We start from the raw sequence: 55153 nt of genomic DNA, 5'->3' as shown, positions 1-55153 counted from the left end.
AATAAAATTAATTTTATTCATATTAAATCCCCTTATCATTTTTTATGATTTTAAAAATATATCTCTATTTACATATCTTTAATGTACATTTACGTATAAGTATTAATTGTTTTTGTAAAATTTATTGTTTTGTTATAAATTTTATGTTAAATATATTTTTGTTAACCTATTAGTTAACTTATATTAAAAGGTATGAATAGGGTAAAGAAATCGTTTGATGATTATGTTGTGTATTTTAGAGAAGGGAAGCTTAATAACACTGGTATAGCAAAAGAGCTGGGAGTTAGTCGTGTTAATGTAGGAAAGATGAGACGCAAATGGGAAGCGCTTAAAGATGACCCTGAGTATATTACTGGTGCTGCTAAGCTTACTATTTGTGAAGATACTTTAAATAATATCTTATTTCATGCATCACAAAGTACAGCCCAGGCGCGTGATCTTAAAAGTCAGTTTAGTATGGCTAAAAGTATGTTGGGACTAGAATTTATAAATTCATTTAGTCGTTATTTAGAGTTAGAACTTAAAACTCATAATTACAAAATAGAAGAACTCGAGTCTCAAATTAGCAATCTTTACAAGAAGACTTTAAGTAAAAAAGTTGCACATTCAGAAGAAGAGAGTCGTGAGCTTGAAGAGTTAAAACTTAAACTCGATGAGCTTAAAAGGGAGAGAGAACTTAAGAAGATGTCACTATGTTACAAGACAATGCTAAAGCTTAAAGCTACTGATACAGATGTGCGCTCTAAATTACAAATTTAAAGGATATGGTAATGGATATATATAAGCTGCCTATATTTAAAGAAATGCAGCGAGAGTACAAGCGTGATTTTGGTATTGATATAATGGATTTTATTAAGCCTAAAGCATTGGAGGTTGATTTTAAAGGATTTGAAAGTAAATATTTAACTTCAAAACAACTTAAAGTAGTACGTAATATCGAGAAGAATAATCAAAGTAAAATTATTTTATCTGGTGGGATTGCAAGTGGTAAAACATTTCTAGCATGTTATCTATTCTTAAAAATACTGCTTACAAATAGGAATGTGTATAAAAGAAATACTAATAATTTTATAATAGGAAATTCCACAAAAATCATTAGAGGTTAATGTTATGAGTGAGTTAGAAGATATTGCTAGTATGCTTAAAATACCCTTTAGGCCAAAATTTTCTAATACATCATATTTTGAAATAGACTCACTAAGAGTTAATTTGTATGGTGGTGATAGGGCAAGTGATTTTGAGCGGTTTAGAGGCTCTAATTCAGCGCTTATTTACGTTAATGAAGCAACTACACTGCATAAAGAAACATTAATAGAATGTTTAAAAAGGCTTAGAGTAGGAATGCAGGCAATTATATTTGATACCAATCCTGACAGCCCGGAGCATTTCTTTAAGCTTGATTATATTGATAATACAAAAATTTACTCTAAATATAACTTTACAACATATGATAATGAATTAATTTCTCGGGATTTTATTAAAACACAAGAAGAGATTTACAAGGACATTCCAACATATAAGGCAAGGGTTCTACTTGGAGAATGGGTCCCGTCCTGTGATGCGATATTTACTAATGTTAATCTTACAAGTAACCATGAATTTATATCCCCAATAGCATATTTAGATCCTGCATACAGTATAGGAGGAGATAATACAGCCCTTTGTGTTTTGGAGAGAGTAGATCAAAGTTATTATGCATTTATTTTTCAAGAAAAGTTACCAGTAGGTGATCCTAAGATGTTAAATACAATTAAAACTATACTTACAAATCTTAATGTACACAAACTATATGTTGAAGATAGGGATAACGTTTCTGGGCATGGGAATGTGACTAAAATGTTTCTTAAACTTAGGGCGGGTATGAGTCATAATTTTAAAATTGCTCCAATTAAACCTATAAGTAATAAATTTACTAGAATTGCTACGTTAATAGAGCCATTTGCAACATCTAAACTTAGTATTATGGATTATTCAAGTAAGTCAGCTATATCTGATATTTATAAGTACAAAGGAGATGGGAAGAGTGATGATGATTCATTAGATAGCCTATCAGCATCATATATGTTATTGACTCTAAGTATGCGTACTCTTAAAGCTCATTTTACTAAAATAAGGTTCCTATAACCGTTAAAATATTATATAATAATTACATAAGGAGTGTTTTTATGGGACTTGCTCAACGAGTTATTACACAGCAAATGGTTATAGCTGAACTTACTAAAGCCGGTATTAAGAGAGATATTGCTATTGATCTGTCTTATAGGTATTATCGTAATGAGCTGACTTATAAAGACATTGAATTCTTAAAAGAAAACTTTGATATAAAATTGAAACACTTAGAAGATGGGATTAGTAGTGTTAAGGATGAGCTTAACACCAAAATAGATACTAAATTTAATGAACTCGATAAAAAAATAGACACCGTTGAGAGTAACTTTAACCTTAAGCTTGAAAAAGTTGAAGCTCTCTTACAATCTGAGATTCAAAGGGTTGAGACAACTTTAAAATCTGATATTAGGGACCTTGACAATAAAATAGATGAGTTGAGAATAATCTTAAAATAAGATAGATATAAATTAATGAATGTAAAAGATAGAAGTCAGAAGTGAATTAAAATCTGATATTAAGGACCTTGATAATAAGATAGATACTAAATTCAATGAACTTGATAATAAGATAGATACTAAATTCAATGAACTTGATAATAAGATAGAGAAATCTACATTAGAATTTAAAAACACATCTAAACTCCATAATTGGATGTTTGGTACTATCATAACTCTTACTTTAGGTATTTTATTAGCATTATTATTGAAATAATTTTTATTTCCCCCCCCAATTAGTACAGATACAATAAAATATCTATATTTTATCGTATATGTATTTGTTTCTTTTATTTTGACAAAAACTATTATTTTTGCTACAATCTATATGCAAACTGAAATTAAAGGAACAAATTTGTATTATTTTGATGAAATAAAGAAACGATCAAATAAGATCTGTCCTTTGGAATTATATAAATATTCGCTTTTTTTTAGGAACTATATAGAGAATCCTGCTGAGGATGCACTGAAGAATGGTATTCATCTTGAAAGTTTAGATAATATTAGTGAATCTGAGATAGCAAGACTTAAAAGAGAGCTTAAAGATGCTCTTTTAAATCTTATAATTAGTTATAGATTTAATGGTGCAGGATATATTTTAGTTCTAACTCGTGATGAACTGACAGAATTAGAAGAAGAAGTAAATTCTGAATTGCCCATTGGATTTAAATATCTAGATTTCAATTTAGTTAAAGATTTGGGCATTTATGACCAGTATATTACTTACACAGTAAAAGAAGGAAATACTTCTTACTCTTTAGTTAAGATACATAAGAGTAGGGTAATAATTTTTGATAATTATGATTATATCTTAAAACGTTACATACCATGTTATAGTGAAAGTTTTTTACTTAATATTTATCTACTTGAGAAAATTTATACACAGATAGATAAGAGAATAGAGACACATAATTTTCTTTTTTATAAAGATGAAGCATTAGTTGGACTTCAAGATGCACTATCAAATGCAACTGCATCATTAAACAGCTTAACACATAGAAATAATAGTAATAATGGATTATTTGCAGGTCTATTTCAAAGACAAAGACAGGATAATAACAGCATATCTGATCTTAAGAGTATTAATGATAGTCTCTCAAGAGAAATCGAGAGATTAAAGTCAAGTTTAAATAATGAAGGAATATTTTACACTTCAACAACAGATGCATCATTAGAGGTAATTAAGTATGATCTTACGTATTTAAAAGAGGCATTGGCATTAGTAAAAGCTAAGATAGGAGCAGATACAAAAGAGCCACTAACTCGAAGTTTTAATGAACAGACTAAAGGTTTGGGAAATGATGGGAAGGGAGATAGATCCAATTATTATGATTTTCTTAAAGGAATACAAGAAGCAGTAGAGATTGCTGTCAATATTAAACTATCTAGGTATTTTGATTTAGAGATGAAATTTAATTCTCTTGTTATGCTTAGTGAAGAAGAGAGAGTAGATAGAGATCTCAAATTAATAGAATTTTTCGGTAAATATAGTGAACTTATAAATAAAAGTGTTTTAAGCAAAGATGAGATATCAAAGCTAAAAGAAAAATTATTTTCAATTTAGGTTAAGGAGTTTTCATGGAAAAAGATTCAGATGTAAATACAGAAGAAGTAGTAATACAGACTAATGATAATAGCTCTTCTGATAAGTTTAAACGTATAAGTCAAGAAGAGTTTGAAGAGTATATGCAGCTTAAAGAAAAGGTAACTCGAGAAGATGAAAGGGTTAATAAATTAAGTATAAATGACCGAATTGCACGTGAACTTGCAAATGCGGAAGATAGAGAGCGAGTAGAGAAACAGTTACTCTTAGAAGCTGAAAAGATAAATGAAATTGATCAATTAGCAAAAGCACATTTAAGCAAGCATTTTGATAAAGATACTCTTCTTTCTAAAGGTTATTCACTGAAAGAAATAATGCAAGCACAAAGAAGAGAGTTAGTGAGAAAATTTGTTCCTAAAGAACAAATAAAAGCTATTTCCAAGCTAGATAATTTTGAACATTTAGATGGAGAGATATTAGAACAACTTGTATCTTTAGCAAAAGTAAATATAAGTATGAGAAAACGTGCTGCAAGTAATATTGATTCTAAGCGTGGTGATATTATCTCTAAAATAGAGAATAGAATATCATTATTAGATTCAGGGTTCTCACCAGTTAACTTTGATGAATTTAATATTTCTGTTGCAAATGCTTATAAAGATAGAATACATGAGTTTTATAACCTTAAAGAGAAAAAAACAGCTTAAGGAGATATATGCATGTCAGAGACTATAACAAAACTTAAAGAAGAATATGATAAAAAGGTAAAAGAAATACAAGACCTAATGAAAAATCCAAATAGGGATCCTGGTCTTTTTAGTAATAATGTTGATTTTAGAGATAAGAATTTAACCTTTGCTAATTCTGGTGGAAGTATCACTTCAAAAGTAGATAAGTTAGAGAATTATCCTGTTAAAGGATATCCATACAAACGTGGTGTTAAGTTATCTTATGAGGCAAGTGATAATACTGAACCTTGTGTAGAAGCTGGGGGTGGTACTGATTTATATGGTATATGCATAGATATTGATGACTTTACTGGTATAGCAACTGTACTGCCAATAACAAATAATTTTACGGGATATTTAGTAGTAAAACAGAGCAGTCAAAGTTCAATTAATCCTGGAAATCAAAATTAAAATTAATACAGATGGTGAAGTTGAAAATAACAGCAGTTCAGGTGGTGTTAATGGAATAGCCTTATCAAAGGCATTTCAAGTTAATACTAACTTATACATAGCATTAGTAAGTATATGTGGAAACAGAGGTAGTTAAGAATAGTGACTAGCAAAGCAAACCCATCAAAAGATGAACTTAGAAGTGATCATGATACTCAAACTGATTTTCAAATGGGTGATATTGATTTAAGTGATACAGAAGATCAAGAGCTTTTTAAGAATCTATTACAAGAATCCCAATTACAAGAGGATTCTACAAGATCAAAAAGACGAAGTAAAAGAAGCACCCCAATATTAGAAGAAACTACTGAAGGTAAGTCACTTAAAGAGATTATCTTAAAATTAAGGAAATACTTTAAGAGTTTTGATACTCAAGCTGCTGTGTTTAAAGCACCAACTACTTTTCAAGATAAAAACATAAGAGTAGATGCAATTTCACAATCTCTCTCAAGTAGTACAGATAAATTAGAAGAATACCCAGCTTTAGGATTTCCATATAAGCGTGCAGTAAAGCTAAAAGTAGAGACAGATACTAAAAAAAATGACGAAGTTCAAGTTGAAGTTAGTGATGGGAATAACATGTATGGAATATGTGTTGATATTGATCCTTATACTAATGTAGCAACTATACTTCCTATTACGAATAATTTTACTGGATATGTAATTGCCCAAAGCTCTGATAGTTTTAAGATAGGTGATAAATTAGATTTTAATTCTAATGGAGAAGCTGTTAAATCATCTAATACCTCATCAGTCAAAATTAATGCTATAGCATTATCAAATAAATTTACAATACAACTTACTAATGATGAGAGTAAGAAAAGCAATGATGAGTATACATTAAATTTAGTTAAAATAGCTCTTTATGGAAATAAAGCCATTGGTTAAAGGAGAAGATTTACATATGTCAAATGTAACTCAGTTAGTACAACAATATGAAGAGAAAGCTAATAGTATTAAAAAGTTAATGAAAAATCCTATTAGTGATGCAGGGGTTTTTAGTAATAAAGTTGATTTTAGGGATAAAAATTTACACTTTGCCAACCAAGGTGGGACTGTAACTAGTAGTAAAGACAAATTAGAAAATTATCCTGTCAAAGGTTATCCATACAAAAGAGGAGTAAAACTAGTTGTAGAAAATCCAAGTACTTCTAATAACAATCCACACTATGAACCACATGTTGAGGTTGGTGGTGAGAATGATCTATATGGAATATGCAGTGATATAGATGAGTTTACTGGCATAGCAACAGTAATACCTATTACAAATAATTTTCAAGGGTATTTAGTAGCCAAACAAAATAGTGGTATAAAAAGAAAAGATAAAGTTAAATTTGATACAAATGGTGAGCTTGAAAAAGATAGCTCAAGTAATGGCAAAATTAATGCCTATGCTTTATCAGATGCAATTTCACTTGATGGTACTACAAACAAAATTTGCATAGTTAATGTAGCTATTTACGGTAATAAATCTAGATAAACTTAAATTAGTTAAAGGAGGTTAAAGATGTCAGAATTATATGATCAAAATTATTATGCAAAAGAAATAGCGAATATTTTCTCAGAAATTAAATTACCAGTATTTTATAACTGGTTTTCAAAAGAACAAATTGAAGATGTTGATTTAAAGATGGGATATTTAAAAACAATTAAATGGGATGCATTTCTTAATGCTAATCCTACAACATTAGTAAATGAAGTTAATACTATTGCAACCATTGGATTTCGTTCAGAGTCAGTGAGACTTAATTATTTAAAGTTACAATATAAATTTAGACACTTAAAACAAACTTCTGAAAAATTTTATAAAGATAATGATTATGCTGGAGATGTAAATAATAATTTACTTCCATTTGGGGAGGCATATAAACTTGCAACAAATGAAATAATAAAACTAATAAATCATTTTGTATTAACAGGTACTGTGTCAATCCAAAAAGATGGAAAGAATCAAAAACGAATGTTACCTAATATGTATGGGCTCTTAAATATGCCAGATCAAGTAAAAGAAGAGGTAAGTAGCAGCGACAAAGAAAAAATGGATAAAATATTTGAAAGTATCGAAAAGGGTCTTGCAAAATTAGAGCTAGGAGATGAATTCTCAACTCCTATGATGGTATTAGTTGATCCAGTAACAAGTTTAAAGTTAGTTAAACCATATGCAATAACAAATTCTTCTTCATCATCTAATGTTTATTCTTCTAATGATTCTTGGGAGGACTTCCTTATTAAGACAATAAAAGCTGTTAATAATAGAAGAGAAGTATATATTGAAACAAGTAATTTACTTCAAAATCAAATACTCATTTATCCATTAAATGCTGAACTAATTAAGTTCAAACCAAGTAAATATATGCTACCAATGCCAAATGAGCAAGTGGATAGAGATTCAACTGATATTGCACATTCATATCTTGATTTTGTACTTGGTGGACTCTTAGCAACAGAGAAAACAATTTTACGAGTTGATATTAAACAATCTTAAAGGTTAACCTGGTAATGCAACAGAGAACAGCTCAACAAGAGATAGAGAGACAAGAAGAAGAATTATTTATAAGCAGGCTTCACTCTAATATTATTTCCCTTTTGGGAATAAGCATAGAAGAATTTTCTATTCAAAGCTTTATGATGCAAATTAATCTCTTAGAGTCAATATTATTAGCTAATGGAATACAGTCAGAGAAGCTTACTTATAATGATATCTTCTTGCTTACTTACTATCATATTGGATGTGAACTGAGGAAAAAGGGGATTGTCCGTGAACTTGAATTTGAGAGAATAAAGAGAGAAAAATTCAATGAACTTGAAATTGACTATCACCCTATATCTGATACTAGTCAATCTGACAGTTGTAATAAAAACTTCTGTTTACGATTTGATGCGTATCTAGATAAAGTTAAAAGAGATACTACTTCTCCTTCCTGTATAGGAGTTGTGTAATGAATAATCTTAGAGATAAGTTATCACAAATGTCACAACGTATGATATTTACATACAAAGCCCCTGCTCCTTTACGTTTATATAAATTTGAAACTATTACACTTGATGATAATTCTTATCAGAGGGTATTTAATAAAGAAGACTACTTAGAATTTACAGGCATTATTATAGATATAAGTCCCCAAGAATTAAGGATGATTTATGACTCAAATTTATTTGACTTACAAGGACTCTCTAAACTTTATACAAGTGATGATATTATCTTCAATCTTCAAGATAGAATTTCTATAGGTGATAATTATTACGAAATAGTAAGTATTGACTCTTCTATTGGTTACCAAACACTAATTTTAAAGGATATTGTATGGAAATAGAGTTAGAGGTTGGTTGGTTTGGGGGCAGAGCTAATGTTGCACGCATGCATGAGATTGGCGCTAATAATTTACCAGTACGTAAACATTTAAGTGAAGTTGCTGCTAGTTGTGAGTTTAGAGAATATATCAGTAATGATTATATAAAAAATGAATTTAAACGTGATCCTAGATCTGGAATGAGTGCCATTGGAGAAGCATTTATAACTTATTATCAAAATTATGTATTGTCAAATAAAATCAAGCCTGAACTTAGTCCAAATACAATTAAGCAAAAACGAAAAAAAAGGTAGTGGTAATCCAGAAATTACTCTTGTTGATACTTCACGAATGCTAAATGAGATTAGTTATAAGGTGAATTGAGTGCTTATTGGGTTAGAGGTTATACTTATGCATATAATTAAAATACTAAATGACTTTAAAGAATATGCTCATGCTAAAAGTGAAAACATATGTAAGGTTATTAATACATATAATCATCCATATCTACTCTCTAATATAACTACGAGCGAACCTAATATTATTGCATTTAAATTTACATCTGAAGATGGCTTACTTGCTCACAACTCTCATTATGGTACTTTTTATGATAATATTTGTGAGTTTAATATTAACTTCCAAATATTTATTATCTCTCTTGTAATAAATTCAAATGACTATGATGCTTACAATAGAATGTTGACTTTATATAGTTTGCTTAAAGAATTTTTACATAACAGAGTAAATAAATACACAGTTAAGGACGCTCATGAACCTGACTACATAAAACATCTCAATATATATATACGTCCAACATCTAATATGCAAAATACAGGTCTCATTACTTTGGGAACAAAATGTAGTAACACTGCTTATAGCTCATCAGCTAGTTTTAAAGCTGGAATCCAAATATTTGAAAGGAAGGAGTAATACTTTGCCACAAGATACAATTAGTGTAAATTTAATTAGTAATAAAGTACATAACACAACAATAAACTATTATTCTCCGTTACTAGTTTATAAAACATTAAAAATTAATGTGAATAAAGATAGTGCAAATTATAAAGTCTTAAATCTTACAATAAATAACTATGAAAAGCAAATAGAAGCATTAGAAAAAGAAAATGGAAATGGACAAGATGAATTTACTAAAGAAAAAGAACTATTAAAGAATGCTATGTCTGATTTCTTTAACTCTCCCAGTGTAGCATTAAAATCTGCTATGCTCTTTATTTATAAAGATAAACCTGAGACTATTAAAACTTATCTTAAAACACACAGACACTCATTTGTTGTTCTAATTAATACTTATGATAAAGATAATAATGGTGATGATGGGCTAGTTGTATACAAAGATGATTACTTGAAATTCAAGATGCCAGATACTTTTTTTGTTTTTTCTACTAAAGAGAGTGAAATAAAAGAAATATTTAAAGATAAAAGCTCCCTAGAGAAAACAAATAATATAGCTATTTATAGTAATAAGCGAGATAATCTACATCTTAAATTTATAAGTCGATATTTATATGAAGCTTGTATGTTTCACAGTGTAAATCCATATGGCATGAATCTTGCTGCAAGACCACTTGTTGATGATGAAGTAATAACTAAACTTAGAGGTGCAAATATTAATTTTTATTCTTATCTTAACGAAACAGGTCTTGAGAGAGTATCAGCATTTAAAGAAGGAGTTGATCTTGCGGGAAATCCTATTGACCAGTTATTTACTTATCAATATATAAAACAAGAAGCAATAATTGAACTTATTAGAGTTTGGAATATTAATAATAGACAAAATAGTAAATTATCTAGGTTGCAATTATCTGGAGATAGAGATAATGCATATACATCAGCAATTGAATGCTTACTAAAGAGATATATAGAGAGAGGACTTATTGTAAGCTACTCAAACTTAAATATTATACTCTCACCATCACCACAACTTAAATTAGAACTAACTATTGATATTACTTATAACTACAGTATCAACTCTCTCTCTTTCATTATTACAACCAAAGATATAACTGATTACTTAAATAAACTCGAAAATTAAGGAGGAGATATGGGATTATATGATTTAAAGGAAGTTTATCTCTCTATCTCGGGAAGACAAATTAATAGTGGAAAATTAGAACTTACAAGTGAACCTACAACTAGAGCAGTAATTAGTAATGAAGATAGAGGAATGCCTGTTATCAGTCTTCGAGATCCCAAAACCATTACTTATATATTTAGTATTGAAGTAACACTTGGTAGTCATGATTACATATTACTAACTCAAATCTCTGATGACCAATTTTACAACATGAATGTAAGTAAAGAAGATAAAATGATGGATTTGGTATTTAATGATAGGATAACAACAAAAATAATCAGTAACTGTGCTGTATTTACTGAAGAACCATCAAGAAGTTACTCAGCAGAAGCAGAAAAAGTTACTTTTGAAATTAGAGCTATCAATTGCCAAAAAATAACACCTAAAAATTAAAGGACACACAATGATTACAAGATATAAAATGAACATATTAAGCAAAGATAAAACTTATGAATACCAAATAAAAGTATTACCTGTTTATACGTGGGACTCTATACTTGGATTTAATCAAGAAGAAGCTATAAATAAACTTAATGATGTTAAGTATTTGAAAGAAATAACTAATTTAATGATCAAACCCGGGTTTTTAGATGAGTTTTACGTAATACTGGATTACAATAGAGAATTCATAAGTTATTATAAAGATTATCTTATTGCTATTCTTTATTCTATAGAGTTTAATACATTTCATTTAGACTCAGAATTTAAAAAACCAGCCCTCCTTTTTCTTAAAGAATATGAGAATAATGTTGGTGATTTTGTTACTTTTAATTACATTACCGATGAATTTAATTATGAACATATAATTTCAAAACTTAAATCAAAGGCTAATAATGAAACATATAGATAAATTTGTTGAGAGTATTAATGCTACTCGTACTCGTTACTTTGCTTTAATTGACGATATAAAAAGACATAAATATTGGCTACCAATAATTACTGGTATTTGTTCTTACAGAGAAATTAAATGTATGACATACGATGAATTTATAGAAGTAAGCAATATTGCTGAAGCTAAGCTAGAGAAGGAAATTCTTGAACTGATTTTATCTAAATAAGGACACTTATGGATAATAAATTTACCATCAAATTTAAAGGTATACTCGATCATGCATCAACGAAAAAAACATTAGAGAGAGACATATCAAAATTAGAAGAGAACTTAAAACCCAAACTTTCTTCTCTCAAAAGTACTAAAGATATAATTAAAGCTAATTTAAAAGATAAAAATGCAGAACTTGCAAAACAAAATAAATATGAACGTTTAAGAGAGCGAGTAGAGAAATTTAGACTTACTGAGACTAAAAAGCTAATGAAGCAAGGACACAGCTTCGAAAAAGCTAAACGAGAAGCTTTTAAACGATCTACTATGTCTACTAAAGACTTACGTAATTTAGAATTTAAATCACTTAAAGAAAACTCTAAAATGCAACAAAATTTAATAAAAAAAAACAATTTGACTTCTAAAGTCATAATAGGAAGTGCAATTGGTAATATAATAGCTAGTTCCATTAAAGGTGCTTCCTCTAATATGTTTGCATTTGCAAAATCATCAGTAAAAGATGCTGCAGAAAGAAAACGAATAGGTACCCTAAACTCTAGAATTTTTAACTCAACTGAAAAAGGCAAATTATTAAATACTATATCGAGAATTAAAACATTTGAAAGGGGAAGAGAGAAGGAAGAATTCTTAAATAAAGCTGCTGTTATTAAAAGCACTCTTAATAATCTGGGAATGAATAATGAAACTAATATGAGAAAAGCAGTAGAACTTGCAGCTAAACTTAAAGCTAGTGGACTCTCATCAAGTGATGATGCTATCTCTTCAGTTGTTGATTTACTTCGTGGAGAAGGTGGTTCAATCTTTAATTTAATGAGTCAATTTGATAAATTTGGTAACAAGTATCTTGAACATGCTGAGCGTAAATGGCAACAGGATACTTTTCACGATATGGGTTCAAGAATAACTAAACTTGATGAAGTTTTAAGTGATTTTAACGAATTAAATCTCACAAATACTACAAGCTCTTATGACTCTGCAACAAGTAGTATGGATAAGATAGATGAAGAATTAAAAAAACTAACTGCGTCCACATTAACACCTTTAATGGATTTTTCCGCTAAAGCACTTAAAAAGATAAATGAATTTAACTTTCACAAAGATATCGTTGATCCTATAATAAACGGAATTAAAAGCATTTTTAGTTTAGATAGACTTATTGCAAGACTTAAATCAATATTGCCCTTATGGATGGGAGGAGATAGTGGTGAGAGCTTATCAAAAATTACTCATGAAGATAAATCTATTACTACTCCTCCCAGTGGTACTTAAAATAGGGAGACATTTATGCAACCTATGGAAATATTTCAAATTATTAAAGATACTGTAACACAAATATTTGCTTTATTTAGCACAGATAATTTTATTGTTCTCTTCCCAAGACCTGATCTTAAGGGACTTGGGTATTTGCCCCAATTATTCTTTATTAAACCTAAATTTGAACTTATAACTCGTACTTATAACACCACATGTTCCAAACGTCCTGTAATTAATTACTACTTAAGGAAAGCTGAATATGTAAGTTATAACCCTGTACTTACAGGAGAAGTTATTGCTTTAAATGGTGGTGTACTTACAAGTCTTTATAAGAATATGTTAGCTCCACTGAAATTAACTCCTTTTGGTAACTCACTACTTGAATTTGATAGTAATTTAGTTAAAGAACAACTGGCTGGTAGACTTCAAGCACAAGTTCCCTTTACTGCTTATAGTCCAACTTTTGGCATTAAAGAATTAGTTGTAATTACTTCCCTAACATTTAAAGATGTGCCTTTCATAGATGAAGTTGAGCTTAATCTTAACATGGAAGTTATTAAAACCTTTCATTTGGATAAATACAAAGGATAAGCTTGTGATATTACTTAAATATGATTTTAAGATTGAATTTTACTCTACTACTAGCTCAAATAAAAATATTACTGGTGATGCAACACCAGAATCTTCTCCTAAAATCATTATCAACACACAACATGGCATTTATGTTGATATCTCAATATCTAATGTTTATTCAAGTTACAATTTTGTAAGGGCAAAACAAGCCAAACTTGTTCTTTGGAATTTACACCTCGATTTCAACAATCATATACATGAAGGAGATATTGTAAAGATATACTATAAAAAATTTGCTCATGAAGACTCATTTACATTTATCATGGCAGGTTATCTGGGAGTCCCAATGAGCAGTGACTATCCTAGTGGTGATTTTAGCATAGAGCTTGAACTTCATTTAGCATCAAAGAGTAATTTCTTTAACCGAGAACTTGAAACAAAACAATTTAAAGGAATGACGGTCCAGGACGCTATAAACTTTGCCTTTCCGGGTAGAAATATAATCAATATGAGCACTAATGACAGACTTAAAATCATAGAAGAGCATATTTATGCTAGAACTCCAAAAGAATTTATAGAAAAATTATCTAAAAAATATATACAAAATGTTATTGCTGATGTTGGTAATGGAGTTGATTTGGTTGAATGTAATCTCATATTCACAAATCATCAATTAACCGGTCCTGATGCTCATTATGAGTCACTTGAAGATTATGGTCTTGAATTTATCCCAAAGCAAGAAATTACTATAGGCACTACTCTTAATATAAGACTTATATATTGGAGAGCAAAGCTTACTTATACTCATAAATTAAAAGTTGGTGACAGAGTATCATTTAGAGATTCTTTGGGGAATATAATAAAGAGCACGATTTGTGAAACTAGTGCTTCTCTAAGCAATTCTGGTGAGTGTTCACTTACCTTAAAGCTTTATGATGACATTAATCATCTAAAAATGAAATAAAGGAGAGGATATGAATTTTAATTATGAAATTTATAGAATGAATCAGAGCATGTCTGGTTCTGCTTTAACTCAAGAAGAGAGCAAAGAATGGATAGCTAACAATATATGCATATCAAAAATAGGAATTATAAAATCATTTAACAGCGATACTCAAGAAGGTATTGTAGAAATTGACGAATATAAAGGACTTGAGATTCACACTCGTAATATATCAAATATCAATCTAAGTCTTCACAAAGATGACAGAGTAGTACTTCTTCAATCAAACATTAATCTATTTAATACAGATGACAATATATATTTTGATAAACATCATTTTTATATATTAAGTGCAATTGACCCTAAGCATCTTAAAATATATGCTAAACATAAGTTGGATATACGTAATGAGATAACTAGTCTTAAAGACATCTTAGAGGCAATAGTAAATGCTATTAATAACTTAAGAATTATAGGAAATTCAAGCATTGATTACTCTTCTCTCTCTTACTATACATCAAAAATAAATAGCAAAATTAATAATTTATTTAATTAGTTTTTTAATATTTTTGTTATACATTTCCTTTAAGTTAAAGGTTAAAGATTGATTTACATAGGTTAGTATGGATTTAAAGGTTGATTTGCAGTTTAATTTAGTATCAGGCTCAGACTTACAGATTGCTGATGGAATAGAAGAGCAAAAACAAAGATTATTTATTTTCCTTAAAACCCCTAAAGGAAGTCTTGCTCTAAATCCAACATGGGGATTTGATTATACACATATCCTTAAATTATGTAAGCTTGGCACTCTAGATCAAATTAAATATTATCTCTACTCTGTTGCCCAAGAACTGGACATTGATCTTACTGGAGTTAACATTAATATAAACTCAAAAATATTACAAATTACTCTCTATTTTCCTGGTGATTCTTTTCAAACGGAGATTTGCATATGAGTATTGCTTTTGATAATAATTTCGGCATTCTAAAACAAAATATCTCACAAATAATTAACACAAAGAGAGAATATTTAAAACAAACACACGGTATTGTGATAAAAGATGACCCATCATCCATTTACAACATCATAGCTGCTTCTCTTGCTACAGTTGAGGAACAAATAATTAATGAACTTAACATTTTTATGGATAAACTTAAACCACAAGGTGAGTATTGGAAGGCTATAGAGTCTCATATAAGTGTTAAAAGCACCACTCATGAAGCATTAAGAAATGCTATACTGAACTTACCGAATGTAAAATACGTTAACATTGTAAGCACAGCAGGAAAAGCTAATATTTATCTTATTGTTAATGATACCATCTTAAACGACTCTAAGAACACAATTAAAGATTCTACATTCAAAGCAAACCTTTGGGAAGTACTTTATAGCACTATTCCTAGTGGAACTATCTTAGAAGGTGATATTGATATTGATGGAATAAATAGCCACAATCAAGTTAAATCTTATAAAGTTTCTCTAGGAAAGACTAAATATATCTATCTTAAAGTAAAATACAAACTTGACCTTAAAAATCACATTTATCTCAATATCGACATGCAAATAAGAGAAATATACAGGAGAATTATCAATAATAATTACTCTGACATGGGAATTAGTTTTGAATATCAAGATTTTACTGCTCCGGTTAATGAGATAAAAGGCATTCAAGAACTTAAAATTAATGCCTGCATTAAAGACAATCCTGAGACAAGTATAAGTAACATTAGCGCAAGTGATTTTAAAGAGAATCAAGATATTGAAATCAGTCCATCAGAAATACTTAACTTCAGTCTCACTGAGAGACTACTTATTGATATTCAAACTTAAGGAGATATATTGAGCATACCAGGTTTTCTTCATAAAACACAAATAGAAAAATTTATACGTTCAGAATTAGATTATGCAAATAAAATACTTGCTGAAATTAAGAGCTTAAATTCTAATTTCTCTGGTATTATTGCTAGTAACTATCTATCTTCTCATTTTATTGCTGTCTGGTTATCAAACGTATTTAAAACTTTTCACTATAAAAGTCGCCCATTAAAAGAGCTTGCAAGCAATATTGACAGCGTCATTTTTGCTTTAAGACATATTGGTACTGATGAGTCATTTATTAGATTATTTAAAGCTTTTCTTAATGTTGATATTGAAATTACAACACCAGAAGCTGGAGTTATTAGTATTAAATTACTTGGAAGTATAAAAACTAATTTTATATCATATATTACTCCTAGTACTGCTGTTGGAGTAAAACCCAAACGTATACGCTTACGTCAATCAAAACAAGGATACGAAGATAAATATAAAACACTAGCATTCAATTTTATTCCTAAAGGATATTCTCATTCAATTTATGCTTTTATTAAAGGCATGATTCCTATAGGAAGAAAACTTAAAATTATTGACAATCAAAATATAGAAGTTGTTTCTTTTAACTAATGGAGGTATCATTTGTCAACAGATGAGAGACTTTTAATGGACGAGAATGAATTTATACAAATTAAAGATTTAAATAGGGTAAATGATATAAAAAATAGTGATTTACTTTTATTAGATGATGGTGTTGCAAGTTGTAATGCAATTACTTATGAAAACTTCCTTCAAAAGACTAAAGATAAAACGTTTAAAGGAGAAGGATTATCTTATTTTAAGGAAGTAATTAAAGACACTATTGCAACAGAACTTGCTGAGAATAGTGAATTTACAGATAAACTTTACTCTAAACTACTAAGCAAACTTATGAATAATGACTCAAGTTATAAGAGTAATTTATCTAGCTATATCAGAAGTGATCTTACAAGTAATATGAGTTCTTATTCGCATTTCTCTAGTTCAGACAAATTTGTTACTATATCAAGTTATAACTCGCTACAAAAAACTACAATACCAGAATATTTAACAGGCATTCCTTCAAGTTTTAGTTTATCAAGAGAGAGAAGCTCTAGTTCTTATATTTATGAATCCTCTCTTAGAAGTAAGTCTTACTTACTAGATATGACATCTGAGTACAGCAACGAAGATGTTAAACTTATATTTTATAAAAGTGATGATGATAAGCCTATTTATTTAGATATATATCTTGACGTAACAATTAATGCTGGTGGTAGCAAATATACAAAAAAAGTATCTGTTAAATATTCTGATGAATCACAAACATCAATAATATACTATAATAGTGCCAAAAATGCTTACATAGACACTGTAGTACCACTATTTAGAGGATGGTACATACAAAAATATAGATATCTAAGCGGAAATCGTGTTCCGGTTTTAGTAAAACTGTAATTTTACTTTGTAAAACTTAATAAATTATTAGTTTTTGGTACTTTTTGTAATATACTTTATTTATCTTTTTTATGTGAGGTTACAAGGTTAATGGATCATTTCACTTTAACTAAATTGTCTGAAATATCAGAACTTTTAATTAATATCAATGAAATTAAATTAATTGTCATTGCCACTTTTATTTTAGGTATAGGACTTATCTTTAAACCGGTAATTAAAGATATCATAAGTTTATTAGCAACTAAATTTAAAAGAAAGCATAAAGGAAAGGATTAATCAATGACTCTTGACATTAGTTCATTAAATACTGCTTTAAATGCAATAGAAACATTATTTAGTACACTGTCTAATTTTGAAGATGGCTCTTTTAACGTGAATGCTCATAAAATATTTATGCTACTTAATGAAGTTTACACAGAATACAGAATTATTTTCACTAAAAACATGGAAAGATTAGAGAATGCATTAACGCCCCAAATCCAAGAAGCATTAACTCCTATTAATAACAAAATACAAGAATTTATAGAAAAGGTTAATAATAATCCTGAAAACATGAGATTGCCAAAATGGGAAGGAACAAAAGAATCATATTCAAAGGAGTTATAAATTGAATTTAACTACTGCAAAATTAAGTATAGATATACTAAACAAATTTACGGAACTGCTAAAACAAGACTCAAATACCAACACACAAAAATACATTAATATCTTTAGCAAAGTAGTAAATTACTTTTATTCTATGTACAGGGATAATTTAATTAAAAGGGAACAAGCTGAAAGCACGAAAATACTATCTCAATTTGATGACATTTTAAGAATTAATTTAGAGATAATAGATAGTTCTAATGAACATTTAAGTAAAGAGAATACAAAACGCATTGCTTCACTACGTTTAAAGAGAAATAAGCTTATGGAAGCTTATATTAATAAGCTTAAAGAAGAGGACAGAAATAATGAATAGACTATTTAAAGTTATTTTCATTTGTGCTATTACTCTAATTATGAATTGCACAACCATTGCTTCCTTAACTAAAGAACCAACTATGCCAGATGATTCTAATTTAGAATCAATAAGTAAATACGAATCTGAACTCTCAAAATACGTACTTTATTTACAAGGATTTTTAGTTGATGCTAAGAAAAAAATGAAAAACAAAGATTTTCCCAAATTTTTTTTTTTGATGCAAGCAAATTAAAATCAGAACATACAATCAAAGCATTAAACTTTAATATCTCCCTACTGCAAGAATATATCTCTCAAACAAAACCTATTGCTGAAGATGTATATAAAAGATATACGAAATTAAAATAATTTTAATGAGTAAGCCCCTATTGGGGCTTATCTTTTATGCAGTTCTAAACAAACAATCAAATTCCTTATCAGTAGATAAGTGCCCAAATAATTTCAGTGGACTATTTCCAAGCTTATCTAAATCAAAAGCTAAAAATATATCAAATTTTTCTATCTTTTCTGGGTCTCTACTACTTTTACTAAAATACTCTTTTATCAAATTACACCAATACTGTATACTCTTTAATGTTTTATTTTTATTAAAGTATTCAAGTATACTCGAATCATCTCCAACTTGAATAGATTTAAGATAAGAATTTATCTCTTCTAAACTGTTAAATGGTTTATTAAGAACAAATTTATGCATGTTACGTGCTGCTATGAGTAGATTTTTATAATACTTAAACTTATTTGTCTCTACATTGCTCTTAGATTTAGATTGGTCAGTATGAACAGTGTTTTTATCCTCTACATTATTTCCTGATATATTTACTTGTGTATTCCCATCATTGTTTTTGGCAAAAGCTTTAACTCTCTCTCTATTATTTTCTAGCTCGGGTAATGATGAACTAGCATCAGTGTCAACTTCACTCTCTATTGATAGGTATCCTACAAGAGCATATCTTTTATGATATGTTATGCATGAACCTACAAGTTGCGATAAAGTATTTTGATTCTTGGCGCCTAGAGAAGAAAATTCTTCTGTGTAAATTGGAGTATCAAATGACTCACAGTACCCACTACTTGGACTGTAAAATGTTGTTGTAATAACATTAATTGTATTATTTCCCACAACTTTAAATGTTGGACATTGCAGGAAATCAATATCTAAATTGTTACTCTTTATAACATTCTTTATCTCTCTGATTATCTCATTGAAATTTTGATATTTATACCCATATCCATTAAGATTCTTAGCAACACCACTTAAATTCATACGTAGACTGTATAGAGATTTTAGAAAGTTTACCCTTGCTTGATTCTCATCAGTTACTAAAGCTTGATTATTTACTCTTATATCTGTTACTTTTCCCTTTTGTTTACCCAGTTTCTTAACTGCTCTGCGCATTCTAGTTCTTGTATGTTGATTTTTAGTTTTTGTCATATTTAAACTCCTTTTGTTCTTCTTTATAAATAAAATAATATAACAAAAAAACTATTTTTGTCAATTTATCAATAAAAATTTATAAATACAATAACTTAAATATGGAATTAATGTATAAAACTACCTAACAAAAAATTAGAGTTTAATTAAAAACTCTTAATAGAATACTTAACTAAACTCTAACGTCTCTAACATGAAAGAACAAAAGGTAGTTCACAATGAACAATACCTAATAACGGATTATATTACTTTTTCAAACAAAATTCAATTAATATTATCAAATACTAAATATTTATTACTTATTAGATAAACCCAGTTCAAAATTTTACAAGAACAATTTATTATTCAAGTGAACTCATTTCTTCTTTTTAATATTCATAATTAAAATTATTATTATTATGTAATAAGACGAAATCTACTACTTCCTTTATAATCCCTTTACTTATTATCCCTTAAATTCTTTATATTCTTTCATAACTTCTTCTAGTAAGTCCTTTTTGTCTCTAAATAATTTATCCATTAAAAACCCTGTAAACTTAGCATTTTTTTTATAAAAATCATAACTATCCTGATTTTTAAGCTGAAATCTTAAGGGTTTTATTGGATTTTGTCTTGACTTCTTTATTGTTTTAGTTTCCTTATTCCTTAGTATGACTAATGTTTCTAATATTCCATTTTTTATCAAAAATTCTTCTTCTATAATTCCTTCTTCTATTGCATTAGCAATCTTTAAATAATTGTAAACTTGGGCTCTTGCAAGTCTAAAATCTTTAGAAAAAGCATCAAAACTTTTATAACCATCTAACTTATAATACTGATTATCTTTTATTTCTTTTAAAATTTTCAATGTTTCTAGTTTACAATAAATTTCTTTTTTAGAATTAATTTTTAATTTTTCTTTTAAAGAATTGTAATAATTTAATGCACCATCATTAATAACATAACTTCCATTATCCTTTAAAACCCTTTTATTTATCTTTATATCCATTCCAAACTCCTTTTTAATAAATCGTCTAATAATTAGACGATTTATATTTTCTTTTAAAAAACTTTCTAAAATGCTTTCATATTCTTTTATATAATCTTTACTTAAATCAAAAATATTGTTCTCTGCAATTCTCCTATTTAAGTCTTCTCTTTCCGATATTATCCCTAAAAATCTGTCACTTTTGTTTAAAATCTCAAACAATGCTTTATGCGTTTTGTTTTTTTTAAATCTTGTTATTATCAAAAATATAGGTAAAGCTAACTTTAATTTTTGCATAAAAAAATTAAATAAATCTAAACTTTCAACTGCCCACTTCTCAGCCGTCATTGGAACTATTACATAATCACTACATATAAGTGCATTTCTTAATGTAATGTCTAAACTAGGATTTGTATCAATAACCATATAATCATATTCAAAACATAAAGTACCTAAACTAGTTTTTAATAAAATATCTTTACATTCAATTTTTTCTTCATTAAAATTATGTAAAGTTAAGTAACTAGGAATTAAATCAAGGTTATTATCTATATTAATGATAGAACTCTCAATATCTATGTTTTCTTTTAAAATCTCATAAATATTAAATTTAGTTAAATTAACATTAAGTTTTTCTATCTTTTCATAAAAATAACTAGTTGTTGATGCTTGTGTATCCATATCGATTAGTAAAACTTTGCACTTTTGAGCCAATAATGTTGCAAGTATGATTGAGCTTGTACTTTTTCCAACTCCACCTTTAATTGATGCGATTGTAATTATTTTAGGCTTTTTTCTATCCATTTAGTTATAAGACCTCCTCCTGGTAACTTCTTCCCGTAAAATTCATATACTTCTTTCTCTAAAGTCAAAAGTGTTGTTATTAAAGAACTGTAATATTTTGTATCGAACTTCTCTTTTTTAAGTAAACGAGATATCCCTTTAAGGTAACAACAAACACTACCCTTTTTAAATCTAAATTCTATGTAATAAACTTTTGAAAATGTAGATGTTTTTATTACTCCATTTTCTTCATATTTCATAACAATATTTTTTATTGGTTTTCTGTATCTATAAAAAATTCCTAAAAATTTGTCTCCTTCCTTTATAGGAAATAAATGGAAATATTCTATCTTGTTTTGATTAAACAGTCCTCTAAATGAAATAAAAAACATACTTTTTATACTTTTATAAATCCCAAATTTGTATAAATCTTCCATGATTTTAGTGTGATATATTTTTCTACCTTCAATCTCTTCTATCTTAATAAAAAGAAGTTTTTCTTCCTTTGGAATTAACCTTATATTTTTTCTTCTCTACATTTTCTATTACATCATTCATAACAAGTCCTTTAATTAATAACCTGTTTAAATTCATTATCATTCAGGTATTTTTGATCATTCTTTATTAAATCTAAAAAATCATAGTAATACTGATTATTAAATACTTTTCCATAATCTAACCTTTCCTGTTTACCCAAATATTCTTTCAATAATGGTATAAACATTTCAATTCTTACTTTATGCTTTAATTGATCAATGAGTATGCTAAAGATGTTGTCCCTAATATCTCTTTTATCTTTCTTAGTATTTGATTTAACACGCTCAACTGACTTCTTAAGTTTTCCTATTATCTTTTTTAAATCACTGTATTTATTTTTTTCTATGATAAAGTGGGGTTTGTTCTTATATTGTTCATATACATTTTGTATTTGGTTCTCTAATTGTTTACTGTCATATCCCTCATTCTTTAGATTGGCTTTTGTTTCATCTAGTATCTTACTTAATTCTTTTTGTTTGCTTTTAAGTTTATTGTTATTTGATTTAATCCTGTCTATGTGTTTATACACATTATTTTCAGCTGTTTTGATGGCTTTAAATGATTGAATCTTAAAATCTTTGTCCACTTCTAAATCTAAAATAGAGAGAAAAGCATTTGATTTAAAATTGCATTTCTTAGCGTACTTTTCTACTTGTAATTTTTCTATAGATTTTATGTTGTTTTTATCTTCTTCTTTATTATTATAGATATTATTAAAACACTCCGCTTTTTCTACACTCCCCTTTTTATTACATTTTTTTTTAAGTAGCTATTTACACGGTTTTTGTGTCTTTCTTCTTTTTATCTCTAAAGTGTTTATTGATTATAAGGTGACATTCTTTTTTAGAGTATTTAAGTTTGTAATGAACTTCAGTTCCCATGTTAACACCCAAGTGTTTGTGATAATTAATTGTTACTTTAAATACTTTTTCTAATTTATAAAGATATTTTTGAAGTGTTTTAAGAGTAGTTTCTTTATGACCATTGCGTTTTAAGTTTCCATTAAAGTAGTAAAGTAGATTGCTTTGTGTGTATTTTTTATGTTTATTATTGATATAATCAATTGTTGATATTGCTACTATTAGTTTGTGTTGGTATTTATTGTGGCATTGTGTATCAAGCTTTATAGCTTGTTTATTCCCCATTATTAAACTCCTTTTGTTCTTATTACTGTTAATAATAACCCAATTATTAGTAATAAGTAAATCATTAGTTAGTAAAAAATAAAATATTTTGTTAGATTAACAAAAAAATATATCAAAAGTTTTGACAAAAACAATTTTTGTTATATTATTTTATTTATAAAGAAGAACAAAAGGAGTTTAATATGACAAATATGACAAAAACAAATGAACAAAAATTAGAGGTGGGGATGCAACAATTTGATTTGTACAGGCAAATGGTATTTAAGGGTTTTGAATCTTTTGCATATCAAAGTCAAGAAAATCTTAAAGGTAAACAAAAACAGTTAAGTAAAATAAATAAGGTAGGACGTAAATTACCAAAAATTGGTAAGAATGAGTATTTCAAGTTTAATAGTAAGGTTGACTTTAGTATGCAAAGAAGAGCTTTACACAGGGTAGGAGCTAGTGAAGTTGGTAGTCTGTTTATGGGAGCTGATTATTTAGAAGAGATGTTTATCGTAAGAATTCTTAAATCTATAGGAAGGGAAATGCCTTTTGAAGATAATTTGAGTATTAAAAAAGGAAAGGCTTTAGAGAATTTAATAATTGACGAATTTGTAAAAATTTATGATAAGAATATTCATATATTACATAAAAATAAATATTCAAACGGTATTGATAAATATAATTACTTTAAAAAAGTTGGTAAGAGTGATTGTTTAGTTGGTGCTACAATTGATGCTTGGTTTGTTAACGGGGAAGGTGATGCTGAACTTTTAGAGATAAAATGCAGCGATTCATTTCAAATACAATGCGGTGCTTCTGAATATAATAGAATTGGTAATTTTCTAGATAATAAATATTTCTTTAAGTATTACGTACAAGTACAGATGCAACTCTTATGTACAGGATTAAAAAAAGGAAACTTATTCTTTTTATATTGGTGGAGATACTACAAACTGTGTTATTGAAAGAATTTATAACAAAAGAGCTATGTGATGTAGATTTTAAGCCCAATTTTAGAATTTGTAAAAATGATCAACAAGAGATTGATGAAGACAAGTACGGATTTAAGTAGACGTTTAGATGAGATTAATGCATTGCAATCTGAAATTGACAAAGTGAAAGAAGAGACTTAAAAGGCTCGAGCGTTAGTTTACAATATGTTGTTTTCAACTTTTCACTTTTAAGTAAATAATAAATTCCTTGAATATAACAAAAGATACTACCTTTTTTAAATCTAAACTCTATATAGTAAGCTTTGAATACTATAGGCTTAACTGTCTCCATGAGCTTTGTCATATCTTCTTCAATATTTAAGAATTATAGGTTTTTCTGTAATCCATAGTAAATGCCAAAAAATTTATCATCGGCTTGCTTTTTTAAACCAAATAAACTAAATCGACCTTTTTTATCGATATCGATGCCAACCTCTTAAAGCGATAAAGAACCTACCGGTTCTTCTTGACTAATTCCAAAGAGTAAAAATATCTGTACAATACCTTTGTATAATAGATTGTTCTAGTACCTTTTCTTTCTATTTTAGAAAAAAGTTATTTGACCTTTCTTTGTTCTCGATTCGATTTTTTTCTCTTTTCTTCAGTATTTTCATTGTACTTTCATCCTTTTTCCTTTAGTTTAGTGTTGGTCTTTTTAATCCTCATTGTCAGATTTTTTAATTTTTAGGGCCCAACCATTCTTTTGTTCGTATTACGCTATCTTCATATCTTTTTTTTTGTTTACATTTTCTTCTATTTTGTCTAAAAATCTCATTGTTTTCCATTTAGACACATTTTTTATTAGATAATCTGTATTGTTTATTATCTTACTTTTACTTTCTTTTTCTATTTTTTCTTTATTATTTATATATTTATTATTAGTTATATTATGACTGACATTTTTAGTTGCATTTTTAGATTTAAAAATTTTAAACCTCCTATTTTTGAAATATTTTTTTTGTGTTTCTTTTGTAAATATGAATACTTTATTAACATCATGTTCGGTGATTTCTTGTTGAGCTTTAAGCAGTCTTTTTAAGTTATTAATGCTGTATTTAGTTATTGTATATCTTATGTATGAGCCATTTCCTTCACCTAGTCTTAATAAAGTTTTTTTAATAATGCCTTTATTGCATAGGAATGCCAAATCTTTTCTTAAAGTTCTAAGTGTAATTTGTTTAAGACTATCTTTAAGTAGAAAAATGTTTAATGTATTTAGAATGAATGTTTGATTATACTTGATTGCATTCTTTTGAAAATATCTAAGTATTGATAGTATTTTATAATATCTATTGTGATATTCCTTTAATGGTTTTGAATAGGTTTTAACCTCAAGGTTTGTATTTATCATTTATTTGCTCCTAATTGTATTTATAATCATGCTCATGATACATAAGTTCTATTGAAAAGTAAATACAATTTTTGTTTTTTGTTTAATAAAAGTTTTTCTATATATAATTTAACAAAAAAATATAACAAAAATTGTTTTTGTCAAAAAATTTTTGTTATATTATTTTTTTATAGATAACTCAATTAGGAGATTAAATATGACAAAAACAAATGAACAAAAATCAGAGGAGGGGATGCAACAATTTGATTTGTACAGGCAAATGGTATTTAAGGGTTTTGAATCATTTGCATATCAGAGTCAAGAAAATCTTAAAGGTAAACAAAAACAGTTAAGTAAAATAAGTAGAGTTGGACGTAAATTACCAAAAATTGGTAAGAATGAGTATTTTAAGTTTAATAGTAAGGTTGACTTTAGTGTGCAAAGAGAATCGTTAAAGCGTATGGGAGCTAGTGAAGTTGGAAGCATGTTTATTGGAGCTGATTCTTTAGAGAAATTAATGCTAGAGCGAGTACTTAAAGCTATAGGAAGAGAAATACCATTTGAAGATAATTTGAGCATGAGAAAGGGAAAGATATTAGAATCTTTAGGATTTGATGAATTTGTTCGTATGAATGTGGATAATATTGAGGTGTTACATAAAAATAAATATGCAAATGGTATTGACAAATATAATTACTTTAAAAAAGTTGAGGGCTGTGAGACATTAGTTGGTTCAACAATTGATGGATGGTTTGTAAATATTGCTGGAGAAGCCGAGTTACTTGAGATCAAAATTAGTGATAATTTTTACTTAAAAAATGCAGCTATTGAATACAACAAGACTGGTAATTTTTTAGAAGATAAATATTTCTTCAAGTATTATGTTCAAGTACAAATGCAGCTACTGTGTACAGGTTTAGATAAGGGAAATTTATTTTTTATCATAGGTGGAGAAGCTATAAACTGTGTAATTGATAAGAGTGATGATTTTATTAGTTATATAATGACTGAAGTTTCAAGATTTAGGGGGGAAGTTAGTAGTATTGCCCAGTCTTTAAAGTTCAAGAGTGATATTGATATTAAAAATATTGATTTAGACGAGCTTAGTGATATTATAAGCAGGGAGGGTTTTTGAAAAATAATTTTGTATATGAAGAGCTATGTGATGTAGATTTTAAGTTCTGAATTTTTAGAATTTGTAAAATCAAGTCAACTTGAGATTGATGAAGACAAAATTTTGGATTTAAGGAGATGTCTATTTAGAGGAGATTAATGCATTGCAATCTGAAATTGACAAAGTAGAAGAGGATACTAAAAAGGCTCAGGCGTTAGAGTTTGTCTAGGTTAACCAAACCTATTAAAGATAAACTTAAATTTCAAATAGATGATCTTTATCGTAAATTTTCTTTAAATGAACATATATAAATTATAACTTTGATGGGAATAGGTTCTCTTTAGATATGAGTAAGAGAGCTATTAAGGATAGGTTTAAGTTTTTAAGCTGTGTTATAGACTTTACTTTTAGTAGTAATTCAAATGAATGGTCTACACCTATTTTAAAAGCTGTTTAAGGGGACCTTTATGAGATTTATGTTTATGGTTTTATTTGTAGTAATTACTTACAAGATTTTAAAATTTTTATGTAAGTTTGGTGTGAGAAGTATAAAGAATCTCGTTCAAGCTTATTATGCAAGAAGAGAATTTTTAGAAAATCTTGAGAGACTTGATTGTGATTTAAGACGTATGGAACTTTTAAGTAGGCTTCGTGATGAGGAGAGTTCTGGTGTTTGATATTAACTTGTTAAGTATGTCTGGTCGTTTAACAAGAAACTGTGAGGTTATTTATACTAGTAATAGTTTTCCTATATTAAAATTTACACTAGCTAATAATAGAGGTGTAAAGAAGAATAACTGTGTGACAAGACAGGCTCAATTTTTTGACTGTGTGATTTTTGGAGCTAGAGCTGAGAGTCTTGCTGCTTTACTTAAACGAGGGGTTCAAGTTGTACTTAGTGGAGCCCTATCTTATTCAAGTTGGAATGATAAGCGTACAGGTGAGGGTAAGAGTAAATACAGTATTTTGGTAAATGATATTTGCGTCTTAAACTCATCAATGTAAAACACAAGATGTTAATGAGAATAAGCTTGAAGATGAGTTTTATGAAGATATTCCTTTTTAATAGCTATATTTAAGGTTAAGGGGAAGTAGGGGTGGTAGTTTCAAAAGGGATAAAGATTGTAAGTTGGAGATTATAGTATGAGAATAACGCAAAATAATCCAAATTTAGTCTCAGCAGTACGTCAGTGGGGATGTTACTTTTTATCTCTTCATTATTACGTATCAGTTTTTAAAAAGTTGCAGTTTAGTGTTCTTGATATAAATAGGAATTATCATAACTTTGTTAAGTCAGGGTGTATGAGAAGTAATTGTTATATTCTAAATCCATGCGCTGTACTGAGACGGTTTGATATCAGTGCAAGTGTGAGGTGGGAGGGCCCTGCTTACAGATGTTTAGATGGAGAATTTGAGATAAGTGAAGTTAAAATTAAAAATACACCAGGATATCATTTTATAGCAACTAATTTGTCTTCTGTGCTTTATGATTCACTCTCTCTTAAAGAGCGAGGAATTGGAGTATAATGTTACGTCTAAACGTGAATGTTTAGAAAAATATGAAATCTACTAGGGGGCTGGTTTTTTTTTTTTAGGGTAATAAAATAAGGAAGAGACTCTCCGGTCTGCTTGAACGGAAATTTTTAAAATGCAGTAAAGAGAAAGTAGAAAAGTTTAGAGTTGTTAATAATGAAATATTTGTATAAATAAGCTGTATTTATTATACATAATATTTTTGTAAAAAAAATAGATATTTAGCAAAATAAAATTATTTCAAGCTAGTTTTGATATCTTTGTAAGCCTGTATTTTACTTGCACTTGAGAGACCATAAACATTATCAATCTCAGAAGTAGATGAATATTTCATAAGTTCTTTTATTTGGAATGAATTATATCCTCTTGACTTTAGTGATGCTATAAATATATTTCGACATATATGAAGAGATTTTCGTTGTTTAAATCCTCCCTTAATGAGTAATTCCTTAAATTTTTCGGTAATCTTGTTTATATTAATTTTATTGTCACGAAATTTAAGTTTACTTTTTTGAAATAGATATGTACGTCTTGATATGCCTTTTCCTTTAGATAAAAATAAGTTTTGATGGGCCCGCATTATAGAGTTAAATTCAGATTTACTAATGACTACTTCTCTTATGCAGATATTGCTTCTCTTTTTTGCTACATTAACACGCAGGCTATAAAATACTTCACCATTACTACCTTTTTCTTTTGATATCTGGTCAAGTTTTACATTTTGTACCTCAACACCCCTACAACCAGTAACTGAGAGTAAGTGTACAAACCATCCTGAAATGGGGTCTAGACTTTTAAGTCTCTCTATAGAGCGTTTTACTAGTCTAATTGTCTTGTCATTTAGATAAAATCTTAAAGTGTTGGGATAATTTTTAGTATGTATAGATTTGCCTTTTAGAAGGATTGGTAATTAACAACAGTTCTTCTCTTAAGCGTTCATTTTGCATTTCTAATTCTTTAATTTTTTAGTTAAGATTTCAGTTAATTAAATGTTTCCCTTTCATGTAATTTCAAAGTTAACTAAACATTATAAAAATTGATAAAATTAGTTATAAAAATATTAGCAAATACTTACACGTAGAGTCAATTTTTAAAGGTCACCATTGTATAGAAAATATGCTCTTATAGGGCATATTTGTAATAAATAGAAAGGATGTTTTTTTGAGATATTTAGGGAATATAACTAGCATTCTTTCCATTGTTATTAACAAATACTTATAATTTTACTTTCCATATCCTTTATTTGCCTACTCAGTAGCTTTCAACTTTGCAATGATGGATTTTTTAGTACAAAATTTAAATTCTCTATTTCTGTTAACTTAAAGTTTACTTTTATAGTTACTCTTACCATTTTTATAACGAGTTTAATTTATTTTCTATTACACATCTTTATCTAGAATTTTTGTTGTCTTATTCTCTTAAATCTTTCTTTTTTAAATCCCTATCTCGTCTTAACTTTCATCCTTAGTTATTAGAGTTTTATTTAACCCCCTGCTCCTGTCCACAAGTGCTTGATGCTTGGTTTTTAAAATTATCTAAGTTTTCACCACCATTAAGAGCACCCTTTACTACTTGTTTAAAAGTTTCTTTTTGCTGGCTAGCATTCTCACCTGTGCATTTTGCAAGTTCAGTATTTATGTGATCAAGTGCTTCCTTTATTTTAGATTCATCATGACTTAAAATTTTGTTGAAAATAGAATCATTACCTAAAGCCTCTTTTAAAAAGTCTAGGTTTGTTTTTTGAGTTTCATTTAGCTTTTCTCTTAATGCGTCTTCAGGTGTTTTTTGTACTTCTGATTGTTCTTCGAAGTTTCTTTTAACTCTACTCTTAGGTGTAGCATTTCCATGCTCATATTCACAACTACTAATTAGTAATAATAAAATCAAAATAAAATTAATTTTATTCATATAAATCCCCTTATCTTTTTTGTTTTAAAAATATATCTCTATTTACATATCTTTAATGTACATTTACGTATAAGTATTAATTGTTTTTGTAAAATTTATTGTTTTGTTATAAATTTTATGTTAAATATATTTTTGTTAACCTATTAGTTAACTTATATTAAAAGGTATGAATAGGGTAAAGAAATCGTTTGATGATTATGTTGTGTATTTTAGAGAAGGGAAGCTTAATGACGCTGGTATAGCAAAAGAGCTTGGAGTTAGTCGTGTTAATGTAGGAAAGATGAGACGCAAATGGGAAGCGCTTAAGGATGACCCTGAGTATATTACTGGTGCTGCTAAGCTTACTATTTGTGAAGATACTTTAAATAATATCTTATTTCATGCATCACAAAGTACAGCCCAGGCGCGTGATCTTAAAAGTCAGTTTAGTATGGCTAAAAGTATGTTGGGACTAGAATTTATAAATTCATTTAGTCGTTATTTAGAGTTAGAACTTAAAACTCATAATTACAAAATAGAAGAACTCGAGTCTCAAATTAGCAATCTTTACAAGAAGACTTTAAGTAAAAAAGTTGCACATTCAGAAGAAGAGAGTCGTGAGCTTGAAGAGTTAAAACTTAAACTCGATGAGCTTAAAAGGGAGAGAGAACTTAAGAAGATGTCACTATGTTACAAGACAATGCTAAAGCTTAAAGCTACTGATACAGATGTGCGCTCTAAATTACAAATTTAAAGGATATGGTAATGGATATATATAAGCTGCCTATATTTAAAGAAATGCAGCGAGAGTACAAGCGTGATTTTGGTATTGATATAATGGATTTTATTAAGCCTAAAGCATTGGAGGTTGATTTTAAAGGGTTTGAAAGTAAATATTTAACTAAAAAACAACTTAAAGTAGTACGTAATATCGAGAAGAATAATCAAAGTAAAATTATCCTCTCAGGTGGGATTGCTAGTGGTAAAACATTTCTAGCATGTTATCTATTCTTAAAAATACTGCTTACAAATAGGAATGTGTATAAAAGAAATACTAATAATTTTATAATAGGAAATTCCCAAAAATCATTAGAGGTTAATGTTATGAGTGAGTTAGAAGATATTGCTAGTATGCTTAAAATACCCTTTAGGCCAAAATTTTCTAATACATCATATTTTGAAATAGACTCACTAAGAGTTAATTTGTATGGTGGTGATAGGGCAAGTGATTTTGAGCGGTTTAGAGGGTCTAATTCGGCGCTTATTTACGTTAATGAAGCTACTACACTGCATAAAGAAACATTAATAGAATGTTTAAAAAGGCTTAGAGTAGGAATGCAGGCAATTATATTTGATACCAATCCAGATAGTCCTGAACATTTCTTTAAGCTTGATTATATTGATAATACAAAAATTTACTCTACATATAACTTTACAACATATGATAATGAATTAATTTCTCGAGGATTTTATTAAAACCCAAGAAGAGATTTACAAGGACATTCCAACATATAAGGCAAGGGTTCTACTTGGAGAATGGGTCCCGTCCTGTGATGCGATATTTACTAATGTTAATCTTACAAGTAAGCATGAATTTATATCCCCAATAGCATATTTAGATCCTGCATATAGTATAGGAGGAGATAATACAGCCCTTTGTGTTTTGGAGCGAGTAGATCAAAGTTATTATGCATTTATTTTTCAAGAAAAGTTACCAGTAGGTGATCCTAAAATGTTAAATACAATTAAAACTATACTTACAAATCTTAATGTACACAAACTATATGTTGAAGATAGGGATAACGTTTCTGGGCATGGGAATGTGACTAAAATGTTTCTTAAACTTAGGGCGGGTATGAGTCATAATTTTAAAATTGCTCCAATTAAACCTATAAGTAATAAATTTACTAGAATTGCTACGTTAATAGAGCCATTTGCAACATCTAAACTTAGTATTATGGATTATTCAAGTAAGTCAGCTATATCTGATATTTATAAGTACAAAGGAGATGGTAAGAGTGATGATGATTCATTAGATAGCCTATCAGCATCATATATGTTATTGACTCTAAGCATGCGTACCCTTAAAGCACATTTTACTAAAATAAGGTTCCTATAACAGTTAAAATATTATATAATAATTACATAAGGAGTGTTTTTATGGGACTTGCTCAACGAGTTATTACACAGCAAATGGTTATAGCTGAACTTACTAAAGCCGGTATTAAGAGAGATATTGCTATTGATCTGTCTTATAGGTATTATCGTAATGAGCTGACTTATAAAGACATTGAATTCTTAAAAGAAAACTTTGATATAAAATTGAAACACTTAGAAGATGGGATTAGTAGTGTTAAGGATGAGCTTAACACCAAAATAGATACTAAATTTAATGAACTCGATAAAAAAATAGACACCGTTGAGAGTAACTTTAACCTTAAGCTAGATAAAAAGTTGAAGCTCTCGTTACAATCTGAGATTCAAAGGGTTGAGAACAATCTTAACACTAAAATCAGATACTAAATTTAATGAACTCGATAAAATAGACATCGTTGAGAATAACTTAACACCAAGATTGATACTAAATTTAAGGAACTCGATAATAAAATAGATGCAGTTGAGAGAATTAACTTAAGCTGAAAAGTTGAAGCTCTAAGGGAAATTAAAATCTGATATTAAGGACCTTGATAATAAGATAGAGAAATCTACATTAGAATTTAAAAACACATCTAAACTCCATAATTGGATGTTTGGTACTATCATAACTCTTACTTTAGGTATTTTATTAGCATTATTATTGAAATAATTTTAATTAAATAAAAAATAAATTTAAGATTTTTACCATTTTTAAGTTCCCCCCAATTAGTACAGATACATAAAAATGTAGATATTTTATCGTATATGTATTTGTTTCTTTTATTTTGACAAAAACTATTATTTTTGCTACAATCTATATGCAAACTGAAAATAAAGGAACAAATTTGTATTATTTTGATGAACTAAAGAAACGATCAAATAAGATCTGTCCTTTGGAATTATATAAATATTCGCTTGTTTTTAGGAACTATATAGAGAATCCTGCTGAGGATGCACTGAAGAATGGTATTCATCTTGAAAGTTTAGATAATATTAGTGAATCTGAGATAGCAAGACTTAAAAGAGAGCTTAAAGATGCTCTTTTAAATCTTATAATTAGTTATAGATTTAATGGTGCAGGATATATTTTAGTTCTAACTCGTGATGAACTGACAGAATTAGAAGAAGAAGTAAATTCTGAATTGCCCATTGGATTTAAATATCTAGATTTCAATTTAGTTAAAGACCCGGGCATTTATGACCAGTATATTACTTACACAGTAAAAGAAGGAAATACTTCTTACTCTTTAGTTAAGATACATAAGAGTAGGGTAATAATTTTTGATAATTATGATTATATCTTAAAACGTTACATACCATGTTATAGTGAAAGTTTTTTACTTAATATTTATCTACTTGAGAAAATTTATACACAGATAGATAAGAGAATAGAGACACATAATTTTCTTTTTTATAAAGATGAAGCATTAGTTGGACTTCAAGATGCACTATCAAATGCAACTGCATCATTAAACAGCTTAACACATAGAAATAATAGTAATAATGGATTATTTGCAGGTCTATTTCAAAGACAAAGACAGGATAATAACAGCATATCTGATCTTAAGAGTATTAATGATAGTCTCTCAAGAGAAATCGAGAGATTAAAGTCAAGTTTAAATAATGAAGGAATATTTTACACTTCAACAACAGATGCATCATTAGAAGTGATCAAATATGATCTTACGTATTTAAAAGAGGCATTGGCATTAGTAAAAGCTAAGATAGGAGCAGATACAAAAGAGCCACTAACTCGAAGTTTTAATGAACAGACTAAAGGTTTGGGAAATGATGGGAAGGGAGATAGATCCAATTATTATGATTTTCTTAAAGGAATACAAGAAGCAGTAGAGATTGCTGTCAATATTAAACTATCTAGGTATTTTGGTTTAGAGATGAAATTTAATTCTCTTGTTATGCTTAGTGAAGAAGAGAGAGTAGATAGAGATCTCAAATTAATAGAATTTTTCGGTAAATATAGTGAACTTATAAATAAAAGTGTTTTAAGCAAAGATGAGATATCAACGCTAAAAGAAAAATTATTTTCAATTTAGGTTAAGGAGTTTTCATGGAAAAAGAGTCAGATGTAAATACAGAAGAAGTAGTAATACAGACTAATGATAATAGCTCTTCTGATAAGTTTAAACGTATAAGTCAAGAAGAGTTTGAAGAGTATATGCAGCTTAAAGAAAAGGTAACTCGAGAAGATGAAAGGGTTAATAAATTAAGTATAAATGACCGAATTGCACGTGAACTTGCAAATGCGGAAGATAGAGAGCGAGCAGAGAAACAGTTACTCTTAGAAGCAGAGAAGATAAATGAAATTGATCAATTAGCTAAAGCACATTTAAGCAAGCATTTTGATAAAGATACTCTTCTTTCTAAAGGTTATTCACTGAAAGAAATAATGCAAGCACAAAGAAGAGAGTTAGTGAGAAAATTTGTTCCTAAAGAACAAATAAAAGCTATTTCCAAGCTAGATAATTTTGAACATTTAGATGGAGAGATATTAGAACAACTTGTATCTTTAGCAAAAGTGAATATAAGCATGAGAAAACGTGCTGTAAGTAATATTGACTCTAAGCATGGTGATATTATCTCTAAAATAGAGAATAGAATATCATTATTAGATTCAGGGTTTTCACCAGTTAACTTTGATGAATTTAATATTTCTGTTGCCAATGCTTATAAAGATAGAATACATGAGTTTTATAACCTTAAAGAGAAAAAAACAGCTTAAGGAGATATATGCATGTCAGAGACTATAACAAAACTTAAAGAAGAATATGATAAAAAGGTAAAAGAAATACAAGACCTAATGAAAAATCCTCAAAGAGACCCTGGTCTTTTTAGTAATAATGTTGATTTTAGAGATAAGAATTTAACCTTTGCTAATTCTGGTGGAAGTATCACTTCAAAAGTAGATAAGTTAGAGAATTATCCTGTTAAAGGATATCCATACAAACGTGGTGTTAAGTTATCTTATGAGGCAAGTGATAATACTGAACCTTGTGTAGAAGCTGGGGGTGGTACTGATCTTTATGGTATATGCATAGATATAGATGAGTTTACTGGTATAGCAACTGTACTGCCAATAACAAATAATTTTACTGGATATTTAGTAGTAAAACAGAGCAGTCAAAGCAACATTAATCCTGGATCAAAAGTTAAATTTGATACAAACGGAGAGATTGAAAATAACAGCAGCTCAGGTGGTGTTAATGGTATAGCCTTATCAAAGGCATTTCAAGTTAATACTAACTTATACATAGCATTAGTAAGTATATGTGGAAACAGAGGTAGTTAAGAATAGTGACTAGCAAAGCAAACCCATCAAAAGATGAACTTAGAAGTGATCATGATACTCAAACTGATTTTCAAATGGGTGATATTGATTTAAGTGATACAGAAGATCAAGAACTTTTTAAAAATCTATTACAAGAGGATTCTACAAGATCAAAAAGACGAAGTAAAAGAAGCACCCCAATATTAGAAGAAACTACTGAAGGTAAGTCACTTAAAGAGATTATCTTAAAATTAAGGAAATACTTTAAGAGTTTTGATACTCAAGCTGCTGTGTTTAAAGCACCAACTACTTTTCAAGATAAAAACATAAGAGTAGATGCGATTGCACAATCTCTCTCAAGTAGTACAGACAAATTAGAAGAATATCAAGCTTTAGGATTTCCATATAAACGTGCAGTAAAGCTAAAAGTAGAAACAGATACTAACAAAAATGATGGTGTTCAAGTAGAAGTTTCTGATGGGAATAACATGTATGGAATATGTGTTGATATTGATCCTTATACTAATGTAGCAACAGTAATTCCTATTACTAATAATTTTGAAGGATATATGATTGCCCAAAGCACTAGTATTAATATGGGTGATAAATTAGATTTTAATTCTAATGGAGAAGTTATTAAATCATCTAATACCTCATCGGTAGCAATTAATGCCGTAGCACTTAGTGATGTATTTACAATACAACTGACCAATGATGAGAGTAAAAAAAGCAGTGATGAATATAAATTAAATTTAGTCAAAATAGCTCTTTATGGAAATAAATCTATTGGTTAAAGGAAGGAGTTTAAATGTCAGATATAAATAACTTGATAAGTCAATATCACACTAAGGCAAAAGAACTAAAAAAACAAATGAAGAACCCTATTAGTGATGCAGGAGTTTTTAGTAATAAAGTTGATTTTAAAGATAAAAATCAGCATTTACAAAATCAAGGTGGGACTGTAACTAGTCGTTATGATAAGTTAGAGAATTATTATTTTAAAGGATATCCATATAAAAGAGGAGTAAAACTTGTTGTCAATGCAACAACACAAGATAATAATCCACATTATGAACCACATGTAGAAGTTGGTGGTGAAGATTATTTATATGGTATATGTACTGATATAGATGAATTTACTCAAACAGCAACAGTAATACCTATTACAAATAATTTCACTGGATATTTAATAGCAAAACAAAGCAGTGGTATAAAAAGAAAAGATAAAGTTAAATTTGATACAAATGGTGAGCTTGAAAAAGATAGCTCAAGTAATAATAAGATTAATGCCTATGCTTTATCAGATGCAATTTCACTTGATGGTACTACAAACAAAATTTGCATAGTTAATGTAGCTATTTACGGTAATAAAGCCAGACCAAGTTAATAAGTTAAAGGAGGTTAGAGATGTCAGAATTATATGATCAAAATTATTATGCAAAAGAAATAGCAAATATTTTCTCAGAAATTAAATTACCAGTGTTTTATAACTGGTTTTCAAAAGAACAAATTGAAGATGTTGATTTAAAGATGGGATATTTAAAAACAATTAAATGGGATGCATTTCTTAATGCTAATCCTACAACACTAATTAATGAAGTTAATACTATTGCAACCATTGGATTTCGTTCAGAGTCAGTAAGACTTAATTATTTAAAGTTACAATATAAATTTAGACACTTAAAACAAACTTCTGAAAAATTTTATAAAGGTAATGATTATGCTGGAGATGTAAATAATAATTTACTTCCATTTGGGGAGGCATATAAACTTGCAACAAATGAAATAATAAAACTAATAAATCATTTTGTATTAACAGGTACTGTGTCAATCCAGAAAGATGGAAAGAATCAAAAACGAATGTTACCTAATATGTATGGGCTCTTAAATATGCCAGATCAAGTAAAAGAAGAAGTTGAATCATCAAATAAAGATAAAATGGATAAAATATTTGAAAGTATCGAAAAGGGTCTTGCAAAATTAGAGCTAGGAGATGAATTCTCAACTCCTATGATGGTATTAGTTGATCCATTAACTAGTTTAAAGTTAGTTAAACCATATGCAATAACAAATTCTTCTTCATCATCTAATGTTTATTCTTCTAATGATTCTTGGGAGGACTTCCTTATTAAGACAATAAAAGCTGTTAATAATAGAAGAGAAGTATATATTGAAACAAGTAATTTACTTCAAAATCAAATACTCATTTATCCATTAAATGCTGAACTAATCAAATTCAAACCAAGTAAATATATGCTACCAATGCCAAATGAGCAAGTGGATAGAGATTCAACTGATATTGCACATTCATATCTTGATTTTGTACTTGGTGGACTCTTAGCAACAGAGAAAACAATTTTACGAGTTGATATTAAACAATCTTAAAGGTTAACCTGGTAATGCAACAGAGAACAGCTCAACAAGAGATAGAGAGACAAGAAGAAGAATTATTTATAAGCAGGCTTCACTCTAATATTATTTCCCTTTTGGGAATAAGTATAGAAGAATTTTCTATTCAAAGCTTTATGATGCAAATTAATCTCTTAGAGTCAATATTATTAGCTAATGGAATACAGTCAGAGAAGCTTACTTATAATGATATCTTCTTGCTTACTTACTATCATATTGGATGTGAACTGAGGAAAAAGGGGATTGTCCGTGAACTTGAATTTGAGAGAATAAAGAGAGAGAAATTCAATGAACTGGAAATTGACTATCACCCTATATCTGATACTAGTCAATCTGACAGTTGTAATAAAAACTTCTGTTTACGATTTGATGCGTATCTAGATAAAGTTAAAAGAGATACTACGTCTCCTTCCTGTATAGGAGTTGTGTAATGAATAATCTTAGAGATAGGTTATCACAAATGTCACAACGTATGATATTTACATACAAAGCTCCTGATCCTTTACGTTTATATAAATTTGAAACTATTACACTTGATGATAATTCTTATCAGAGGGTATTTAATAAAGAAGACTACTTAGAATTTACAGGCATTATTATAGATATAAGTCCCCAAGAATTAAGGATGATTTATGACTCAAATTTATTTGACTTACAAGGACTCTCTAAACTTTATACAAGTGATGATATTATCTTCAATCTTCAAGATAGAATTTCTATAGGTGATAATTATTACGAAATAGTAAGTATTGACTCTTCTATTGGTTACCAAACACTAATTTTAAAGGATGTTGTATGGAAATAGAGTTAGAGGTTGGTTGGTTTGGGGGCAGAGCTAATGTTGCACGCATGCATGAGATTGGCGCTAATAATTTACCAGTACGTAAACATTTAAGTGAAGTTGCTGCTAGTTGTGAGTTTAGAGAATATATCAGTAATGATTATATAAAAAATGAATTTAAACGTGATCCTAGATCTGGAATGAGTGCCATTGGAGAAGCATTTATAACTTATTATCAAAATTATGTATTGTCAAATAAAATCAAGCCTGAACTTAGTCCAAATACAATTAAGCAAAAACGAAAAAAAGGTAGTGGTAATCCAGAAATTACTCTTGTTGATACTTCACGAATGCTAAATGAGATTAGTTATAAGGTGAATTGAGTGCTTATTGGGTTAGAGGTTATACTTATGCATATAATTAAAATACTAAATGACTTTAAAGAATATGCTCATGCTAAAAGTGAAAACATATGTAAGGTTATTAATACATATAATCATCCATATCTACTCTCTAATATAACTACGAGCGAACCTAATATTATTGCATTTAAATTTACATCTGAAGATGGCTTACTTGCTCACAACTCTCATTATGGTACTTTTTATGATAATATTTGTGAGTTTAATATTAACTTCCAAATATTTATTATCTCTCTTGTAATAAATTCAAATGACTATGATGCTTACAATAGAATGTTGACTTTATATAGTTTGCTTAAAGAATTTTTACATAACAGAGTAAATAAATACACAGTTAAGGACGCTCATGAACCTGACTACATAAAACATCTCAATATATATATACGTCCAACATCTAATATGCAAAATACAGGTCTCATTACTTTGGGAACAAAATGTAGTAACACTGCTTATAGCTCATCAGCTAGTTTTAAAGCTGGAATCCAAATATTTGAAAGGAAGGAGTAATACTTTGCCACAAGATACAATTAGTGTAAATTTAATTAGTAATAAAGTACATAACACAACAATAAACTATTATTCTCCGTTACTAGTTTATAAAACATTAAAAATTAATGTGAATAAAGATAGTGCAAATTATAAAGTCTTAAATCTTACAATAAATAACTATGAAAAGCAAATAGAAGCATTAGAAAAAGAAAATGGAAATGGACAAGATGAATTTACTAAAGAAAAAGAACTATTAAAGAATGCTATGTCTGATTTCTTTAACTCTCCCAGTGTAGCATTAAAATCTGCTATGCTCTTTATTTATAAAGATAAACCTGAGACTATTAAAACTTATCTTAAAACACACAGACACTCATTTGTTGTTCTAATTAATACTTATGATAAAGATAATAATGGTGATGATGGGCTAGTTGTATACAAAGATGATTACTTGAAATTCAAGATGCCAGATACTTTTTTTGTTTTCTCTACTAAAGAGAGTGAAATAAAAGAAATATTTAAAGATAAAAGCTCCCTAGAGAAAACAAATAATATAGCTATTTATAGTAATAAGCGAGATAATCTACATCTTAAATTTATAAGTCGATATTTATATGAAGCTTGTATGTTTCACAGTGTAAATCCATATGGCATGAATCTTGCTGCAAGACCACTTGTTGATGATGAAGTAATAACTAAACTTAGAGGTGCAAATATTAATTTTTATTCTTATCTTAACGAAACAGGTCTTGAGAGAGTATCAGCATTTAAAGAAGGAGTTGATCTTGCGGGAAATCCTATTGACCAGTTATTTACTTATCAATATATAAAACAAGAAGCAATAATTGAACTTATTAGAGTTTGGAATATTAATAATAGACAAAATAGTAAATTATCTAGGTTGCAATTATCTGGAGATAGAGATAATGCATATACATCAGCAATTGAATGCTTACTAAAGAGATATATAGAGAGAGGACTTATTGTAAGCTACTCAAACTTAAATATTATACTCTCACCATCACCACAACTTAAATTAGAACTAACTATTGATATTACTTATAACTACAGTATCAACTCTCTCTCTTTCATTATTACAACCAAAGATATAACTGATTACTTAAATAAACTCGAAAATTAAGGAGGAGATATGGGATTATATGATTTAAAGGAAGTTTATCTCTCTATCTCGGGAAGACAAATTAATAGTGGAAAATTAGAACTTACAAGTGAACCTACAACTAGAGCAGTAATTAGTAATGAAGATAGAGGAATGCCTGTTATCAGTCTTCGAGATCCCAAAACCATTACTTATATATTTAGTATTGAAGTAACACTTGGTAGTCATGATTACATATTACTAACTCAAATCTCTGATGACCAATTTTACAACATGAATGTAAGTAAAGAAGATAAAATGATGGATTTGGTATTTAATGATAGGATAACAACAAAAATAATCAGTAACTGTGCTGTATTTACTGAAGAACCATCAAGAAGTTACTCAGCAGAAGCAGAAAAAGTTACTTTTGAAATTAGAGCTATCAATTGCCAAAAAATAACACCTAAAAATTAAAGGACACACAATGATTACAAGATATAAAATGAACATATTAAGCAAAGATAAAACTTATGAATACCAAATAAAAGTATTACCTGTTTATACGTGGGACTCTATACTTGGATTTAATCAAGAAGAAGCTATAAATAAACTTAATGATGTTAAGTATTTGAAAGAAATAACTAATTTAATGATCAAACCCGGGTTTTTAGATGAGTTTTACGTAATACTGGATTACAATAGAGAATTCATAAGTTATTATAAAGATTATCTTATTGCTATTCTTTATTCTATAGAGTTTAATACATTTCATTTAGACTCAGAATTTAAAAAACCAGCCCTCCTTTTTCTTAAAGAATATGAGAATAATGTTGGTGATTTTGTTACTTTTAATTACATTACCGATGAATTTAATTATGAATGTGTAATTTCAAAACTTAAATCAAAGGCTAATAATGAAACATATAGATAAATTTGTTGAGAGTATTAATGCTACTCGTACTCGTTACTTTGCTTTAATTGACGATATAAAAAGACATAAATATTGGCTACCAATAATTACTGGTATTTGTTCTTACAGAGAAATTAAATGTATGACATACGATGAATTTATAGAAGTAAGCAATATTGCTGAAGCTAAGCTAGAGAAGGAAATTCTTGAACTGATTTTATCTAAATAAGGACACTTATGGATAATAAATTTACCATCAAATTTAAAGGTATACTCGATCATGCATCAACGAAAAAAACATTAGAGAGAGACATATCAAAATTAGAAGAGAACTTAAAACCCAAACTTTCTTCTCTCAAAAGTACTAAAGATATAATTAAAGCTAATTTAAAAGATAAAAATGCAGAACTTGCAAAACAAAATAAATATGAACGTTTAAGAGAGCGAGTAGAGAAATTTAGACTTACTGAGACTAAAAAGCTAATGAAGCAAGGACACAGCTTCGAAAAAGCTAAACGAGAAGCTTTTAAACGATCTACTATGTCTACTAAAGACTTACGTAATTTAGAATTTAAATCACTTAAAGAAAACTCTAAAATGCAACAAAATTTAATAAAAAAAAACAATTTGACTTCTAAAGTCATAATAGGAAGTGCAATTGGTAATATAATAGCTAGTTCCATTAAAGGTGCTTCCTCTAATATGTTTGCATTTGCAAAATCATCAGTAAAAGATGCTGCAGAAAGAAAACGAATAGGTACCCTAAACTCTAGAATTTTTAACTCAACTGAAAAAGGCAAATTATTAAATACTATATCGAGAATTAAAACATTTGAAAGGGGAAGAGAGAAGGAAGAATTCTTAAATAAAGCTGCTGTTATTAAAAGCACTCTTAATAATCTGGGAATGAATAATGAAACTAATATGAGAAAAGCAGTAGAACTTGCAGCTAAACTTAAAGCTAGTGGACTCTCATCAAGTGATGATGCTATCTCTTCAGTTGTTGATTTACTTCGTGGAGAAGGTGGTTCAATCTTTAATTTAATGAGTCAATTTGATAAATTTGGTAACAAGTATCTTGAACATGCTGAGCGTAAATGGCAACAGGATACTTTTCACGATATGGGTTCAAGAATAACTAAACTTGATGAAGTTTTAAGTGATTTTAACGAATTAAATCTCACAAATACTACAAGCTCTTATGACTCTGCAACAAGTAGTATGGATAAGATAGATGAAGAATTAAAAAAACTAACTGCGTCCACATTAACACCTTTAATGGATTTTTCCGCTAAAGCACTTAAAAAGATAAATGAATTTAACTTTCACAAAGATATCGTTGATCCTATAATAAACGGAATTAAAAGCATTTTTAGTTTAGATAGACTTATTGCAAGACTTAAATCAATATTGCCCTTATGGATGGGAGGAGATAGTGGTGAGAGCTTATCAAAAATTACTCATGAAGATAAATCTATTACTACTCCTCCCAGTGGTACTTAAAATAGGGAGACATTTATGCAACCTATGGAAATATTTCAAATTATTAAAGATACTGTAACACAAATATTTGCTTTATTTAGCACAGATAATTTTATTGTTCTCTTCCCAAGACCTGATCTTAAGGGACTTGGGTATTTGCCCCAATTATTCTTTATTAAACCTAAATTTGAACTTATAACTCGTACTTATAACACCACATGTTCCAAACGTCCTGTAATTAATTACTACTTAAGGAAAGCTGAATATGTAAGTTATAACCCTGTACTTACAGGAGAAGTTATTGCTTTAAATGGTGGTGTACTTACAAGTCTTTATAAGAATATGTTAGCTCCACTGAAATTAACTCCTTTTGGTAACTCACTACTTGAATTTGATAGTAATTTAGTTAAAGAACAACTGGCTGGTAGACTTCAAGCACAAGTTCCCTTTACTGCTTATAGTCCAACTTTTGGCATTAAAGAATTAGTTGTAATTACTTCCCTAACATTTAAAGATGTGCCTTTCATAGATGAAGTTGAGCTTAATCTTAACATGGAAGTTATTAAAACTTTTGCTTTAGAAAAATACAAAGGATAAGCTTGTGATATTACTTAAATATGATTTTAAGATTGAATTTTACTCTACTACTAGCTCAAATAAAAATATTACTGGTGATGCAACACCAGAATCTTCTCCTAAAATCATTATCAACACACAACATGGCATTTATGTTGATATCTCAATATCTAATGTTTATTCAAGTTACAATTTTGTAAGGGCAAAACAAGCCAAACTTGTTCTTTGGAATTTACACCTCGATTTCAACAATCATATACATGAAGGAGATATTGTAAAGATATACTATAAAAAATTTGCTCATGAAGACTCATTTACATTTATCATGGCAGGTTATCTGGGAGTCCCAATGAGCAGTGACTATCCTAGTGGTGATTTTAGCATAGAGCTTGAACTTCATTTAGCATCAAAGAGTAATTTCTTTAACCGAGAACTTGAAACAAAACAATTTAAAGGAATGACGGTCCAGGACGCTATAAACTTTGCCTTTCCGGGTAGAAATATAATCAATATGAGCACTAATGACAGACTTAAAATCATAGAAGAGCATATTTATGCTAGAATTCCAAAAGAATTTATAGAAAAATTATCTAAAAAATATATACAAAATGTTATTGCTGATGTTGGTAATGGAGTTGATTTGGTTGAATGTAATCTCATATTCACAAATCATCAATTAACCGGTCCTGATGCTCATTATGAGTCACTTGAAGATTATGGTCTTGAATTTATCCCAAAGCAAGAAATTACTATAGGCACTACTCTTAATATAAGACTTATATATTGGAGAGCAAAGCTTACTTATACTCATAAATTAAAAGTTGGTGACAGAGTATCATTTAGAGATTCTTTGGGGAATATAATAAAGAGCACGATTTGTGAAACTAGTGCTTCTCTAAGCAATTCTGGTGAGTGTTCACTTACCTTAAAGCTTTATGATGACATTAATCATCTAAAAATGAAATAAAGGAGAGGATATGAATTTTAATTATGAAATTTATAGAATGAATCAGAGCATGTCTGGTTCTGCTTTAACTCAAGAAGAGAGCAAAGAATGGATAGCTAACAATATATGCATATCAAAAATAGGTGTTGTAAAATCATTTAACAGCGATACTCAAGAAGGTATTGTAGAAATTGACGAATATAAAGGACTTGAGATTCACACTCGTAATATATCAAATATCAATCTAAGTCTTCACAAAGATGACAGAGTAGTACTTCTTCAATCAAACATTAATCTATTTAATACAGATGACAATATATATTTTGATAAACATCATTTTTATATATTAAGTGCAATTGACCCTAAGCATCTTAAAATATATGCTAAACATAAGTTGGATATACGTAATGAGATAACTAGTCTTAAAGACATCTTAGAGGCAATAGTAAATGCTATTAATAACTTAAGAATTATAGGAAATTCAAGCATTGATTACTCTTCTCTCTCTTACTATACATCAAAAATAAATAGCAAAATTAATAATTTATTTAATTAGTTTTTTAATATTTTTGTTATACATTTCCTTTAAGTTAAAGGTTAAAGATTGATTTACATAGGTTAGTATGGATTTAAAGGTTGATTTGCAGTTTAATTTAGTATCAGGCTCAGACTTACAGATTGCTGATGGAATAGAAGAGCAAAAACAAAGATTATTTATTTTCCTTAAAACCCCTAAAGGAAGTCTTGCTCTAAATCCAACATGGGGATTTGATTATACACATATCCTTAAATTATGTAAGCTTGGCACTCTAGATCAAATTAAATATTATCTCTACTCTGTTGCCCAAGAACTGGACATTGATCTTACTGGAGTTAACATTAATATAAACTCAAAAATATTACAAATTACTCTCTATTTTCCTGGTGATTCTTTTCAAACGGAGATTTGCATATGAGTATTGCTTTTGATAATAATTTCGGCATTCTAAAACAAAATATCTCACAAATAATTAACACAAAGAGAGAATATTTAAAACAAACACACGGTATTGTGATAAAAGATGACCCATCATCCATTTACAACATCATAGCTGCTTCTCTTGCTACAGTTGAGGAACAAATAATTAATGAACTTAACATTTTTATGGATAAACTTAAACCACAAGGTGAGTATTGGAAGGCTATAGAGTCTCATATAAGTGTTAAAAGCACCACTCATGAAGCATTAAGAAATGCTATACTGAACTTACCGAATGTAAAATACGTTAACATTGTAAGCACAGCAGGAAAAGCTAATATTTATCTTATTGTTAATGATACCATCTTAAACGACTCTAAGAACACAATTAAAGATTCTACATTCAAAGCAAACCTTTGGGAAGTACTTTATAGCACTATTCCTAGTGGAACTATCTTAGAAGGTGATATTGATATTGATGGAATAAATAGCCACAATCAAGTTAAATCTTATAAAGTTTCTCTAGGAAAGACTAAATATATCTATCTTAAAGTAAAATACAAACTTGACCTTAAAAATCACATTTATCTCAATATCGACATGCAAATAAGAGAAATATACAGGAGAATTATCAATAATAATTACTCTGACATGGGAATTAGTTTTGAATATCAAGATTTTACTGCTCCGGTTAATGAGATAAAAGGCATTCAAGAACTTAAAATTAATGCCTGCATTAAAGACAATCCTGAGACAAGTATAAGTAACATTAGCGCAAGTGATTTTAAAGAGAATCAAGATATTGAAATCAGTCCATCAGAAATACTTAACTTCAGTCTCACTGAGAGACTACTTATTGATATTCAAACTTAAGGAGATATATTGAGCATACCAGGTTTTCTTCATAAAACACAAATAGAAAAATTTATACGTTCAGAATTAGATTATGCAAATAAAATACTTGCTGAAATTAAGAGCTTAAATTCTAATTTCTCTGGTATTATTGCTAGTAACTATCTATCTTCTCATTTTATTGCTGTCTGGTTATCAAACGTATTTAAAACTTTTCACTATAAAAGTCGCCCATTAAAAGAGCTTGCAAGCAATATTGACAGCGTCATTTTTGCTTTAAGACATATTGGTACTGATGAGTCATTTATTAGATTATTTAAAGCTTTTCTTAATGTTGATATTGAAATTACAACACCAGAAGCTGGAGTTATTAGTATTAAATTACTTGGAAGTATAAAAACTAATTTTATATCATATATTACTCCTAGTACTGCTGTTGGAGTAAAACCCAAACGTATACGCTTACGTCAATCAAAACAAGGATACGAAGATAAATATAAAACACTAGCATTCAATTTTATTCCTAAAGGATATTCTCATTCAATTTATGCTTTTATTAAAGGCATGATTCCTATAGGAAGAAAACTTAAAATTATTGACAATCAAAATATAGAAGTTGTTTCTTTTAACTAATGGAGGTATCATTTGTCAACAGATGAGAGACTTTTAATGGACGAGAATGAATTTATACAAATTAAAGATTTAAATAGGGTAAATGATATAAAAAATAGTGATTTACTTTTATTAGATGATGGTGTTGCAAGTTGTAATGCAATTACTTATGAAAACTTCCTTCAAAAGACTAAAGATAAAACGTTTAAAGGAGAAGGATTATCTTATTTTAAGGAAGTAATTAAAGACACTATTGCAACAGAACTTGCTGAGAATAGTGAATTTACAGATAAACTTTACTCTAAACTACTAAGCAAACTTATGAATAATGACTCAAGTTATAAGAGTAATTTATCTAGCTATATCAGAAGTGATCTTACAAGTAATATGAGTTCTTATTCGCATTTCTCTAGTTCAGACAAATTTGTTACTATATCAAGTTATAACTCGCTACAAAAAACTACAATACCAGAATATTTAACAGGCATTCCTTCAAGTTTTAGTTTATCAAGAGAGAGAAGCTCTAGTTCTTATATTTATGAATCCTCTCTTAGAAGTAAGTCTTACTTACTAGATATGACATCTGAGTACAGCAACGAAGATGTTAAACTTATATTTTATAAAAGTGATGATGATAAGCCTATTTATTTAGATATATATCTTGACGTAACAATTAATGCTGGTGGTAGCAAATATACAAAAAAAGTATCTGTTAAATATTCTGATGAATCACAAACATCAATAATATACTATAATAGTGCCAAAAATGCTTACATAGACACTGTAGTACCACTATTTAGAGGATGGTACATACAAAAATATAGATATCTAAGCGGAAATCGTGTTCCGGTTTTAGTAAAACTGTAATTTTACTTTGTAAAACTTAATAAATTATTAGTTTTTGGTACTTTTTGTAATATACTTTATTTATCTTTTTTATGTGAGGTTACAAGGTTAATGGATCATTTCACTTTAACTAAATTGTCTGAAATATCAGAACTTTTAATTAATATCAATGAAATTAAATTAATTGTCATTGCCACTTTTATTTTAGGTATAGGACTTATCTTTAAACCGGTAATTAAAGATATCATAAGTTTATTAGCAACTAAATTTAAAAGAAAGCATAAAGGAAAGGATTAATCAATGACTCTTGACATTAGTTCATTAAATACTGCTTTAAATGCAATAGAAACATTATTTAGTACACTGTCTAATTTTGAAGATGGCTCTTTTAACGTGAATGCTCATAAAATATTTATGCTACTTAATGAAGTTTACACAGAATACAGAATTATTTTCACTAAAAACATGGAAAGATTAGAGAATGCATTAACGCCCCAAATCCAAGAAGCATTAACTCCTATTAATAACAAAATACAAGAATTTATAGAAAAGGTTAATAATAATCCTGAAAACATGAGATTGCCAAAATGGGAAGGAACAAAAGAATCATATTCAAAGGAGTTATAAATTGAATTTAACTACTGCAAAATTAAGTATAGATATACTAAACAAATTTACGGAACTGCTAAAACAAGACTCAAATACCAACACACAAAAATACATTAATATCTTTAGCAAAGTAGTAAATTACTTTTATTCTATGTACAGGGATAATTTAATTAAAAGGGAACAAGCTGAAAGCACGAAAATACTATCTCAATTTGATGACATTTTAAGAATTAATTTAGAGATAATAGATAGTTCTAATGAACATTTAAGTAAAGAGAATACAAAACGCATTGCTTCACTACGTTTAAAGAGAAATAAGCTTATGGAAGCTTATATTAATAAGCTTAAAGAAGAGGACAGAAATAATGAATAGACTATTTAAAGTTATTTTCATTTGTGCTATTACTCTAATTATGAATTGCACAACCATTGCTTCCTTAACTAAAGAACCAACTATGCCAGATGATTCTAATTTAGAATCAATAAGTAAATACGAATCTGAACTCTCAAAATACGTACTTTATTTACAAGGATTTTTAGTTGATGCTAAGAAAAAAATGAAAAACAAAGATTTTCCCAAATTTTCTTTTTTTGATGCAAGCAAATTAAAATCAGAACATACAATCAAAGCATTAAACTTTAATATCTCCCTACTGCAAGAATATATCTCTCAAACAAAACCTATTGCTGAAGATGTATATAAAAGATATACGAAATTAAAATAATTTTAATGAGTAAGCCCCTATTGGGGCTTTTTTCTTTATATATTACAATATTCTTGATAACTTCATTTAGGAGAGGAATTAAATGCACAAAAAATATGTATTTAATATTATATTACAATTACAAAAAGCACTATTTATACTTCTTACTTTTTGTAATTGTGATTTGGATATACACACAAACAAATTAATCAACACTGATTTAAAAAAGTTGAAATCATTAACTAACTTAGACAATAAAAAAAAACAATCTTTAGATTTCCTTACAACTACACTTAAAGATCAAAATAGTTTAAATAATGCAAAAAAAGAAATAGAAAGTGAGCTTTATAAACAGCTTAGCAAAACTGACATCAATTATGACTATCAATATAATGAAAAAAAATTATCAAAATTCTTTAATGAACTTGATGAAGAAAAAATCCAAGAATTACTAGATAGAATATCCACAATGCAAAATCTAATTAACACCAGCACCCACCCACTCTTCTCATATAAAAAAGAAGGCGAAGATGATGATAATCTAACAACAGAACAAAAAAAAGTTAAAGCATTAAATGTTATGAAAAACAAAATATGCGTTGCATTTTATATATATGGCAATAACGGTTTTTCAACACACGATACCTTTGTGTATATGATGGTATTTTTGAATCCCATACATCCTACATATCACAAACTATGTGATGAAATAGATGAGTTAAAATAAACCCCAAATAGGGGCTTATTTTATTATGCAGATCTAAATAAACAATCAAATTCCTTATCAGTAGATAAGTGCCCAAATAATTTCAGTGGACTATTTCCAAGCTTATCTAAATCAAAAGCTAAAAATACATCAAACTTTTCTATCTTTTCTGGGTCTCTACTACTCTTACTAAAATACTCTTTTATCAAATTACACCAATACTGTATACTCTTTAATGTTTTATTTTTATTAAAGTATTCAAGTATACTCGAATCATCTCCAACTTGAATAGATTTAAGATATGAATTTATCTCTTCTAAACTGTTAAATGGTTTATTAAGAACAAATTTATGCATATTACGTGCTGCTATGAGTAGATTTCTATAATACTTAAATTTATTTGTCTCTACATTGCTCTTAGATTTAGATTGGTCAGTATGAACAGTGTTTTTATCCTCTACATTATTTCCTGATATATTTACTTGTGTATTCCCATCATTGTTTTTGGCAATAGCTTTAACTCTCTCTCTATTATTTTCTAGCTCGGGTAATAATGAACTAGCATCAGTGTCAACTTCACTCTCTATTGATAGGTATCCTACAAGAGCATATCTTTTATGATATGTTATGCATGAACCTACAAGTTGCGATAAAGTATTTTGATTCTTTGCCCCTAGAGAAGAAAATTCTTCTGTGTAAATTGGAGTATCAAATGACTCACAGTACCCACTACTTGGACTGTAAAATGTTGTTGTAATAACATTAATTGTATTATTTCCCACAACTTTAAATGTTGGACATTGCAGGAAATCAATATCTAAATTGTTACTCTTTATAACATTCTTTATCTCTCTGATTATCTCATTAAAATTTTGATATTTATACCCATATCCATTAAGATTCTTAGCAACACCACTTAAATTCATACGTAGACTGTATAGAGATTTTAGAAAGTTTACCCTTGCTTGATTCTCATCAGTTACTAAAGCTTGATTATTTACTCTTATATCTGTTACTTTTATCTTTTGTTTACCCAGTTTCTTAACTGCTCTGCGCATTTTGGTTTTTGTATTTTTAACTTTATTTTTTGTCATATTTAATCTCCTTTATGAGTTACTAAACATAAATATATATCAAAAACTATTTTTTTAACAAAAAAATTATAATTTTTTTGTTACTAACTGACTTAACTAAAAATAAATATAAAAATTTAGAGCTTAGTTAAAAATTCTAAAAGAACTCTTAACTAAGCTCTAATGCCTTAATAAGCACACTCATAAAGGTGATTGCCAGTAAACAATACCTAATAATAGGTTACAACACTTTTGAAATAATAACAAGCACATATTAACAAATATTAATTTTTTTAAAAAAAAACAAATTTTTCACCATTATCAATTTATAAAATATTTATTTATTAAAGAAGAAATAATTGGGAAAAAAATCCCTATTCCTATTATCATTAAATATATGATTCTATTCCCCGTATTAAGTTTTTTAATAGTACTGCATTATTATCCTGTATTTCCTTAAGTAAATTCTTTTCTACACTGTCTATTTTGATATCTAGATTAGCTATGTCTCGTTTAAATTCTACCTTAGTAAATTCAATATCTTTTTTTAAGTTGCTCTCTATATTAGTGATTTGTTGTTCTAATGAATTCATTTTTTTCTTAAAACTTCAAAATTAGAATTATCATTATGAAGTAAAATGAAATTCACAGCTTCTTCAGTAAATCCCTTACTTAAGAACTCATTTAAATCTTCTGTTCTATATATCTTATATGCTAAATTATTCATAAATCCTCCTTATACTTAGTCTTTTAAACTTTTAAATTTTTTCATAAACTCTTCTAGTAAATCCTTCTTGTCTTTAAAAAGTTCATCCATTAAGAAACTTGTAAACTTAGCATTTTTCTTATAAAAATCATAACTTTCTTGATTCTTAAGCTGAAATCTTAATGGTTTTATTGGATTTTGTTTTGATTTTTTAATAACACTATTGTCTTCTAACTTCTTAATGGTATTCTCAATACCATTACTAGCTACAAAATCATAATCGATAATACCATGTTCTACCCCTGAGGCTATTTTTATATATTTATATGCTTGAGATTTTGCGATCTTAAAATCCGATAAAAAGCTATAAAAGTTCTTATATCCATCAAAAATATATAACTTTTTTTTGTTTATTAAACTTAATATTTTTGCTGTTTCTATTTTATTATAAATATCGTCTACAGTTAAAGACTTGAGTTTGTCTTTTAATCTTAAATATTCATCTTTATGATTATCTTTTGATAATTTTGTTTCCAAATCACTCTCTTTCATGTTAACTCTCCTTCCTATGATCATTTTATTTTTATCACCCATTTACACTCCTTTTGTCCATAACTGGACATTTCTTTTTTTGTTATCTATTTAAAAGATTATTTAAGGATTTCTTATATTCTTGATAATAATCATTATTTAAACAGAATTCTTTTCTATAAAATACTGTCTTTTTTATATCATCTCTTTTAGGAATAATTCCTATTAAGTTTTTTTTATATCGAGTTTCTAATTCTAATATTATTTCTTTATCAATGCTTTGTCTTTCTAAAGCACCTGTTACCAAAAAATGGGGAAAAAGATCTTCCCTATAAACTTTTTTAGTAGCATCTATTATTAAATCTATACTTTCAACTGCCCATAAATCAGAATTAATAGGAACAACTAGGTAATCAGCAATAATCAAGGCGTTATTTAAAAGATGTCCTAAGCTAGGATTTGTATCGATTATTATATAGTCGTATTTAAATTTGACCGTTAAAAGTCTTTTTTCTAATAGATTATCTTGCAAAGGAATACTTTCGGAATTAAAAGAAGACAATTCTAATGAACTAGGAATTAGATCTATACAATTACTTACATTAAAGATACAATTCTCTATATATTTTCTTTGTTTGAAAATTTCATATAGATTATATCTTTCAATATCTATATTTTGTTCTTGCAATTTAAATAAGAAATAACTTGTAATACTGGCTTGGGGATCACTATCAATCAGCAAAACCTTGTAACTTTCATGTGACAATATATTGCTAAAGAATAAGGCACTTGTACTTTTTCCAACACCACCTTTAATCGATGCTATTGTTATTACTTTTGGTTTTTTTGTATCCATTTTTCAATCAGACCTCCTTCTGGTAATTTTTTACCATAAAATTCATATACTTCTCTTTCTAAATTTGTTAACATATCAATTAAAGTTTTGTAATATTGTTTATGAATTCTATCTTTCCTAAGTAAATAAATAAATCCCCTCAAATAACAAAATACACTCCCTTTTTTAAATCTAAATTCTATGTAATAAATTTTTGAAAATGATACCGCTTTAATAACTCCATTCTCTTCATATCTTCTAATAGTATTTTTTATTGGTTTTCTATATCCATAAGAAATTCCTAAAAATTTATCACCTTCTTTTACAGAAAATAATCGAAACCATTCTGCCTTTTCTTCGTTGAACAATCCTTTAAATGAAATAAAAAATTTATGTTTTTGATTTTTATCAATACCAAATTTGTATAAATCTTTCATTATTTTAGTATGGTATATTTTTCGATTTTCAATCTCTTCTATTTTTATAAAAAGAGATTTCTCTTCTTTTGGTATTAATTTTATTTTTTTCTTCTCTACATTTTTCAATATACAATCCATAATAAATCCTTAAGTAAAAGCTTGTTTAAGCTTTTCATGCTTCAAATATCTTTTTTGTTCTTTTATCAATTCTAAAAGCTCGTAATAGTAATGGTTATTAAATACTTTTCCATACTCCAATTCTCCCTGTTTGCCCAAATATTCTTTCAATAATGGTATAAACATTTCAATTCTTACTTTATGCTTTAATTGATCAATGAGTATGCTAAAGATGTTGTTCCTAATATCTTTTTTATCTTCCTTAGTATTTGCTTTAACACGCTCAACTGACTTCTTAAGTTTTCCTATTATCTTTTTTAAATCACTGTATTTATCTTTTTCTATAATAAAGTGGGGTTTGTTCTTATATTGTTCATATAAATTTTGTATTTGTGTTTCTAATTGTTTACTATCATATCCTTCATTCTCTAGATTAGCTTTTGTCTCATCTAGTATCTTGCTTAATTCTTTTTGTTTACTCTCAAGTTTACTGTTATTTGATTTAATCCTGTCTATGTGTTTATACACATTATTTTCAGCTATTTTGATGGCTTTAAATGATTGAATCTTAAAATCTTTGTTCGCTTCTAAATTCAAAATAGAGAGAAAAGCATTTGATTTAAAATTGCATTTCTTAGCGTATTTCTGTACTTGTAATTTTTCTATAGATTTTATGTTGTTCTTATCTTCTTCTTTATTATTATAAGTATTATTAAAACACTCCGCTTTTTCTACACTCTCCTTTTTATTACATCTTTTTTTTAAGTAATCATTTACACGGTTTTTGTATCTTTCTTCTTTTTTATCTCTAAAGTGTTTATTGATTATAAGGTGACATTCTTTTTTAGAGTATTTAAGTTTGTAATGAACTTCAGTACCCATATTTACACCCAAGTGTTTGTGATAGTTAATTGTTACTTTAAATACTTTTTCTAATTTATAAAGATATTTTTGAAGTGTTTTAAGAGTAGTTTCTTTATGACCATTTCGTTTTAAGTTTCCATTAAAGTAGTAAAGTAGATTGCTTTGTGTGTATTTTTTATGTTTATTATTGATATAGTCAATTGTTGATATTGCTACTATTAGTTTGTGTTGGTATTTGTTTTTGTATGAGCTAGGATTTTTTATAGTTTTTTGGCTTCCCAT

At 28.2% G+C, this 55153-nt stretch carries 75 protein-coding genes and 7 pseudogenes (1 of these 82 cut by a window edge); 64 read left to right on the top strand and 18 right to left on the bottom strand.

Annotated features, from left to right (window positions below):
- Positions 1-21, bottom strand: partial view of an Mlp family lipoprotein gene (locus bpuSUM_RS09990; RefSeq protein WP_347343300.1) — the 5' end (the start) only. 255 nt of this gene lie to the left of the window's left edge; 21 of the gene's 276 nt are visible here — the first part of the coding sequence; it begins with the start codon at positions 19-21; its stop codon lies off the left edge, out of view.
- A gap of 171 nt (positions 22-192) precedes the next feature.
- Here bpuSUM_RS09990 and bpuSUM_RS06825 point away from each other — a divergent pair, with 171 nt between their 5' ends.
- The 29 genes and pseudogenes from bpuSUM_RS06825 to bpuSUM_RS10080 all read left to right on the top strand — a co-directional run bounded on the left by bpuSUM_RS06825 (position 193) and on the right by bpuSUM_RS10080 (position 19143).
- Positions 193-759: a DUF603 domain-containing protein gene (locus tag bpuSUM_RS06825; RefSeq protein ID WP_247066576.1), complete on the top strand. Its 567-nt coding sequence runs from the start codon at positions 193-195 to the stop codon at positions 757-759.
- Positions 760-770: 11 nt separating this feature from the next.
- Positions 771-2124, top strand: a pseudogene (locus tag bpuSUM_RS06820) (PBSX family phage terminase large subunit).
- Between the two features lie 41 nt (positions 2125-2165).
- On the top strand, positions 2166-2564 hold the full coding sequence (gene bdr / locus bpuSUM_RS09985; RefSeq protein ID WP_347343299.1) for a Bdr family repetitive protein: 399 nt from the start codon (positions 2166-2168) through the stop codon (positions 2562-2564).
- A gap of 367 nt (positions 2565-2931) precedes the next feature.
- Positions 2932-4167, top strand: coding sequence for an anti-CBASS protein Acb1 family protein (locus bpuSUM_RS06810; protein WP_247067186.1), 1236 nt, complete (start codon positions 2932-2934; stop codon positions 4165-4167).
- Positions 4168-4181: 14 nt separating this feature from the next.
- Positions 4182-4853: a DUF1357 family protein gene (locus bpuSUM_RS06805; RefSeq protein WP_247066737.1), complete on the top strand. Its 672-nt coding sequence runs from the start codon at positions 4182-4184 to the stop codon at positions 4851-4853.
- 12 nt (positions 4854-4865) lie between these two features.
- Positions 4866-5421 (top strand): annotated as a pseudogene (locus bpuSUM_RS06800) (DUF228 domain-containing protein).
- 5 nt (positions 5422-5426) lie between these two features.
- The gene (locus bpuSUM_RS06795) at positions 5427-6212 is read left to right on the top strand and encodes a DUF228 domain-containing protein (protein ID WP_247066566.1); all 786 of its coding nucleotides are present in this window, start codon (positions 5427-5429) and stop codon (positions 6210-6212) included.
- Between the two features lie 16 nt (positions 6213-6228).
- Positions 6229-6804 carry a DUF228 domain-containing protein gene (locus bpuSUM_RS06790; protein WP_247066564.1) on the top strand — a complete coding sequence of 192 codons (576 nt, stop codon included), beginning with the start codon at positions 6229-6231 and terminating at the stop codon, positions 6802-6804.
- A 27-nt stretch (positions 6805-6831) separates the two neighbouring features.
- Complete coding sequence (locus bpuSUM_RS06785; RefSeq protein ID WP_247066562.1) at positions 6832-7809, top strand: hypothetical protein; 978 nt, start codon at positions 6832-6834, stop codon at positions 7807-7809.
- 14 nt (positions 7810-7823) lie between these two features.
- The gene (locus bpuSUM_RS06780; RefSeq protein WP_247066362.1) at positions 7824-8264 is read left to right on the top strand and encodes a DUF3890 domain-containing protein; all 441 of its coding nucleotides are present in this window, start codon (positions 7824-7826) and stop codon (positions 8262-8264) included.
- Positions 8264-8638: a DUF1506 family protein gene (locus bpuSUM_RS06775; protein WP_247066470.1), complete on the top strand. Its 375-nt coding sequence runs from the start codon at positions 8264-8266 to the stop codon at positions 8636-8638. The genes bpuSUM_RS06780 and bpuSUM_RS06775 overlap by 1 nt, the downstream gene beginning before the upstream one ends.
- Positions 8629-8998 (top strand): annotated as a pseudogene (locus bpuSUM_RS06770) (hypothetical protein). The gene bpuSUM_RS06775 and the pseudogene bpuSUM_RS06770 overlap by 10 nt, the downstream one beginning before the upstream one ends.
- Positions 8999-9025: 27 nt before the next feature.
- Positions 9026-9544, top strand: coding sequence for a DUF764 family protein (locus tag bpuSUM_RS06765; RefSeq protein ID WP_430644658.1), 519 nt, complete (start codon positions 9026-9028; stop codon positions 9542-9544).
- Between the two features lie 4 nt (positions 9545-9548).
- The gene (locus tag bpuSUM_RS06760; RefSeq protein WP_247066642.1) at positions 9549-10667 is read left to right on the top strand and encodes a DUF787 family protein; all 1119 of its coding nucleotides are present in this window, start codon (positions 9549-9551) and stop codon (positions 10665-10667) included.
- A gap of 9 nt (positions 10668-10676) precedes the next feature.
- Positions 10677-11102, top strand: coding sequence for a DUF1463 family protein (locus tag bpuSUM_RS06755; protein ID WP_247066456.1), 426 nt, complete (start codon positions 10677-10679; stop codon positions 11100-11102).
- 10 nt (positions 11103-11112) lie between these two features.
- Positions 11113-11559 carry a DUF1473 family protein gene (locus tag bpuSUM_RS06750; RefSeq protein WP_247066635.1) on the top strand — a complete coding sequence of 149 codons (447 nt, stop codon included), beginning with the start codon at positions 11113-11115 and terminating at the stop codon, positions 11557-11559.
- Entirely contained in the window at positions 11543-11767 is a 225-nt protein-coding gene (locus bpuSUM_RS06745) for a DUF1322 family protein (RefSeq protein WP_247066633.1), read from the top strand. Before bpuSUM_RS06750 ends, bpuSUM_RS06745 begins: the two co-directional genes overlap by 17 nt.
- Before the next feature lie 8 nt (positions 11768-11775).
- Positions 11776-13041: a DUF759 family protein gene (locus bpuSUM_RS06740; protein ID WP_247066718.1), complete on the top strand. Its 1266-nt coding sequence runs from the start codon at positions 11776-11778 to the stop codon at positions 13039-13041.
- Between the two features lie 15 nt (positions 13042-13056).
- On the top strand, positions 13057-13617 hold the full coding sequence (locus bpuSUM_RS06735) for a DUF792 family protein (protein WP_247066546.1): 561 nt from the start codon (positions 13057-13059) through the stop codon (positions 13615-13617).
- Between the two features lie 4 nt (positions 13618-13621).
- Positions 13622-14563: a DUF693 family protein gene (locus bpuSUM_RS06730; protein ID WP_247066629.1), complete on the top strand. Its 942-nt coding sequence runs from the start codon at positions 13622-13624 to the stop codon at positions 14561-14563.
- 10 nt (positions 14564-14573) lie between these two features.
- On the top strand, positions 14574-15098 hold the full coding sequence (locus bpuSUM_RS06725; RefSeq protein WP_247066621.1) for a DUF777 family protein: 525 nt from the start codon (positions 14574-14576) through the stop codon (positions 15096-15098).
- A 67-nt stretch (positions 15099-15165) separates the two neighbouring features.
- The gene (locus bpuSUM_RS06720; RefSeq protein ID WP_247066619.1) at positions 15166-15498 is read left to right on the top strand and encodes a hypothetical protein; all 333 of its coding nucleotides are present in this window, start codon (positions 15166-15168) and stop codon (positions 15496-15498) included.
- Positions 15495-16373, top strand: a complete 879-nt coding sequence (locus tag bpuSUM_RS06715) for a DUF276 domain-containing protein (RefSeq protein ID WP_247066617.1) — start codon at positions 15495-15497, stop codon at positions 16371-16373. The genes bpuSUM_RS06720 and bpuSUM_RS06715 overlap by 4 nt, the downstream gene beginning before the upstream one ends.
- A gap of 9 nt (positions 16374-16382) precedes the next feature.
- Positions 16383-16985, top strand: coding sequence for a DUF735 family protein (locus bpuSUM_RS06710; protein WP_247066708.1), 603 nt, complete (start codon positions 16383-16385; stop codon positions 16983-16985).
- A gap of 12 nt (positions 16986-16997) precedes the next feature.
- Positions 16998-17831, top strand: coding sequence for a DUF685 domain-containing protein (locus bpuSUM_RS06705; protein WP_247067184.1), 834 nt, complete (start codon positions 16998-17000; stop codon positions 17829-17831).
- 90 nt (positions 17832-17921) lie between these two features.
- The gene (locus bpuSUM_RS06700; protein ID WP_247066419.1) at positions 17922-18107 is read left to right on the top strand and encodes a BlyA family holin; all 186 of its coding nucleotides are present in this window, start codon (positions 17922-17924) and stop codon (positions 18105-18107) included.
- A gap of 3 nt (positions 18108-18110) precedes the next feature.
- Positions 18111-18437, top strand: coding sequence for a BlyB family putative holin accessory protein (locus tag bpuSUM_RS06695; protein ID WP_247066609.1), 327 nt, complete (start codon positions 18111-18113; stop codon positions 18435-18437).
- A 1-nt stretch (position 18438) separates the two neighbouring features.
- Complete coding sequence (locus bpuSUM_RS06690; RefSeq protein ID WP_247066606.1) at positions 18439-18792, top strand: BlyB family putative holin accessory protein; 354 nt, start codon at positions 18439-18441, stop codon at positions 18790-18792.
- Positions 18785-19143: pseudogene (locus tag bpuSUM_RS10080) on the top strand (BBA14 family lipoprotein). The gene bpuSUM_RS06690 and the pseudogene bpuSUM_RS10080 overlap by 8 nt, the downstream one beginning before the upstream one ends.
- A 34-nt stretch (positions 19144-19177) precedes the next feature.
- Here the strand turns inward: bpuSUM_RS10080 and bpuSUM_RS06675 are convergent.
- The 6 genes and pseudogenes from bpuSUM_RS06675 to bpuSUM_RS09975 all read right to left on the bottom strand — a co-directional run bounded on the left by bpuSUM_RS06675 (position 19178) and on the right by bpuSUM_RS09975 (position 23659).
- Complete coding sequence (locus bpuSUM_RS06675; protein WP_247066602.1) at positions 19178-20227, bottom strand: ERF family protein; 1050 nt, start codon at positions 20225-20227, stop codon at positions 19178-19180.
- Positions 20228-20672: 445 nt separating this feature from the next.
- Complete coding sequence (locus bpuSUM_RS06670; protein WP_247066600.1) at positions 20673-21215, bottom strand: chromosome replication/partitioning protein; 543 nt, start codon at positions 21213-21215, stop codon at positions 20673-20675.
- A gap of 48 nt (positions 21216-21263) precedes the next feature.
- Positions 21264-21998 (bottom strand): annotated as a pseudogene (locus bpuSUM_RS06665) (ParA family protein); the annotation flags it as partial.
- Positions 21974-22414 (bottom strand): DUF226 domain-containing protein, encoded by a 441-nt coding sequence (locus bpuSUM_RS06660; protein WP_347343298.1) that lies wholly within the window; start codon positions 22412-22414, stop codon positions 21974-21976. The gene bpuSUM_RS06660 and the pseudogene bpuSUM_RS06665, both read right to left, overlap by 25 nt.
- Before the next feature lie 131 nt (positions 22415-22545).
- The gene (locus tag bpuSUM_RS09980; RefSeq protein ID WP_347343304.1) at positions 22546-23223 is read right to left on the bottom strand and encodes a plasmid maintenance protein; all 678 of its coding nucleotides are present in this window, start codon (positions 23221-23223) and stop codon (positions 22546-22548) included.
- A 64-nt stretch (positions 23224-23287) separates the two neighbouring features.
- Entirely contained in the window at positions 23288-23659 is a 372-nt protein-coding gene (locus tag bpuSUM_RS09975) for a plasmid maintenance protein (RefSeq protein WP_347343297.1), read from the bottom strand.
- 182 nt (positions 23660-23841) lie between these two features.
- On the opposite strand from bpuSUM_RS09975, the gene bpuSUM_RS06650 reads away from it, so the two are divergent.
- Positions 23842-24609, top strand: a complete 768-nt coding sequence (locus tag bpuSUM_RS06650) for a YqaJ viral recombinase family protein (protein ID WP_247067180.1) — start codon at positions 23842-23844, stop codon at positions 24607-24609.
- A 121-nt stretch (positions 24610-24730) separates the two neighbouring features.
- Here bpuSUM_RS06650 and bpuSUM_RS10075 read toward each other — a convergent pair whose 3' ends face one another.
- A complete protein-coding gene (locus bpuSUM_RS10075) occupies positions 24731-24928 on the bottom strand; it encodes a DUF226 domain-containing protein (RefSeq protein WP_430644664.1) in 198 nt (65 codons plus the stop codon).
- Positions 24929-25313: 385 nt separating this feature from the next.
- Positions 25314-25987 (bottom strand): annotated as a pseudogene (locus bpuSUM_RS06645) (plasmid maintenance protein).
- Between the two features lie 196 nt (positions 25988-26183).
- Between bpuSUM_RS06645 and bpuSUM_RS06640 the strand changes: the two are divergent.
- The 4 genes from bpuSUM_RS06640 to bpuSUM_RS06625 all read left to right on the top strand — a co-directional run bounded on the left by bpuSUM_RS06640 (position 26184) and on the right by bpuSUM_RS06625 (position 28607).
- Positions 26184-27101: a YqaJ viral recombinase family protein gene (locus bpuSUM_RS06640; protein ID WP_247067233.1), complete on the top strand. Its 918-nt coding sequence runs from the start codon at positions 26184-26186 to the stop codon at positions 27099-27101.
- 446 nt (positions 27102-27547) lie between these two features.
- Complete coding sequence (locus bpuSUM_RS06635; protein WP_247067231.1) at positions 27548-27757, top strand: hypothetical protein; 210 nt, start codon at positions 27548-27550, stop codon at positions 27755-27757.
- A gap of 16 nt (positions 27758-27773) precedes the next feature.
- The gene (locus tag bpuSUM_RS06630) at positions 27774-28085 is read left to right on the top strand and encodes a single-stranded DNA-binding protein (protein WP_247067229.1); all 312 of its coding nucleotides are present in this window, start codon (positions 27774-27776) and stop codon (positions 28083-28085) included.
- Positions 28086-28223: 138 nt separating this feature from the next.
- Complete coding sequence (locus tag bpuSUM_RS06625; protein WP_347343303.1) at positions 28224-28607, top strand: DUF261 family protein; 384 nt, start codon at positions 28224-28226, stop codon at positions 28605-28607.
- Positions 28608-28848: 241 nt separating this feature from the next.
- Here bpuSUM_RS06625 and bpuSUM_RS10070 read toward each other — a convergent pair whose 3' ends face one another.
- Positions 28849-29193 (bottom strand): hypothetical protein, encoded by a 345-nt coding sequence (locus bpuSUM_RS10070; protein ID WP_430644662.1) that lies wholly within the window; start codon positions 29191-29193, stop codon positions 28849-28851.
- Between the two features lie 899 nt (positions 29194-30092).
- Positions 30093-30521 carry an Mlp family lipoprotein gene (locus bpuSUM_RS06615; RefSeq protein WP_247067228.1) on the bottom strand — a complete coding sequence of 143 codons (429 nt, stop codon included), beginning with the start codon at positions 30519-30521 and terminating at the stop codon, positions 30093-30095.
- A 166-nt stretch (positions 30522-30687) separates the two neighbouring features.
- Here bpuSUM_RS06615 and bpuSUM_RS06610 point away from each other — a divergent pair, with 166 nt between their 5' ends.
- The 30 genes and pseudogenes from bpuSUM_RS06610 to bpuSUM_RS06460 all read left to right on the top strand — a co-directional run bounded on the left by bpuSUM_RS06610 (position 30688) and on the right by bpuSUM_RS06460 (position 50347).
- Positions 30688-31254, top strand: a complete 567-nt coding sequence (locus tag bpuSUM_RS06610) for a DUF603 domain-containing protein (RefSeq protein ID WP_247067226.1) — start codon at positions 30688-30690, stop codon at positions 31252-31254.
- Between the two features lie 11 nt (positions 31255-31265).
- A pseudogene (locus bpuSUM_RS09970) lies at positions 31266-32619 on the top strand (PBSX family phage terminase large subunit).
- Positions 32620-32660: 41 nt separating this feature from the next.
- The gene (gene bdr / locus bpuSUM_RS06595) at positions 32661-33023 is read left to right on the top strand and encodes a Bdr family repetitive protein (RefSeq protein WP_247067212.1); all 363 of its coding nucleotides are present in this window, start codon (positions 32661-32663) and stop codon (positions 33021-33023) included.
- A 431-nt stretch (positions 33024-33454) separates the two neighbouring features.
- Entirely contained in the window at positions 33455-34690 is a 1236-nt protein-coding gene (locus bpuSUM_RS06590) for an anti-CBASS protein Acb1 family protein (protein WP_247066659.1), read from the top strand.
- Positions 34691-34704: 14 nt separating this feature from the next.
- The gene (locus bpuSUM_RS06585) at positions 34705-35376 is read left to right on the top strand and encodes a DUF1357 family protein (protein ID WP_247066656.1); all 672 of its coding nucleotides are present in this window, start codon (positions 34705-34707) and stop codon (positions 35374-35376) included.
- A 12-nt stretch (positions 35377-35388) separates the two neighbouring features.
- Positions 35389-35943, top strand: coding sequence for a DUF228 domain-containing protein (locus bpuSUM_RS06580; protein ID WP_247066654.1), 555 nt, complete (start codon positions 35389-35391; stop codon positions 35941-35943).
- Positions 35944-35948: 5 nt separating this feature from the next.
- Entirely contained in the window at positions 35949-36716 is a 768-nt protein-coding gene (locus bpuSUM_RS06575) for a DUF228 domain-containing protein (RefSeq protein ID WP_247066652.1), read from the top strand.
- A gap of 14 nt (positions 36717-36730) precedes the next feature.
- The gene (locus bpuSUM_RS06570; RefSeq protein WP_247066650.1) at positions 36731-37309 is read left to right on the top strand and encodes a DUF228 domain-containing protein; all 579 of its coding nucleotides are present in this window, start codon (positions 36731-36733) and stop codon (positions 37307-37309) included.
- Between the two features lie 20 nt (positions 37310-37329).
- Positions 37330-38307 (top strand): hypothetical protein, encoded by a 978-nt coding sequence (locus tag bpuSUM_RS06565; RefSeq protein ID WP_247066648.1) that lies wholly within the window; start codon positions 37330-37332, stop codon positions 38305-38307.
- A gap of 14 nt (positions 38308-38321) precedes the next feature.
- A complete protein-coding gene (locus bpuSUM_RS06560; protein WP_247066362.1) occupies positions 38322-38762 on the top strand; it encodes a DUF3890 domain-containing protein in 441 nt (146 codons plus the stop codon).
- Positions 38762-39136: a DUF1506 family protein gene (locus bpuSUM_RS06555; RefSeq protein WP_247067210.1), complete on the top strand. Its 375-nt coding sequence runs from the start codon at positions 38762-38764 to the stop codon at positions 39134-39136. Before bpuSUM_RS06560 ends, bpuSUM_RS06555 begins: the two co-directional genes overlap by 1 nt.
- Positions 39127-39495 (top strand): hypothetical protein, encoded by a 369-nt coding sequence (locus tag bpuSUM_RS06550; protein ID WP_247066560.1) that lies wholly within the window; start codon positions 39127-39129, stop codon positions 39493-39495. Before bpuSUM_RS06555 ends, bpuSUM_RS06550 begins: the two co-directional genes overlap by 10 nt.
- Positions 39496-39522: 27 nt before the next feature.
- Positions 39523-40041: a DUF764 family protein gene (locus bpuSUM_RS06545; RefSeq protein WP_430644658.1), complete on the top strand. Its 519-nt coding sequence runs from the start codon at positions 39523-39525 to the stop codon at positions 40039-40041.
- Between the two features lie 4 nt (positions 40042-40045).
- Complete coding sequence (locus bpuSUM_RS06540; protein WP_247066642.1) at positions 40046-41164, top strand: DUF787 family protein; 1119 nt, start codon at positions 40046-40048, stop codon at positions 41162-41164.
- Positions 41165-41173: 9 nt separating this feature from the next.
- Positions 41174-41599 carry a DUF1463 family protein gene (locus tag bpuSUM_RS06535; protein WP_247066456.1) on the top strand — a complete coding sequence of 142 codons (426 nt, stop codon included), beginning with the start codon at positions 41174-41176 and terminating at the stop codon, positions 41597-41599.
- A 10-nt stretch (positions 41600-41609) separates the two neighbouring features.
- A complete protein-coding gene (locus bpuSUM_RS06530) occupies positions 41610-42056 on the top strand; it encodes a DUF1473 family protein (RefSeq protein WP_247066720.1) in 447 nt (148 codons plus the stop codon).
- Positions 42040-42264, top strand: a complete 225-nt coding sequence (locus tag bpuSUM_RS06525) for a DUF1322 family protein (RefSeq protein WP_247066633.1) — start codon at positions 42040-42042, stop codon at positions 42262-42264. The genes bpuSUM_RS06530 and bpuSUM_RS06525 overlap by 17 nt, the downstream gene beginning before the upstream one ends.
- Before the next feature lie 8 nt (positions 42265-42272).
- A complete protein-coding gene (locus bpuSUM_RS06520; RefSeq protein ID WP_247066718.1) occupies positions 42273-43538 on the top strand; it encodes a DUF759 family protein in 1266 nt (421 codons plus the stop codon).
- A 15-nt stretch (positions 43539-43553) separates the two neighbouring features.
- Complete coding sequence (locus bpuSUM_RS06515) at positions 43554-44114, top strand: DUF792 family protein (RefSeq protein ID WP_247067004.1); 561 nt, start codon at positions 43554-43556, stop codon at positions 44112-44114.
- 4 nt (positions 44115-44118) lie between these two features.
- Entirely contained in the window at positions 44119-45060 is a 942-nt protein-coding gene (locus bpuSUM_RS06510; protein ID WP_247067208.1) for a DUF693 family protein, read from the top strand.
- A gap of 10 nt (positions 45061-45070) precedes the next feature.
- Positions 45071-45595 (top strand): DUF777 family protein, encoded by a 525-nt coding sequence (locus bpuSUM_RS06505; protein ID WP_247067206.1) that lies wholly within the window; start codon positions 45071-45073, stop codon positions 45593-45595.
- A gap of 67 nt (positions 45596-45662) precedes the next feature.
- Positions 45663-45995: a hypothetical protein gene (locus bpuSUM_RS06500; RefSeq protein WP_247066619.1), complete on the top strand. Its 333-nt coding sequence runs from the start codon at positions 45663-45665 to the stop codon at positions 45993-45995.
- A complete protein-coding gene (locus bpuSUM_RS06495; protein WP_247066617.1) occupies positions 45992-46870 on the top strand; it encodes a DUF276 domain-containing protein in 879 nt (292 codons plus the stop codon). Before bpuSUM_RS06500 ends, bpuSUM_RS06495 begins: the two co-directional genes overlap by 4 nt.
- Positions 46871-46879: 9 nt before the next feature.
- The gene (locus bpuSUM_RS06490; RefSeq protein ID WP_247066708.1) at positions 46880-47482 is read left to right on the top strand and encodes a DUF735 family protein; all 603 of its coding nucleotides are present in this window, start codon (positions 46880-46882) and stop codon (positions 47480-47482) included.
- A gap of 36 nt (positions 47483-47518) precedes the next feature.
- Positions 47519-48328 (top strand): DUF685 domain-containing protein, encoded by an 810-nt coding sequence (locus bpuSUM_RS06485; protein WP_430644663.1) that lies wholly within the window; start codon positions 47519-47521, stop codon positions 48326-48328.
- 90 nt (positions 48329-48418) lie between these two features.
- The gene (locus tag bpuSUM_RS06480; protein WP_247066419.1) at positions 48419-48604 is read left to right on the top strand and encodes a BlyA family holin; all 186 of its coding nucleotides are present in this window, start codon (positions 48419-48421) and stop codon (positions 48602-48604) included.
- 3 nt (positions 48605-48607) lie between these two features.
- A complete protein-coding gene (locus bpuSUM_RS06475) occupies positions 48608-48934 on the top strand; it encodes a BlyB family putative holin accessory protein (protein ID WP_247066609.1) in 327 nt (108 codons plus the stop codon).
- A 1-nt stretch (position 48935) separates the two neighbouring features.
- Entirely contained in the window at positions 48936-49289 is a 354-nt protein-coding gene (locus bpuSUM_RS06470) for a BlyB family putative holin accessory protein (protein ID WP_247066606.1), read from the top strand.
- A gap of 40 nt (positions 49290-49329) precedes the next feature.
- The gene (locus bpuSUM_RS06465; protein ID WP_247066604.1) at positions 49330-49641 is read left to right on the top strand and encodes a BBA14 family lipoprotein; all 312 of its coding nucleotides are present in this window, start codon (positions 49330-49332) and stop codon (positions 49639-49641) included.
- An 82-nt stretch (positions 49642-49723) separates the two neighbouring features.
- Positions 49724-50347, top strand: a complete 624-nt coding sequence (locus bpuSUM_RS06460) for a hypothetical protein (protein WP_247067204.1) — start codon at positions 49724-49726, stop codon at positions 50345-50347.
- Between the two features lie 23 nt (positions 50348-50370).
- Here bpuSUM_RS06460 and bpuSUM_RS06455 read toward each other — a convergent pair whose 3' ends face one another.
- The 7 genes from bpuSUM_RS06455 to bpuSUM_RS06430 all read right to left on the bottom strand — a co-directional run bounded on the left by bpuSUM_RS06455 (position 50371) and on the right by bpuSUM_RS06430 (position 55153).
- Positions 50371-51420 (bottom strand): ERF family protein, encoded by a 1050-nt coding sequence (locus bpuSUM_RS06455; protein ID WP_247067202.1) that lies wholly within the window; start codon positions 51418-51420, stop codon positions 50371-50373.
- Positions 51421-51788: 368 nt separating this feature from the next.
- On the bottom strand, positions 51789-51992 hold the full coding sequence (locus bpuSUM_RS09965) for a hypothetical protein (protein ID WP_347343302.1): 204 nt from the start codon (positions 51990-51992) through the stop codon (positions 51789-51791).
- Complete coding sequence (gene bdr / locus bpuSUM_RS09960) at positions 51989-52126, bottom strand: Bdr family repetitive protein (protein ID WP_347343301.1); 138 nt, start codon at positions 52124-52126, stop codon at positions 51989-51991. The genes bpuSUM_RS09965 and bdr (bpuSUM_RS09960) overlap by 4 nt, the downstream gene beginning before the upstream one ends.
- 15 nt (positions 52127-52141) lie before the next feature.
- Positions 52142-52699: a chromosome replication/partitioning protein gene (locus bpuSUM_RS06445; protein ID WP_247067201.1), complete on the bottom strand. Its 558-nt coding sequence runs from the start codon at positions 52697-52699 to the stop codon at positions 52142-52144.
- 40 nt (positions 52700-52739) lie between these two features.
- Positions 52740-53492, bottom strand: coding sequence for a ParA family protein (locus bpuSUM_RS06440; protein ID WP_247067199.1), 753 nt, complete (start codon positions 53490-53492; stop codon positions 52740-52742).
- A complete protein-coding gene (locus bpuSUM_RS06435; RefSeq protein ID WP_247067197.1) occupies positions 53468-54028 on the bottom strand; it encodes a DUF226 domain-containing protein in 561 nt (186 codons plus the stop codon). The genes bpuSUM_RS06440 and bpuSUM_RS06435 overlap by 25 nt, the downstream gene beginning before the upstream one ends.
- Before the next feature lie 9 nt (positions 54029-54037).
- Entirely contained in the window at positions 54038-55153 is a 1116-nt protein-coding gene (locus tag bpuSUM_RS06430) for a plasmid maintenance protein (protein ID WP_247067195.1), read from the bottom strand.

The organism is Borrelia puertoricensis (genome assembly GCF_023035875.1).
GTDB classification, from domain to species: Bacteria; Spirochaetota; Spirochaetia; order Borreliales; family Borreliaceae; genus Borrelia; species Borrelia puertoricensis.
This window is presented reverse-complemented; position numbering and strand designations above follow the sequence as displayed.

What these genes read in the sequence shown, in the direction of transcription:
- bpuSUM_RS06825 (WP_247066576.1), top strand. Translation starts at nt 193, where the DNA reads ATGAATAGGGTAAAGAAATCGTTTGATGATTATGTTGTGTATTTTAGA.
- bdr (WP_347343299.1), top strand. Translation starts at nt 2,166, where the DNA reads ATGGGACTTGCTCAACGAGTTATTACACAGCAAATGGTTATAGCTGAA.
- bpuSUM_RS06810 (WP_247067186.1), top strand. Translation starts at nt 2,932, where the DNA reads ATGCAAACTGAAATTAAAGGAACAAATTTGTATTATTTTGATGAAATA.
- bpuSUM_RS06805 (WP_247066737.1), top strand. Translation starts at nt 4,182, where the DNA reads ATGGAAAAAGATTCAGATGTAAATACAGAAGAAGTAGTAATACAGACT.
- bpuSUM_RS06790 (WP_247066564.1), top strand. Translation starts at nt 6,229, where the DNA reads ATGTCAAATGTAACTCAGTTAGTACAACAATATGAAGAGAAAGCTAAT.
- bpuSUM_RS06785 (WP_247066562.1), top strand. Translation starts at nt 6,832, where the DNA reads ATGTCAGAATTATATGATCAAAATTATTATGCAAAAGAAATAGCGAAT.
- bpuSUM_RS06780 (WP_247066362.1), top strand. Translation starts at nt 7,824, where the DNA reads ATGCAACAGAGAACAGCTCAACAAGAGATAGAGAGACAAGAAGAAGAA.
- bpuSUM_RS06775 (WP_247066470.1), top strand. Translation starts at nt 8,264, where the DNA reads ATGAATAATCTTAGAGATAAGTTATCACAAATGTCACAACGTATGATA.
- bpuSUM_RS06765 (WP_430644658.1), top strand. Translation starts at nt 9,026, where the DNA reads ATGCATATAATTAAAATACTAAATGACTTTAAAGAATATGCTCATGCT.
- bpuSUM_RS06755 (WP_247066456.1), top strand. Translation starts at nt 10,677, where the DNA reads ATGGGATTATATGATTTAAAGGAAGTTTATCTCTCTATCTCGGGAAGA.
- bpuSUM_RS06750 (WP_247066635.1), top strand. Translation starts at nt 11,113, where the DNA reads ATGATTACAAGATATAAAATGAACATATTAAGCAAAGATAAAACTTAT.
- bpuSUM_RS06745 (WP_247066633.1), top strand. Translation starts at nt 11,543, where the DNA reads ATGAAACATATAGATAAATTTGTTGAGAGTATTAATGCTACTCGTACT.
- bpuSUM_RS06740 (WP_247066718.1), top strand. Translation starts at nt 11,776, where the DNA reads ATGGATAATAAATTTACCATCAAATTTAAAGGTATACTCGATCATGCA.
- bpuSUM_RS06735 (WP_247066546.1), top strand. Translation starts at nt 13,057, where the DNA reads ATGCAACCTATGGAAATATTTCAAATTATTAAAGATACTGTAACACAA.
- bpuSUM_RS06725 (WP_247066621.1), top strand. Translation starts at nt 14,574, where the DNA reads ATGAATTTTAATTATGAAATTTATAGAATGAATCAGAGCATGTCTGGT.
- bpuSUM_RS06720 (WP_247066619.1), top strand. Translation starts at nt 15,166, where the DNA reads ATGGATTTAAAGGTTGATTTGCAGTTTAATTTAGTATCAGGCTCAGAC.
- bpuSUM_RS06715 (WP_247066617.1), top strand. Translation starts at nt 15,495, where the DNA reads ATGAGTATTGCTTTTGATAATAATTTCGGCATTCTAAAACAAAATATC.
- bpuSUM_RS06700 (WP_247066419.1), top strand. Translation starts at nt 17,922, where the DNA reads ATGGATCATTTCACTTTAACTAAATTGTCTGAAATATCAGAACTTTTA.
- bpuSUM_RS06695 (WP_247066609.1), top strand. Translation starts at nt 18,111, where the DNA reads ATGACTCTTGACATTAGTTCATTAAATACTGCTTTAAATGCAATAGAA.
- bpuSUM_RS06675 (WP_247066602.1), bottom strand. Translation starts at nt 20,227, where the DNA reads ATGACAAAAACTAAAAATCAACATACAAGAACTAGAATGCGCAGAGCA.
- bpuSUM_RS06670 (WP_247066600.1), bottom strand. Translation starts at nt 21,215, where the DNA reads ATGGATATAAAGATAAATAAAAGGGTTTTAAAGGATAATGGAAGTTAT.
- bpuSUM_RS06660 (WP_347343298.1), bottom strand. Translation starts at nt 22,414, where the DNA reads ATGGAAGATTTATACAAATTTGGGATTTATAAAAGTATAAAAAGTATG.
- bpuSUM_RS09975 (WP_347343297.1), bottom strand. Translation starts at nt 23,659, where the DNA reads ATGGGGAATAAACAAGCTATAAAGCTTGATACACAATGCCACAATAAA.
- bpuSUM_RS06650 (WP_247067180.1), top strand. Translation starts at nt 23,842, where the DNA reads ATGACAAATATGACAAAAACAAATGAACAAAAATTAGAGGTGGGGATG.
- bpuSUM_RS10075 (WP_430644664.1), bottom strand. Translation starts at nt 24,928, where the DNA reads ATGGAGACAGTTAAGCCTATAGTATTCAAAGCTTACTATATAGAGTTT.
- bpuSUM_RS06640 (WP_247067233.1), top strand. Translation starts at nt 26,184, where the DNA reads ATGACAAAAACAAATGAACAAAAATCAGAGGAGGGGATGCAACAATTT.
- bpuSUM_RS06635 (WP_247067231.1), top strand. Translation starts at nt 27,548, where the DNA reads ATGAGATTTATGTTTATGGTTTTATTTGTAGTAATTACTTACAAGATT.
- bpuSUM_RS06630 (WP_247067229.1), top strand. Translation starts at nt 27,774, where the DNA reads ATGTCTGGTCGTTTAACAAGAAACTGTGAGGTTATTTATACTAGTAAT.
- bpuSUM_RS06625 (WP_347343303.1), top strand. Translation starts at nt 28,224, where the DNA reads ATGAGAATAACGCAAAATAATCCAAATTTAGTCTCAGCAGTACGTCAG.
- bpuSUM_RS10070 (WP_430644662.1), bottom strand. Translation starts at nt 29,193, where the DNA reads ATGCGGGCCCATCAAAACTTATTTTTATCTAAAGGAAAAGGCATATCA.
- bpuSUM_RS06615 (WP_247067228.1), bottom strand. Translation starts at nt 30,521, where the DNA reads ATGAATAAAATTAATTTTATTTTGATTTTATTATTACTAATTAGTAGT.
- bpuSUM_RS06610 (WP_247067226.1), top strand. Translation starts at nt 30,688, where the DNA reads ATGAATAGGGTAAAGAAATCGTTTGATGATTATGTTGTGTATTTTAGA.
- bdr (WP_247067212.1), top strand. Translation starts at nt 32,661, where the DNA reads ATGGGACTTGCTCAACGAGTTATTACACAGCAAATGGTTATAGCTGAA.
- bpuSUM_RS06590 (WP_247066659.1), top strand. Translation starts at nt 33,455, where the DNA reads ATGCAAACTGAAAATAAAGGAACAAATTTGTATTATTTTGATGAACTA.
- bpuSUM_RS06585 (WP_247066656.1), top strand. Translation starts at nt 34,705, where the DNA reads ATGGAAAAAGAGTCAGATGTAAATACAGAAGAAGTAGTAATACAGACT.
- bpuSUM_RS06580 (WP_247066654.1), top strand. Translation starts at nt 35,389, where the DNA reads ATGTCAGAGACTATAACAAAACTTAAAGAAGAATATGATAAAAAGGTA.
- bpuSUM_RS06570 (WP_247066650.1), top strand. Translation starts at nt 36,731, where the DNA reads ATGTCAGATATAAATAACTTGATAAGTCAATATCACACTAAGGCAAAA.
- bpuSUM_RS06565 (WP_247066648.1), top strand. Translation starts at nt 37,330, where the DNA reads ATGTCAGAATTATATGATCAAAATTATTATGCAAAAGAAATAGCAAAT.
- bpuSUM_RS06560 (WP_247066362.1), top strand. Translation starts at nt 38,322, where the DNA reads ATGCAACAGAGAACAGCTCAACAAGAGATAGAGAGACAAGAAGAAGAA.
- bpuSUM_RS06555 (WP_247067210.1), top strand. Translation starts at nt 38,762, where the DNA reads ATGAATAATCTTAGAGATAGGTTATCACAAATGTCACAACGTATGATA.
- bpuSUM_RS06550 (WP_247066560.1), top strand. Translation starts at nt 39,127, where the DNA reads ATGGAAATAGAGTTAGAGGTTGGTTGGTTTGGGGGCAGAGCTAATGTT.
- bpuSUM_RS06545 (WP_430644658.1), top strand. Translation starts at nt 39,523, where the DNA reads ATGCATATAATTAAAATACTAAATGACTTTAAAGAATATGCTCATGCT.
- bpuSUM_RS06535 (WP_247066456.1), top strand. Translation starts at nt 41,174, where the DNA reads ATGGGATTATATGATTTAAAGGAAGTTTATCTCTCTATCTCGGGAAGA.
- bpuSUM_RS06530 (WP_247066720.1), top strand. Translation starts at nt 41,610, where the DNA reads ATGATTACAAGATATAAAATGAACATATTAAGCAAAGATAAAACTTAT.
- bpuSUM_RS06525 (WP_247066633.1), top strand. Translation starts at nt 42,040, where the DNA reads ATGAAACATATAGATAAATTTGTTGAGAGTATTAATGCTACTCGTACT.
- bpuSUM_RS06520 (WP_247066718.1), top strand. Translation starts at nt 42,273, where the DNA reads ATGGATAATAAATTTACCATCAAATTTAAAGGTATACTCGATCATGCA.
- bpuSUM_RS06515 (WP_247067004.1), top strand. Translation starts at nt 43,554, where the DNA reads ATGCAACCTATGGAAATATTTCAAATTATTAAAGATACTGTAACACAA.
- bpuSUM_RS06505 (WP_247067206.1), top strand. Translation starts at nt 45,071, where the DNA reads ATGAATTTTAATTATGAAATTTATAGAATGAATCAGAGCATGTCTGGT.
- bpuSUM_RS06500 (WP_247066619.1), top strand. Translation starts at nt 45,663, where the DNA reads ATGGATTTAAAGGTTGATTTGCAGTTTAATTTAGTATCAGGCTCAGAC.
- bpuSUM_RS06495 (WP_247066617.1), top strand. Translation starts at nt 45,992, where the DNA reads ATGAGTATTGCTTTTGATAATAATTTCGGCATTCTAAAACAAAATATC.
- bpuSUM_RS06485 (WP_430644663.1), top strand. Translation starts at nt 47,519, where the DNA reads ATGGACGAGAATGAATTTATACAAATTAAAGATTTAAATAGGGTAAAT.
- bpuSUM_RS06480 (WP_247066419.1), top strand. Translation starts at nt 48,419, where the DNA reads ATGGATCATTTCACTTTAACTAAATTGTCTGAAATATCAGAACTTTTA.
- bpuSUM_RS06475 (WP_247066609.1), top strand. Translation starts at nt 48,608, where the DNA reads ATGACTCTTGACATTAGTTCATTAAATACTGCTTTAAATGCAATAGAA.
- bpuSUM_RS06465 (WP_247066604.1), top strand. Translation starts at nt 49,330, where the DNA reads ATGAATTGCACAACCATTGCTTCCTTAACTAAAGAACCAACTATGCCA.
- bpuSUM_RS06460 (WP_247067204.1), top strand. Translation starts at nt 49,724, where the DNA reads ATGCACAAAAAATATGTATTTAATATTATATTACAATTACAAAAAGCA.
- bpuSUM_RS06455 (WP_247067202.1), bottom strand. Translation starts at nt 51,420, where the DNA reads ATGACAAAAAATAAAGTTAAAAATACAAAAACCAAAATGCGCAGAGCA.
- bpuSUM_RS09965 (WP_347343302.1), bottom strand. Translation starts at nt 51,992, where the DNA reads ATGAATTCATTAGAACAACAAATCACTAATATAGAGAGCAACTTAAAA.
- bdr (WP_347343301.1), bottom strand. Translation starts at nt 52,126, where the DNA reads ATGAATAATTTAGCATATAAGATATATAGAACAGAAGATTTAAATGAG.
- bpuSUM_RS06445 (WP_247067201.1), bottom strand. Translation starts at nt 52,699, where the DNA reads ATGGGTGATAAAAATAAAATGATCATAGGAAGGAGAGTTAACATGAAA.
- bpuSUM_RS06440 (WP_247067199.1), bottom strand. Translation starts at nt 53,492, where the DNA reads ATGGATACAAAAAAACCAAAAGTAATAACAATAGCATCGATTAAAGGT.
- bpuSUM_RS06435 (WP_247067197.1), bottom strand. Translation starts at nt 54,028, where the DNA reads ATGGATTGTATATTGAAAAATGTAGAGAAGAAAAAAATAAAATTAATA.
- bpuSUM_RS06430 (WP_247067195.1), bottom strand. Translation starts at nt 55,153, where the DNA reads ATGGGAAGCCAAAAAACTATAAAAAATCCTAGCTCATACAAAAACAAA.